At 70.7% G+C, this 56,092-nt stretch carries 54 protein-coding genes, 2 tRNA genes and 2 pseudogenes (1 of these 58 cut by a window edge); 23 read left to right on the top strand and 35 right to left on the bottom strand.

Annotated features, from left to right (window positions below):
- Positions 1–380 carry the 3' portion of a MerR family transcriptional regulator gene (locus tag ACFYZJ_RS35670; RefSeq protein ID WP_388575631.1) on the top strand. Its footprint begins 250 nt before the window's first position, so only the last 380 of its 630 coding nucleotides appear in the window; its start codon lies beyond the left edge, outside the window; its stop codon occupies positions 378–380.
- Here the strand turns inward: ACFYZJ_RS35670 and ACFYZJ_RS35665 are convergent.
- Complete coding sequence (locus ACFYZJ_RS35665) at positions 368–1,162, bottom strand: exodeoxyribonuclease III (RefSeq protein ID WP_388575628.1); 795 nt, start codon at positions 1,160–1,162, stop codon at positions 368–370. The two genes, ACFYZJ_RS35670 and ACFYZJ_RS35665, sit on opposite strands and share 13 nt — an antisense overlap.
- An 85-nt stretch (positions 1,163–1,247) precedes the next feature.
- Here ACFYZJ_RS35665 and ACFYZJ_RS35660 point away from each other — a divergent pair, with 85 nt between their 5' ends.
- On the top strand, positions 1,248–1,724 hold the full coding sequence (locus ACFYZJ_RS35660; RefSeq protein ID WP_388575497.1) for a GNAT family N-acetyltransferase: 477 nt from the start codon (positions 1,248–1,250) through the stop codon (positions 1,722–1,724).
- Positions 1,725–1,856: 132 nt separating this feature from the next.
- On the opposite strand, the gene ACFYZJ_RS35655 is transcribed toward ACFYZJ_RS35660, so the two are convergent.
- The 7 genes from ACFYZJ_RS35655 to galU all read right to left on the bottom strand — a co-directional run bounded on the left by ACFYZJ_RS35655 (position 1,857) and on the right by galU (position 7,477).
- Positions 1,857–1,930, bottom strand: a tRNA-Ala gene (locus ACFYZJ_RS35655).
- 166 nt (positions 1,931–2,096) lie between these two features.
- Positions 2,097–3,263, bottom strand: coding sequence for a gephyrin-like molybdotransferase receptor GlpR (glpR, locus tag ACFYZJ_RS35650; protein WP_388575494.1), 1,167 nt, complete (start codon positions 3,261–3,263; stop codon positions 2,097–2,099).
- Positions 3,264–3,446: 183 nt separating this feature from the next.
- Positions 3,447–4,049: a GNAT family N-acetyltransferase gene (locus tag ACFYZJ_RS35645; RefSeq protein ID WP_388575491.1), complete on the bottom strand. Its 603-nt coding sequence runs from the start codon at positions 4,047–4,049 to the stop codon at positions 3,447–3,449.
- Between the two features lie 26 nt (positions 4,050–4,075).
- Positions 4,076–4,657 (bottom strand): molybdenum cofactor biosynthesis protein B, encoded by a 582-nt coding sequence (locus ACFYZJ_RS35640; protein ID WP_388575489.1) that lies wholly within the window; start codon positions 4,655–4,657, stop codon positions 4,076–4,078.
- Positions 4,654–5,133: a cyclic pyranopterin monophosphate synthase MoaC gene (gene moaC / locus ACFYZJ_RS35635; RefSeq protein WP_388575486.1), complete on the bottom strand. Its 480-nt coding sequence runs from the start codon at positions 5,131–5,133 to the stop codon at positions 4,654–4,656. Before moaC ends, ACFYZJ_RS35640 begins: the two co-directional genes overlap by 4 nt.
- A gap of 114 nt (positions 5,134–5,247) precedes the next feature.
- Entirely contained in the window at positions 5,248–6,570 is a 1,323-nt protein-coding gene (glp, locus tag ACFYZJ_RS35630; RefSeq protein WP_388575483.1) for a gephyrin-like molybdotransferase Glp, read from the bottom strand.
- Positions 6,571–6,574: 4 nt separating this feature from the next.
- Entirely contained in the window at positions 6,575–7,477 is a 903-nt protein-coding gene (galU, locus tag ACFYZJ_RS35625) for a UTP--glucose-1-phosphate uridylyltransferase GalU (protein WP_388575480.1), read from the bottom strand.
- Positions 7,478–7,611: 134 nt separating this feature from the next.
- Between galU and ACFYZJ_RS35620 the strand changes: the two genes are divergently transcribed.
- Complete coding sequence (locus ACFYZJ_RS35620; protein ID WP_388575477.1) at positions 7,612–8,196, top strand: 5-formyltetrahydrofolate cyclo-ligase; 585 nt, start codon at positions 7,612–7,614, stop codon at positions 8,194–8,196.
- A gap of 69 nt (positions 8,197–8,265) precedes the next feature.
- Here the strand turns inward: ACFYZJ_RS35620 and ACFYZJ_RS35615 are convergent, their stop codons facing one another.
- Positions 8,266–11,079, bottom strand: coding sequence for a penicillin acylase family protein (locus ACFYZJ_RS35615; protein ID WP_388575474.1), 2,814 nt, complete (start codon positions 11,077–11,079; stop codon positions 8,266–8,268).
- Between the two features lie 256 nt (positions 11,080–11,335).
- Here ACFYZJ_RS35615 and ACFYZJ_RS35610 point away from each other — a divergent pair, with 256 nt between their 5' ends.
- The 6 genes from ACFYZJ_RS35610 to mscL all read left to right on the top strand — a co-directional run bounded on the left by ACFYZJ_RS35610 (position 11,336) and on the right by mscL (position 17,427).
- Positions 11,336–12,862 (top strand): potassium/proton antiporter, encoded by a 1,527-nt coding sequence (locus ACFYZJ_RS35610; RefSeq protein ID WP_388575472.1) that lies wholly within the window; start codon positions 11,336–11,338, stop codon positions 12,860–12,862.
- 277 nt (positions 12,863–13,139) lie between these two features.
- Positions 13,140–14,411 carry an MFS transporter gene (locus ACFYZJ_RS35605; RefSeq protein ID WP_388575469.1) on the top strand — a complete coding sequence of 424 codons (1,272 nt, stop codon included), beginning with the start codon at positions 13,140–13,142 and terminating at the stop codon, positions 14,409–14,411.
- A gap of 68 nt (positions 14,412–14,479) precedes the next feature.
- Positions 14,480–14,782: an FmdB family zinc ribbon protein gene (locus tag ACFYZJ_RS35600; RefSeq protein WP_388575467.1), complete on the top strand. Its 303-nt coding sequence runs from the start codon at positions 14,480–14,482 to the stop codon at positions 14,780–14,782.
- 141 nt (positions 14,783–14,923) lie between these two features.
- On the top strand, positions 14,924–15,757 hold the full coding sequence (locus ACFYZJ_RS35595; RefSeq protein WP_388575465.1) for an S-methyl-5'-thioadenosine phosphorylase: 834 nt from the start codon (positions 14,924–14,926) through the stop codon (positions 15,755–15,757).
- A 698-nt stretch (positions 15,758–16,455) separates the two neighbouring features.
- Complete coding sequence (locus tag ACFYZJ_RS35590) at positions 16,456–16,845, top strand: hypothetical protein (protein ID WP_388575462.1); 390 nt, start codon at positions 16,456–16,458, stop codon at positions 16,843–16,845.
- Between the two features lie 111 nt (positions 16,846–16,956).
- Positions 16,957–17,427, top strand: a complete 471-nt coding sequence (gene mscL / locus ACFYZJ_RS35585; RefSeq protein WP_388575625.1) for a large conductance mechanosensitive channel protein MscL — start codon at positions 16,957–16,959, stop codon at positions 17,425–17,427.
- A gap of 61 nt (positions 17,428–17,488) precedes the next feature.
- Here the strand turns inward: mscL and ACFYZJ_RS35580 are convergent, their stop codons facing one another.
- Entirely contained in the window at positions 17,489–17,695 is a 207-nt protein-coding gene (locus ACFYZJ_RS35580) for a hypothetical protein (protein WP_388575459.1), read from the bottom strand.
- Between the two features lie 140 nt (positions 17,696–17,835).
- On the opposite strand from ACFYZJ_RS35580, the gene ACFYZJ_RS35575 reads away from it, so the two are divergent.
- The 3 genes from ACFYZJ_RS35575 to ACFYZJ_RS35565 all read left to right on the top strand — a co-directional run bounded on the left by ACFYZJ_RS35575 (position 17,836) and on the right by ACFYZJ_RS35565 (position 21,233).
- A complete protein-coding gene (locus ACFYZJ_RS35575) occupies positions 17,836–18,873 on the top strand; it encodes a P1 family peptidase (protein WP_388575456.1) in 1,038 nt (345 codons plus the stop codon).
- A 176-nt stretch (positions 18,874–19,049) separates the two neighbouring features.
- On the top strand, positions 19,050–20,273 hold the full coding sequence (locus ACFYZJ_RS35570) for an Ig-like domain-containing protein (protein ID WP_388575454.1): 1,224 nt from the start codon (positions 19,050–19,052) through the stop codon (positions 20,271–20,273).
- Between the two features lie 192 nt (positions 20,274–20,465).
- Positions 20,466–21,233, top strand: a complete 768-nt coding sequence (locus tag ACFYZJ_RS35565) for a DUF6227 family protein (RefSeq protein WP_388575451.1) — start codon at positions 20,466–20,468, stop codon at positions 21,231–21,233.
- Here ACFYZJ_RS35565 and ACFYZJ_RS35560 read toward each other — a convergent pair.
- The 5 genes from ACFYZJ_RS35560 to ACFYZJ_RS35540 all read right to left on the bottom strand — a co-directional run bounded on the left by ACFYZJ_RS35560 (position 21,230) and on the right by ACFYZJ_RS35540 (position 27,350).
- Complete coding sequence (locus tag ACFYZJ_RS35560; protein WP_388575448.1) at positions 21,230–21,511, bottom strand: hypothetical protein; 282 nt, start codon at positions 21,509–21,511, stop codon at positions 21,230–21,232. The two genes, ACFYZJ_RS35565 and ACFYZJ_RS35560, sit on opposite strands and share 4 nt — an antisense overlap.
- Positions 21,512–21,710: 199 nt before the next feature.
- Positions 21,711–23,753: a fructose-specific PTS transporter subunit EIIC gene (locus ACFYZJ_RS35555; RefSeq protein ID WP_388575445.1), complete on the bottom strand. Its 2,043-nt coding sequence runs from the start codon at positions 23,751–23,753 to the stop codon at positions 21,711–21,713.
- A 166-nt stretch (positions 23,754–23,919) separates the two neighbouring features.
- Positions 23,920–24,873, bottom strand: a complete 954-nt coding sequence (gene pfkB / locus ACFYZJ_RS35550) for a 1-phosphofructokinase (protein ID WP_388575442.1) — start codon at positions 24,871–24,873, stop codon at positions 23,920–23,922.
- On the bottom strand, positions 24,870–25,631 hold the full coding sequence (locus tag ACFYZJ_RS35545; protein ID WP_388575439.1) for a DeoR/GlpR family DNA-binding transcription regulator: 762 nt from the start codon (positions 25,629–25,631) through the stop codon (positions 24,870–24,872). The genes pfkB and ACFYZJ_RS35545 overlap by 4 nt, the downstream gene beginning before the upstream one ends.
- Positions 25,632–25,769: 138 nt before the next feature.
- Entirely contained in the window at positions 25,770–27,350 is a 1,581-nt protein-coding gene (locus tag ACFYZJ_RS35540; protein ID WP_388575436.1) for an MFS transporter, read from the bottom strand.
- 61 nt (positions 27,351–27,411) lie between these two features.
- Here ACFYZJ_RS35540 and ACFYZJ_RS35535 point away from each other — a divergent pair, with 61 nt between their 5' ends.
- Positions 27,412–28,389, top strand: coding sequence for a helix-turn-helix transcriptional regulator (locus ACFYZJ_RS35535; protein ID WP_388575434.1), 978 nt, complete (start codon positions 27,412–27,414; stop codon positions 28,387–28,389).
- 312 nt (positions 28,390–28,701) lie between these two features.
- Here the strand turns inward: ACFYZJ_RS35535 and ACFYZJ_RS35530 are convergent, their stop codons facing one another.
- Entirely contained in the window at positions 28,702–29,703 is a 1,002-nt protein-coding gene (locus tag ACFYZJ_RS35530; RefSeq protein WP_388575431.1) for an RNA polymerase sigma factor RpoD/SigA, read from the bottom strand.
- 208 nt (positions 29,704–29,911) lie between these two features.
- On the opposite strand from ACFYZJ_RS35530, the pseudogene ACFYZJ_RS35525 reads away from it, so the two are divergent.
- Positions 29,912–30,424, top strand: a pseudogene (locus tag ACFYZJ_RS35525) (GNAT family N-acetyltransferase); the annotation flags it as partial.
- Positions 30,425–30,482: 58 nt separating this feature from the next.
- Here the strand turns inward: ACFYZJ_RS35525 and ACFYZJ_RS35520 are convergent.
- Positions 30,483–31,289, bottom strand: a complete 807-nt coding sequence (locus tag ACFYZJ_RS35520; protein ID WP_388575428.1) for a dioxygenase — start codon at positions 31,287–31,289, stop codon at positions 30,483–30,485.
- A gap of 101 nt (positions 31,290–31,390) precedes the next feature.
- On the opposite strand from ACFYZJ_RS35520, the gene ACFYZJ_RS35515 reads away from it, so the two are divergent.
- Positions 31,391–31,894 carry a MarR family winged helix-turn-helix transcriptional regulator gene (locus ACFYZJ_RS35515; protein ID WP_388575425.1) on the top strand — a complete coding sequence of 168 codons (504 nt, stop codon included), beginning with the start codon at positions 31,391–31,393 and terminating at the stop codon, positions 31,892–31,894.
- A gap of 266 nt (positions 31,895–32,160) precedes the next feature.
- Here ACFYZJ_RS35515 and ACFYZJ_RS35510 read toward each other — a convergent pair whose 3' ends face one another.
- Entirely contained in the window at positions 32,161–33,696 is a 1,536-nt protein-coding gene (locus ACFYZJ_RS35510) for an MFS transporter (protein WP_388575422.1), read from the bottom strand.
- A 169-nt stretch (positions 33,697–33,865) separates the two neighbouring features.
- Entirely contained in the window at positions 33,866–34,510 is a 645-nt protein-coding gene (locus ACFYZJ_RS35505) for a TetR/AcrR family transcriptional regulator (protein WP_388575622.1), read from the bottom strand.
- A 311-nt stretch (positions 34,511–34,821) separates the two neighbouring features.
- Between ACFYZJ_RS35505 and ACFYZJ_RS35500 the strand changes: the two genes are divergently transcribed.
- Positions 34,822–36,096 carry a M6 family metalloprotease domain-containing protein gene (locus tag ACFYZJ_RS35500; protein ID WP_388575419.1) on the top strand — a complete coding sequence of 425 codons (1,275 nt, stop codon included), beginning with the start codon at positions 34,822–34,824 and terminating at the stop codon, positions 36,094–36,096.
- A gap of 97 nt (positions 36,097–36,193) precedes the next feature.
- Positions 36,194–37,861 (top strand): IclR family transcriptional regulator C-terminal domain-containing protein, encoded by a 1,668-nt coding sequence (locus ACFYZJ_RS35495; RefSeq protein WP_388575416.1) that lies wholly within the window; start codon positions 36,194–36,196, stop codon positions 37,859–37,861.
- Between the two features lie 137 nt (positions 37,862–37,998).
- Here ACFYZJ_RS35495 and ACFYZJ_RS35490 read toward each other — a convergent pair whose 3' ends face one another.
- The 3 genes and pseudogenes from ACFYZJ_RS35490 to ACFYZJ_RS35480 form a co-directional block, all read right to left on the bottom strand.
- Complete coding sequence (locus ACFYZJ_RS35490; RefSeq protein WP_388575413.1) at positions 37,999–38,631, bottom strand: ScbR family autoregulator-binding transcription factor; 633 nt, start codon at positions 38,629–38,631, stop codon at positions 37,999–38,001.
- Between the two features lie 155 nt (positions 38,632–38,786).
- Positions 38,787–40,019: a cytochrome P450 gene (locus tag ACFYZJ_RS35485; protein ID WP_388575410.1), complete on the bottom strand. Its 1,233-nt coding sequence runs from the start codon at positions 40,017–40,019 to the stop codon at positions 38,787–38,789.
- Between the two features lie 148 nt (positions 40,020–40,167).
- Positions 40,168–40,833 (bottom strand): annotated as a pseudogene (locus tag ACFYZJ_RS35480) (ScbR family autoregulator-binding transcription factor); the annotation flags it as partial.
- A 407-nt stretch (positions 40,834–41,240) separates the two neighbouring features.
- Between ACFYZJ_RS35480 and ACFYZJ_RS35475 the strand changes: the two are divergent.
- A complete protein-coding gene (locus tag ACFYZJ_RS35475; RefSeq protein ID WP_388575407.1) occupies positions 41,241–43,028 on the top strand; it encodes an acyl-CoA dehydrogenase in 1,788 nt (595 codons plus the stop codon).
- A gap of 107 nt (positions 43,029–43,135) precedes the next feature.
- Here ACFYZJ_RS35475 and ACFYZJ_RS35470 read toward each other — a convergent pair whose 3' ends face one another.
- Together ACFYZJ_RS35470 and ACFYZJ_RS35465 are read right to left on the bottom strand one after the other, a co-directional pair.
- The gene (locus tag ACFYZJ_RS35470) at positions 43,136–43,411 is read right to left on the bottom strand and encodes a hypothetical protein (RefSeq protein WP_388575405.1); all 276 of its coding nucleotides are present in this window, start codon (positions 43,409–43,411) and stop codon (positions 43,136–43,138) included.
- A complete protein-coding gene (locus ACFYZJ_RS35465) occupies positions 43,408–44,226 on the bottom strand; it encodes a phytanoyl-CoA dioxygenase family protein (RefSeq protein ID WP_388575402.1) in 819 nt (272 codons plus the stop codon). The genes ACFYZJ_RS35470 and ACFYZJ_RS35465 overlap by 4 nt, the downstream gene beginning before the upstream one ends.
- A 777-nt stretch (positions 44,227–45,003) precedes the next feature.
- Between ACFYZJ_RS35465 and ACFYZJ_RS35460 the strand changes: the two genes are divergently transcribed.
- Positions 45,004–45,079: transfer RNA gene (locus ACFYZJ_RS35460), tRNA-Arg, on the top strand.
- A gap of 68 nt (positions 45,080–45,147) precedes the next feature.
- On the opposite strand, the gene ACFYZJ_RS35455 is transcribed toward ACFYZJ_RS35460, so the two are convergent.
- The 10 genes from ACFYZJ_RS35455 to ACFYZJ_RS35410 all read right to left on the bottom strand — a co-directional run bounded on the left by ACFYZJ_RS35455 (position 45,148) and on the right by ACFYZJ_RS35410 (position 52,014).
- A complete protein-coding gene (locus ACFYZJ_RS35455) occupies positions 45,148–46,299 on the bottom strand; it encodes a tyrosine-type recombinase/integrase (protein WP_388575399.1) in 1,152 nt (383 codons plus the stop codon).
- Positions 46,299–46,481: a helix-turn-helix domain-containing protein gene (locus tag ACFYZJ_RS35450; RefSeq protein WP_388575397.1), complete on the bottom strand. Its 183-nt coding sequence runs from the start codon at positions 46,479–46,481 to the stop codon at positions 46,299–46,301. The genes ACFYZJ_RS35455 and ACFYZJ_RS35450 overlap by 1 nt, the downstream gene beginning before the upstream one ends.
- On the bottom strand, positions 46,474–47,787 hold the full coding sequence (locus tag ACFYZJ_RS35445) for a replication initiator (RefSeq protein WP_388575394.1): 1,314 nt from the start codon (positions 47,785–47,787) through the stop codon (positions 46,474–46,476). Before ACFYZJ_RS35445 ends, ACFYZJ_RS35450 begins: the two co-directional genes overlap by 8 nt.
- Positions 47,788–47,925: 138 nt before the next feature.
- Complete coding sequence (locus tag ACFYZJ_RS35440; protein WP_388575392.1) at positions 47,926–48,171, bottom strand: SpdD protein; 246 nt, start codon at positions 48,169–48,171, stop codon at positions 47,926–47,928.
- Positions 48,172–48,196: 25 nt separating this feature from the next.
- Complete coding sequence (locus ACFYZJ_RS35435; protein ID WP_388575390.1) at positions 48,197–48,391, bottom strand: hypothetical protein; 195 nt, start codon at positions 48,389–48,391, stop codon at positions 48,197–48,199.
- A gap of 16 nt (positions 48,392–48,407) precedes the next feature.
- Positions 48,408–48,599 carry a mobile element transfer protein gene (locus ACFYZJ_RS35430; RefSeq protein WP_093765235.1) on the bottom strand — a complete coding sequence of 64 codons (192 nt, stop codon included), beginning with the start codon at positions 48,597–48,599 and terminating at the stop codon, positions 48,408–48,410.
- An 11-nt stretch (positions 48,600–48,610) separates the two neighbouring features.
- Positions 48,611–49,237 carry a DUF2637 domain-containing protein gene (locus ACFYZJ_RS35425; protein WP_388575387.1) on the bottom strand — a complete coding sequence of 209 codons (627 nt, stop codon included), beginning with the start codon at positions 49,235–49,237 and terminating at the stop codon, positions 48,611–48,613.
- 87 nt (positions 49,238–49,324) lie between these two features.
- Positions 49,325–50,701 carry an FtsK/SpoIIIE domain-containing protein gene (locus ACFYZJ_RS35420; RefSeq protein WP_388575384.1) on the bottom strand — a complete coding sequence of 459 codons (1,377 nt, stop codon included), beginning with the start codon at positions 50,699–50,701 and terminating at the stop codon, positions 49,325–49,327.
- Positions 50,701–51,057, bottom strand: coding sequence for a hypothetical protein (locus ACFYZJ_RS35415; protein ID WP_355899868.1), 357 nt, complete (start codon positions 51,055–51,057; stop codon positions 50,701–50,703). The genes ACFYZJ_RS35420 and ACFYZJ_RS35415 overlap by 1 nt, the downstream gene beginning before the upstream one ends.
- A 168-nt stretch (positions 51,058–51,225) precedes the next feature.
- The gene (locus tag ACFYZJ_RS35410; RefSeq protein WP_361665459.1) at positions 51,226–52,014 is read right to left on the bottom strand and encodes a GntR family transcriptional regulator; all 789 of its coding nucleotides are present in this window, start codon (positions 52,012–52,014) and stop codon (positions 51,226–51,228) included.
- Positions 52,015–52,121: 107 nt separating this feature from the next.
- Between ACFYZJ_RS35410 and ACFYZJ_RS35405 the strand changes: the two genes are divergently transcribed.
- The 4 genes from ACFYZJ_RS35405 (at position 52,122) to ACFYZJ_RS35390 (ending at position 53,731) form a co-directional block, all read left to right on the top strand.
- Complete coding sequence (locus ACFYZJ_RS35405; RefSeq protein ID WP_361665484.1) at positions 52,122–52,529, top strand: NUDIX domain-containing protein; 408 nt, start codon at positions 52,122–52,124, stop codon at positions 52,527–52,529.
- A gap of 46 nt (positions 52,530–52,575) precedes the next feature.
- A complete protein-coding gene (locus tag ACFYZJ_RS35400; protein ID WP_388575381.1) occupies positions 52,576–53,004 on the top strand; it encodes an ATP-binding protein in 429 nt (142 codons plus the stop codon).
- A gap of 83 nt (positions 53,005–53,087) precedes the next feature.
- The gene (locus ACFYZJ_RS35395) at positions 53,088–53,345 is read left to right on the top strand and encodes a hypothetical protein (RefSeq protein WP_388575378.1); all 258 of its coding nucleotides are present in this window, start codon (positions 53,088–53,090) and stop codon (positions 53,343–53,345) included.
- Entirely contained in the window at positions 53,342–53,731 is a 390-nt protein-coding gene (locus tag ACFYZJ_RS35390; protein WP_388575375.1) for a hypothetical protein, read from the top strand. Before ACFYZJ_RS35395 ends, ACFYZJ_RS35390 begins: the two co-directional genes overlap by 4 nt.
- 40 nt (positions 53,732–53,771) lie before the next feature.
- On the opposite strand, the gene ACFYZJ_RS35385 is transcribed toward ACFYZJ_RS35390, so the two are convergent.
- A complete protein-coding gene (locus ACFYZJ_RS35385; RefSeq protein WP_388575619.1) occupies positions 53,772–55,592 on the bottom strand; it encodes an IS481 family transposase in 1,821 nt (606 codons plus the stop codon).
- Between the last annotated feature and the right edge of the window lie 500 nt (positions 55,593–56,092).

Below are 56,092 nucleotides of genomic sequence, written 5' to 3'. Positions count from 1 at the left end.
AGGAGACCCCGGTCCGGCTCACCCCGGAGGCGCTGGCCGATGTCTTCGGCGACCAGGCGACGCCCGAGAACCTCTCCGCCGCGCTCGAACTGGGCTATCTCGGCACGGACGGCGGCGAGATCGTGCACGTCAGCCGTCGGCTGCTGGACGTCTCGGCGGCCCTGGTGCGTGAGGGCATCCCGCTGGCGGACGTCCTGGCCGCCGCCCGCCGCGTCCGCGAACACGCAGAGGCCCTGGCGGAGGTCTTCGACGACCTGGTGGCCACGCGGGACCGCTCCCCGGAGGACGTCCAACGCCTGCGCCCGCTGGCGAAGAGCGTGGTGGAGGCGGAACTGTCACTGGCGCTGGACCGGCGACTGCGGCGGGATCAGAGCTCGTAGACCACCGTCACCGGCGCATGGTCCGACCAGCGCGCGGTGTGCGTCGCCGCGCGCTCCACGTACGCCTTGACCGCCCTGGCGGCCAGACCCGGCGTGGTGACCTGGTAGTCGATGCGCCATCCTGTGTCGTTGTCGAAGGCGCGCCCGCGGTAGGACCACCAGGTGTAGGGCCCTTCGACGTCCGGGTGCAGGGCGCGGACCACGTCGACGTAGCCGCCCTCGTTCTCGTCGAAGACCCGGCTCAGCCACTCCCGTTCCTCGGGCAGGAAGCCGGAGTTCTTCCGGTTGCCGCGCCAGTTCTTCAGATCGGCCTCGCGGTGGGCGATGTTCCAGTCGCCGCAGACGACGACCTCACGCCCGTCGGCGGCGGCCCGCTCCCGCAACTCCTTGAGGTAGCCGAGGAACTCGGCCATGAACCGGACCTTCTCGTCCTGCCGTTCGGTCCCGACCTCACCCGAGGGCAGGTACAGGCTGGCCACGGTGACGCCGGGCAGATCGGCCTCGACGTACCGCCCGCTGCCGTCGAACTCGGCCGACCCGAACCCGATCCGCACCCGGTCGGGCTCGCGCCGTGTGTAGAGCGCCACCCCCGCGCGCCCCTTGGCGGCGGCCGGGGCGTGCACGACGTGCCAGCCGTCGGGCGCCCGGACGCCCTCGGGGATCTGCCCGGGCTCCGCGCGCACCTCCTGGAGGCACAGCACATCGGCGGAGGTGCCGTCGAGCCACTCCACGAAGCCCTTCTTCGCGGCGGCGCGGATCCCGTTGACGTTCGCGGAGGTCACAGTGAGCACCCCGGAACGATACCGGCAGGCCGGCCCAGCCCCGGCGACGGTATTCACGTATGCGTATAGTTGTACGCTTTCCGTCGTGAATCTTCGCCGTGTCTCCTTCGACCACCCCGATGCCGTCAAGCTCAACGACCTCGTCCAGGCCGAGTACCACGTCCGCTACGGCGACGGCGGCGACGCCACATACCTGGATCCGGCGATGTTCGTACCGCCGTCCGGCCTGTACCTGATCGCCTACGACGAGCAGGACCGCCCCGTGGCCACGGGTGGCTGGCGCTCCCAGGAGAGGAACGACGAGGGGTACGCGGACGGGGACGCCGAACTCAAGCGGATGTTCGTCATGGAGGAGATGCGCGGCCGGGGCCTGGCCCGTCGCATCCTCGCCGCCCTGGAGGAGGACGCCCGCGCGGCCGGCCGCACCCGCATGGTCCTGGAGGCGGGCACGAAGCAGCCGGAGGCGGTGGCCCTGTACACCTCCAGCGGCTACGAGCCGTGCGCGAAGTTCGGCTACTACCGCTTCCACGAAGAGAGCCTGTGCTTCGCGAAGGCACTGTAGGCGTCGGGCGGCCCACCTCACTCGCCTCCCAGCTTCGCCGACGGCAGGCGGAGTTGGCGCCGCCGCGCCGCGGAAGCACCGCGGCATGGCAAGAGGCTCGCCCCCGTGTGGGGAGCGAGCCTCTATGCTGCGTGGACCTGAGGGGATTTGAACCCCTGGCCCCCTCGATGCGAACGAGGTGCGCTACCGGACTGCGCCACAGGCCCTTGCAACGAGTGAAACTCTAGCATCCCCATCGGCTGGTCAGGAAATCCGTTCCCAGGTCGCCCCACCTGCGGGCAATCGTGCTTCCCTGCCCGCCCCTGGGGGCACCCCCAGGGGCAGCACGGGTGGCGCACACGGCCCCGGGCACCCGCAGCCCGGCGCCACCGCCTACTCGTTCGCGGCCCGAGGCCGCTCCCCCTCCTCGTACTGGTCGAACAGCGGCGTCCGCCCCCGCTCCCGCGACCGCCGAGCCGACGCCGCGCGCCGGGCATCGCTCCGGCCCGAGGGATCCGCGTCCGGTGTTTCCGGGCGCTGCCCCGGTTCGGGCTCCGCGCCCGCCGTCGGCGCCGCCTCCGCCGTACTCGACCGCGCCGAGCTCCACGCGTCCGGTGCCCCGAGGTCGACGCTCGGCGTCGCCCGCGGAGCGACCGGCGCGGTCACATACGTCGGCAGCGGCACCGGGACCGGGTCCCAGCTCTCCCCGTGGCCCGGCCTGCGCCGGCGCTCCCGCTGCTGGTCCACCCACTCCGCGTGGTCCGTCTGCTCCACGAGCGCGCGTCGGTCGGCGGCCAGTGCGGACAGCCCGGGGTCGTTCTCCGGCTCGGAGCCGTCCTCCGCCTCGTCCGCGTCGGAGTCGACCGGCGGCCGCCGCCTGGGCTGTCGCTCCCGCAACCGCTGCGCCGCCGCCTCGGCCCGCCGCCGGTCCATCGTGTACGTGAACCGCTTCCGCTCCTGCGCCCGTAGATAGGCGATGTACGCGCTCAGCAGCACGGCCGGCACACCCGGCGCCCACAGGAACGCCAGCCCCCCGACCGCGGCCACGATCGCGCCGAGCGTGAAGGCGAGGAAGAGCACCACGGTCGTACGCCGCCGGCGCGCGAGCACCTTCGAGCGCCGGGCGCGCGCCATGGCCTCCGCCGAGGAGGCCTTCCGCGCCTGGGGCACACGTCCGGGGGCAGCCGGCGCGGCCGCCCGCTGCTCCCCCGGCTCCGCCCGCTCCGCCTGCTCCCGCCGGGGCTGGTCCTCCAGCTCCGCCTCCACCCGCGCCCGGGGCTGCCGCTCGGTCGGGGGCATGGCGAAGGCCCGGACGTCCACCGAGCCGGTGGCACTGTCCGGCCGTGCGCCGGGCTCCCCCTCTTCGGCGGAGCGCGCCCGCAGGTCCTTGGCGTATCGGCGCTCCATGCCCGCCCGTCCGGACAGCAACCGGATGGCGGTGCTGAAGCGTTCCGTCGGACGAGACTCGTTCAGCTCGTCCTGCCTACGGAGCCACATCGGCACCAAGTAGGCGGCCCAGGCCCCGACAATGACTGCGTAGATGAGGCCGCTGCTGCTCACGCCTCACACGGTAGAGGGGTTTGCGTGAGGCCATCTGCCAATTGGGCCGGTGTGTCGCACGATCTGGCTGATATTTCGAACTTTTTTTGGGACCGATGCGATCAGCAGGCCGACGGGGCCGCTAATTCATTGGCCCGAGACGACGCGAGACGATCGCCACCCGATCAAATTCGAACGAATTTTTTATTTCCCGGGGTGGGCCTGCTGAGAGCGTGCCCGGTGCCAGCGCGCCAGCAACCCCTCGGGCACCTCTTCCGCGGTGAGTGCGAAGACCAGATGGTCCCGCCAGGCCCCGTCGATGTGCAGATAACGGGGCCGGAGCCCTTCCTCGCGGAATCCGAGTTTCTCCACCACCCGGCGGCTCGGACCGTTCTCGGGGCGAATGCAGACCTCGATGCGGTGCAGTCCGACGGCGCGGAAGCAGTGGTCGACGACGAGCGCCACGGCCGTCGGCATCACCCCGCGGCCCGCGACCGCCTCGTCCACCCAGTAGCCGACGTGCCCCGAGCACATCGAGCCCCAGGTGATCCCGGCCACCGTCAACTGCCCCACCAGGCGGCCCTGGTACTCGATGACGAACGGCAGCATCCGGCCCGCCCTGGCCTCGGCGCGCAGATGCCGGACCATCTGCCGGTAGGTCGGCCGGTGCGCTGTCGGGCCGCCGGGCGCGGGCGGCGGAATGGTCGCCTCCCACGGCCGCAGCCAGTCCCGGTTGCGCCGGTTGACCTCGCGCCAGGCCCGCTGGTCGCGCAGCCGTATCGGCCGGAGGACGACATCGCCGTCCACCAGCTCGACGGGCCAGGATGGGCTGTTCAGCTCGCACCCCCACTCGGTCTGGGGCGGTCCTCGCGGACCGCGGCCCCGCCGGCGTCGGCCCGGGGGTGGTCCCCGCCGCGGATCTGGTCGACGGCATGGACCAACAGGGGCTCCAGGACGGCCAGTCCGTCCCTCACCCCGCCGGTGGACCCCGGCAGATTGACGATCAGCGTGCCGCCGGCGACTCCGGCCAGTCCCCGGGAGAGCGCCGCCGTGGGCACCTTCTCCCTTCCGAACGCCCTGATGGCCTCGGGAATGCCCGGCACCTCGTAGTCGATCACCGCGCGGGTCGCCTCGGGGGTGCGGTCGGTCGGGGATATGCCGGTGCCGCCGGTGGTCACGATCACGTCGTAGCCGGCGCGCGAGCCCGTCCGTAGCGCGTTCTCCACCGGGTCACCGTCCGGGACGACCCACGGTCCGTCGACCGCGAAGCCGAAGCGGGTGAGCGCCTCCGCGATCAGGGGGCCGCCCTTGTCCTCGTACACGCCCGCGGCCGCGCGGTTCGACGCGGTCACCACCAGGGCCGAGTACGGCGCCGCGAGGGCGCCGCCGGCCGGCGGCCCGCCCGGTGCCGTCATGCCCGGCTCCAGTCGCCCGACTTCCCGCCCGTCTTCTCCTCCACGCGCACGTACGTGATCACCGCGCCCTTGTCGACCGCCTTCACCATGTCGATCACGGTGAGCGCCGCGACACTGACCGCGGTGAGCGCCTCCATCTCGACACCCGTTCGGTCGGTGGTCTTCACGGTGGCCGTGATCTCCACGGCGTCGTCCGCGACGGACAGATCCAGCTTCACACCGGACACCGCAAGCGGGTGACACAGCGGGATCAGGTCCGGGGTGCGTTTGGCGCCCATGATGCCCGCGATGCGCGCGGTGGCCAGCGCGTCGCCCTTGGGGACGCCCTCGCCGCGCAGCAGCTCGATCACGCGCGGCGAGACCAGCACGCGACCGCTGGCACGTGCGGTGCGCTCGGTGACGTCCTTCCCGGAGACGTCGACCATGCGGGCCGCCCCCGCGTCATCGATATGGGTCAGTCTGTCCTGCGAACTCATGTGCTGCGGCACTCCCGGTCCTGGCCCGGCACACGGGCCTGCTGTGCGCGACACGGTACCGCCAAGTCGCCCCGGGCATCGGATCAAGGTCCACGGACCGGACAGGTGCCGCCGTCAGCCGAGCAGGACCACCTCCACCTCCGTGCCCGGCTCGACCGATGTGTCGTCCTCGGGGACCACGATCAGGGCGTCCGCGTGGGCGAGGGCCGCGATCAGGTGGGAGCCCGCGCCGCCCACCGGGGTCACTGTGCCGTCGGCGTACGTGCCACGCAGGAACTGCCGGCGGCCCGCCGGCGACGTCAGCGCCTTGTCCGCCTTGAGGACGGCTCTGGTCCGGGGGCGGTGCACATCCGGCAGGCCCATCAGGGTGCGGATCGCCGGGCGCACGAACAGTTCGAAGGAGACGTACGACGACACCGGGTTGCCCGGCAGCGCCAGCAGCGGCGTGCGGTCGGGGCCGATCAAGCCGAAGCCCTGGGGTTTGCCGGGCTGCATGGCCAGCTTGCGGAACTCGACGCTGCCGCCCGCCTCGTCCGCGTCGCCCACGCCGGACAGCGCTTCCTTGACGACGTCGTACGCGCCCACGCTCACGCCTCCGGTGGTGACCATGAGGTCGGCCCGGACGAGCTGGTCCTCGATGGTGGAGCGCAGCGTGTCCACGTCGTCGGCGACCGCGCCGACCCGGTAGGCGATGGCGCCGGCGTCCCGGGCGGCGGCGGTCAGGGCGAAGCTGTTGGAGTCGTAGATCTGGCCGGCCGCCAGTTCCTCGTCGGGCTGGACCAGTTCACTGCCGGTGGACACGACGACCACGCGCGGGCGCGGGCGAACGCGTACCGTGCCGCGGCCGATCGCGGCGAGCAGCGCGATCTGCGGCGGCCCGAGGATGGTGCCGGCCGCCAGGGCGAGGTCGCCGGCCTGTACGTCGCTGCCCTTCGCGCGCACGTGCGCGCGTGCCTCGGCCGGGCGGTGGACCCGCACCTGCCCGGTGGCCCCCTCGGGCGCGAGGCTGCGGGCACGCATCCCGGAGACGGGGCCGCCGCCCAGCCCGCCGTCGGTCCACTCCACGGGGACGACGGCCTCGGCGCCGGGCGGCAGCGGGGCGCCGGTCATGATGCGCACGGCCTGCCCGGGCCCGACGTGCAGCAGGTCGGCCGCGCCCGCCGCGACGTCGCCGATCACCGTGAGGACGGCCGGGAACTCCTCGCTCGCGCCCGCGACGTCCGCGACCCGCACCGCGTACCCGTCCATGGAGCTGTTGTCGAACGGCGGCAGTGACAGGGGCACTGTGACGTCGTCGACCAGGACGCAGTCCTGGGCCTCGAGCAGGTTCAGCTCGATCGGCTCCAGGGGGCGGACGGTGGTGAGGATGTCCTCCAGATGTTCGTCCACCGACCACAGGCGGTCCTGGCCGGTGGTGCGGGTCGCGGCGGCGCTCAAATCGCTACATCTCCTCGGCTACGAAGCTGCGAAGCCAGGTCCGGAAGTCCGGGCCCAGGTCTTCACGTTCGCATGCGAGTCTGACAATGGCACGCAGATAGTCGCCACGGTCGCCGGTGTCATAGCGGCGGCCCTTGAAGACCACTCCGTGCACCGGGCCGCCGACCTTCTCGTCCGCGGCGAGCTGCTGGAGGGCGTCGGTGAGCTGGATCTCGTTGCCGCGGCCCGGTTCGGTCTTGCGCAGGATGTCGAAGATGCCCGGGTCGAGGACGTAGCGGCCGATGACGGCGTAGTTCGACGGGGCGTCCGCCGGGTCGGGCTTCTCCACCAGGCCGGTCACCTGGACGACGTCGCTGTCCTCGGTGGTCTCGACGGCCGCGCAGCCGTAGAGGTGGATCTGCTCGGGCGCGACCTCCATGAGCGCGATGACGCTGCCGCCGTACTGCTCCTGGATTTCGATCATGCGCTTGAGCAGCGGGTCGCGCGGGTCGATCAGGTCGTCGCCGAGGAGGACCGCGAAGGGCTCCTGGCCGACGTGCGGGGCGGCGCACAGGACGGCGTGGCCGAGGCCCTTGGGGTCGCCCTGGCGGACGTAGTGCATGGTGGCGAGGTCACTGGACTCCCGGACCTTCGCGAGCCGCTCGGCGTCGCCCTTCTTCTCCAGGGCCGACTCGAGCTCGTAGTTGCGGTCGAAGTGGTCCTCGAGGGGGCGCTTGTTGCGGCCGGTGACCATCAGTACGTCGTCGAGCCCCGCCGACACGGCCTCCTCGACCACGTACTGGATCGCGGGCTTGTCGACGACCGGCAGCATCTCCTTGGGTGTGGCCTTGGTGGCCGGCAGGAACCGGGTGCCGAGGCCGGCAGCGGGAATGACAGCCTTGGTGATCCTGGGGTGCGACTGAGTCATGTCCGCAACGATATCCGGTGGGTATGTGCGGTAACTGTGGCTTCGATTAATCCGCTCTCATATGAGCGCATTGTGAACGAGGAGGCCGCTGACCTGTGGGTCCCATGGAACGCCAGGCAGATCCTGACAAGCGAATGTTGCGGCGAGGCTTCCTCGCGGTGAGGAGCGGATTGACCGCCGATGACGTGCGGGAAGCGGCGACGGCGCTGGCCGAGCGCGCCCTGGAGCTGCCGGAGCTGGCGCACGCGCGCACGGTCGCGGCGTACGTCTCCGTGGGGAGCGAACCCGGCACGCTCGCGCTCCTGGACGCGCTCCGCGCCCGGGACGTGCGCGTACTGCTCCCGGCGCTCCTGCCGGACAACGACCTCGACTGGGGGACGTACGCCGGGCCCGAGTCCCTCGTGAGCGTGCGGCACGGCGGACGGATGGCCCTGCTGGAACCCGCGGGCGAACGCCTGGGCCCCGAGGCCGTCCGGGAGGCCGACGCCGTGCTGCTGCCCGGGCTGGCCGTCGACGCCCGCGGCATGCGCCTCGGACGCGGCGGCGGCTCCTACGACCGTGTGCTGGCCCGCCTGGAGCGCGCGGGCGCCGACCCCGCCCTGGTGGTGCTCCTGTACGACGCGGAGGTCGTCGAGCGCGTCCCCGAGGAGGCGCACGACCGCCCGGTCCACGCCGTGGTGACCCCGTCGGGGGTACGCCGCTTCCACCGCCGGCCATGAGAGCCGCCTCCCATGGGAGAACGGCCCGCCACGCGCGCGTGGCGGGCCGTTCTCACGGTGCGGTGCCCGTCAGGGCTTGAGTTCCAGCGTGTCGGTCGTGCTCTTGTCCACCGCGTTCTTCGAGAAGTTCCACGGCAGCAGCTCGCCCTTGACCCACTTCTCCGTCTGGTCGGTGTAGTGGGCGCTGTAGGCGTGGCCCGAGGCACCGCTGAGGTTGATCCACTTGGACTTGTCGAGGTCGTCCAGGTTGACCACCATCCGCATCGACGGCACCCACAGGGCGTTGTAACCGCCCGCCGCGTTCCAGCCGGTGGCGTTCACGGTCGCCTCGCCGCCGTCCAGCTTCCAGGGGCCGCGGTTGAGCATGTACTGCAGTATGCCCGGGCCGTCGGTGCCCAGGGTCTGGTTCTTCAGGAACAGGCGGTGCAGTCGGCCCCAGCTCCAGGTGTCCATGTCCTTGCCGAGCTTGGCGACCAGTTCCCAGGTCGCGTCCTTCATGGCGCGCCCGAACAGCTCGTCACGCGTCGTGGCGGCCGGGTCGGTGCGCGTCGCGGGCGTCTGCCACCAGTCGTTCTTCTCGTCGTCGATGATGTTGCGCACCACCTCGAACCAGCGGTCGCCGCCGTCCGGCTGCGCCTGGTCCGCCTCACGCTGGCCGCACTCGCGCACCTTGCGGTCCTCGTCGGCCGGCCCGGTGGAGTCGGCGGGCTCCACCCACAGGCACTGGCCCTTGACCCGCAGCTCCTTGGGCAGCTTGTTGCCGAAGGCCAGCTTGAGGATGTTGCGCCAGACGGCGTTGAAGTACGCGGCCGCCGCCGAGTCGGAGTCCTGGGTGTAGTCCCAGCCCTCCAGCAGCTTCTGCGCCGCGCGGACGTGCTTGTCCGAGACGTCGATCTTGAGCAGCTTGGGCACCAGCAGCTTGGCGATCTCGCTGCTGTTGTCGAGCTGCATCTGCCGCATGTCCTCGGTCGAGATCTTGCCGCCGCCCTTGATCTTCGACTCGATCAGGTCGGTGATCCGCTGGCTGCGCGAGCCGTAGCCCCAGTCCGTGGTGAGCGTGTAGGGGTACTTGTCCTTGTCGATCACGGCCTGGTTGGCGGTGACGATGTACCCCCGCTTGGGGTTGAACTCATAGGGCAGCGCCGACTGCGGGATGTAGCCGGTCCAGTCGTACTTCGAGTCCCAGCCGGGCGCGGGGATCGAGCCGTCGTCGCCCTGCGCGCGCGTGGGGATCTTGCCGGGCAGCTGGTAGCCGATGTTCCCCTGGGTGTCGGCGTAGATCAGGTTCTGCGAGGGCACGTCGAAGGAGCGGGCCGCCTGGCGGAACTCGGTCCAGTTCGACGCCTTGTCGATCTCCAGGACGGCGTCCATGGTGGTGCCGGGGTCCAGCGCGGTCCAGCGCAGGGCGACGGCGTAGCCGTCGGCGCGGTCGGGGGCCGCGGTGTCGACGGTGGCCTTCTTGCCGACCTTGACGAGTTCGTCGTCGCGGTCGGACAGCAGCGGACCGTTGTTCGTCTCACGGACGACGATCTTCTTCGAGTCGCCGCCCGCCACCTTGATCGTCTCGGTTCGGCTGGTGAACGGCACGACCTTGCCGTCCCTGAGGTAGCCGTCGCCGGAGAGCTTCTCCAGGTACAGGTCGGTCACGTCGACGCCGGAGTTGGTCATGCCCCAGGCGATGTTCTGGTTGTGTCCGATGACCACGCCGGGCATGCCCGCGAAGGTGTAGCCGGTGACGTCGTACCCGCACGTGCTGGAGACGGTCGTGCAGTGCAGGCCCATCTGGTACCAGACCGACGGCAGCGAGGCCGACAGGTGCGGGTCGTTGGCCAGCAGCGGCTTGCCGGTGATGGTGTGGCTGCCGGCGACGACCCAGGAATTGGAGCCGATGCCGTGGCCGTTGACGCCGACGGCGGTCGGGACGTCGGCCAGGACGTTCGTGAGACCCGCCAGCTGACTGCGCAGGGACGAAGAGGAAGCGGCCGAGTGGGAGGCCGACGTCCCGGTCACCGACCGCGTGCCTGTGGCGCCCGTCGAGCCCGCTCTACGCGTGGTGCCCGTCGAGCCCGCCGTTCCCGTGGCCCCCGTCGAGCCGCTCTGCTCGAACGCCTTGGTGACGGCGTTGTACTCGCCCTCCTGGACGATCGGCTTGTTGCGGCTGTACGGGTACTCCGGGTACAGGTCCGCGATCTGCTTCGGGCCCAGGCGGCTGGTCATCAGGGAGCGGTCGATCTCGTCCTGCATGTTGCCGCGCAGGTCCCAGGCCATCGCCTTGAGCCAGGAGACCGAGTCGACCGGGGTCCACGGCTCGGGCTTGTAGTCGTTGGTCAGGCCCAGGGCCGCGTACTCCAGGGAGATCTCCTTGCCGTCCTTGCCCTTCAGGTAGGCGTTGACTCCCTTGGCGTACGCCTGGAGGTACTTCTTCGTGGAGGCCGACAGCTTGGTGTCGTACTCCTTCTGCGCCACCCGGTCCCAGCCCAGGGTGCGCAGGAACTCGTCGTTCGTGACCTGGCTCTTGCCGAACATCTCGGACAGGCGTCCGGACGTCATGTGGCGGCGTACGTCCATCTCGTAGAACCGGTCCTGGGCCTGGACGTACCCCTGCGCCATGAACAGGTCCTCGTCGGACGACGCGTAGATCTGCGGGATCCCGTAGGCGTCCCGCTCGACGTCGACGGGACCCGACAGGCCCTCGAGGGTGATCGTCCCCTTGGTCTGCGGGAAGGAGGCGCGCACGGTGCTGACGGACCAGTAGCCGCCGTATCCGAAACCTCCCACCAGGGCCACAACCAGGACGATCACGATCAGTCGGGCTCTGCGCCCCTTCTTCCTGCCGGACTTGCCGGGCTTCTGGCCGGAAGAGGCGGTGGTGTTGGGGGGCATCGCTGTCCTTGCTGTCCTAACACGAGCGGCAGGGCGGGCTGTGCTTTCTACTGAGCGCTGGAGCAACCATAGGCGCAGGGCCCGGACCGCCTTGACGCGGAGTCGGGAACCAGCCCGGACTGGAGTTCGATCATGCGACCCGAAGCGTCAAGAAAGCGTCAAGAGTTAGGTAAGCTAATGAAGTAGTCGGAGTGAAGTCCGCCCCAGCACCGGGCTTCGCGTGCTCGGATCGTGGCGTCGCATCGCGGCCCACGGATTGGCGAGAAGGGAACGGCCGCTGACTGTCCACCACCTCAACCAGCTCCTGCTCCTCTGCTCGCTCGTCCTGCTCGTCGCGGTGGCAGCGGTTCGGATCTCGTCGCGCAGCGGCCTGCCCAGCCTGCTCGTCTACCTGGGCATCGGCATCGCCATGGGCCAGGACGGATTCGGCATCCGCTTCAACAACGCCGAGCTGACCCAGGTCATGGGATATGCGGCCCTCGTCGTGATCCTGGCGGAGGGCGGTCTCGGCACGAAGTGGAAGCAGATCAAACCGGCCCTTCCGGCGGCCTCCGCGCTGGCGCTCGCCGGCGTGGCGGTGAGCGTCGGTGTGACCGCCGCGGGCGCGCACTACCTGAGCGGTCTGGAGTGGCGGCAGGCGCTCATCATCGGAGCGGTGGTGTCGTCGACCGACGCGGCGGCGGTCTTCTCGGTGCTGCGGAAAGTGCCCCTCCCCGCGCGCGTGACAGGCGTTCTGGAAGCCGAGTCCGGCTTCAACGACGCACCCGTCGTCATCCTCGTCGTCGCGTTCTCCGCGGCGGGGCCGATCGAACACTGGTACACGCTGCTCGGGAAGATACTCCTGGAGCTGGCCATCGGCGCCACCATCGGCCTCGCGGTGGGCTGGCTCGGCTCCTGGGGGCTCAGGCACGTGGCACTGCCCGCCTCCGGCCTCTACCCGATCGCGGTCATGGCCATCGCGGTCATGGCGTACGCGGGCGGCTCGCTGGCCCACGGCAGCGGCTTCCTCGCGGTGTACCTCGCCTCCATGATGCTCGGCAACGCCAAGCTGCCGCACTGGCCCGCGACCCGGGGTTTCGCCGAAGGGCTCGGCTGGATCGCCCAGATCGGCATGTTCGTCCTGCTCGGTCTGCTGGTGACCCCGCACGAACTGGCCGACGACGTGCTGCCCGCCCTGGTCATCGGCATGGTGCTGACGATGGTGGCGCGTCCGCTGAGCGTCGTGATGAGCCTCGTGCCCTTCCGGATCCCGTGGCAGGAGCAGACCCTGATGTCGTGGGCCGGGCTGCGCGGTGCGGTGCCCATCATCCTGGCGACGATCCCCATGGTGAACGGCGTCGCCGGCAGCCGCCGCATCTTCAACATCGTCTTTGTGCTCGTCGTCGTCTACACCCTCGTCCAGGGGCCGACCCTGCCCTGGCTGGCCCGCACGCTACGCCTCGGCGAGGGCCCCGAGGCCGCGGACCTCGGCATCGAATCGGCGCCCCTGGAGCGACTGCGCGGGCATCTGCTGTCCGTCGCGATCCCCGAGGGGTCGCGGATGCACGGCGTCGAGATCAGCGAACTGCGTCTGCCGGCCGGAGCCGCGGTCACCCTGGTCGTCCGGGAAGGAAAATCGTTCGTTCCGCTGCCGTCGACGGTGCTGCGGCGCGGGGACGAGCTGCTCGTGGTCGCCACGGACCAGGTCCGCGACGCGGCGGAGAGGCGTCTGCGGGCCGTCGGCCAGGGCGGCAAGCTGGCGGGCTGGCTGGGGACGACCGGGAACGGCGCGCCGGGGCGTTGAGGGCGCCTTGGTGAACGGTGCGTTTCGTACCGTTCACACCGCCGGGAATCCCAGGTCCGTCACCGGACGGTGCTCTGTTTCACAGGCGTCCTGCGGGCTGCCCCTGTAGAATCCAGGCGCACCCTGATCGAACCAACTCTGCCTGACGCAGAGCTGGCGCGACCGTATGGCGGCCGGGCGCCCTTCCTTCCGTAGGGGCCGGTATCTACCGCAGTCCGCGCAAGAGGACAGCTCTCGGCGCGCATCCGCGCTACCAGGCAGCGGAAAGGCACGGGCCGTGGCATCCACGGTCACCTCCAAGGCGTCCCGTCCGGGTTACGGGCAGTTGCTGCGCACCCGTGGCGCCTGGACGTTCCTGCTCCCCGGCTTCGCGGCGCGTCAGCCGTTCGCGATGCTCACCCTCTCCATCGTGCTGCTCGTGCGGCACACCACCGGCTCCTACGGGGCCGCGGGCGCCGTCGCGGCGGTCACCGGTGTGTCCATGGCCCTGTTCGCGCCGTACAGCGGCCGTCTCGCCGATCGCCACGGCCAGCGAGCGGTGCTGCTGCCCGGCGTCCTGGTGCACACCCTGGCAGGCGCCTCGCTGACCGCGCTCGCGCTCGCCCACGCCCCGCTGTGGGCCCTGTTCGCGGCGGCCGTCCCGACCGGCGCCTCGGTGCCGCAGATCGGCCCCATGGTCCGGGCCCGGTGGGGCGTGAAGCTGAAGGACTCGCCCCTGATGTCCACGGCGGCCGCCTTCGAGTCGGTCACCGACGAGCTGACCTTCGTGCTCGGCCCGCTGCTGGCGACGGCCCTGTGCACCGCCGTGGCCCCGGCCGCGGGCCTGCTCACCGAGGCGGCGCTGACGCTGGTGGGCGGTGTGCTGTTCGCGGCGCAGAAGCGCACGCAGCCGGCCGTCGCCGCCGTCACGCACGCGCGCGTGGAGCACGCGTCCGCCCTGCGCGTCCCCGGCGTGCGGGTGCTGATCGTGAGCTTCCTGGGCATCGGCTCCGTCTTCGGCGGCATGCAGGTCTCGCTCTCGGCGTTCAGCCAGTCGATCGGCGAGCCCGGCCTGAACGGCGTCCTGTACGGCGTCTTCGCCGCCGGCAACATGCTCTCCGGCATCGTGTGCGGCGCCATCGCCTGGAAGGTCGCCCCGCGGCGGCGCCTCGTCATCGGCTACACGGCCCTCGCGCTGGCCGCCTCCGCCCTGTGGACCGCGCACTCGGTGGCCGTGCTGGCCGGACTCGGCCTCCTCGTGGGCATGTGCATCGCGCCCTCCCTGATCACCGGCTACACCCTGGTCGAGGGCCTGGTGCCGGACAGCGCCCGCACCGAGGCCTTCACGTGGCTGACCGGCGCGGTCGCGCTCGGTCAGGCGGCGGCGGTCACGGTCGCCGGGCAGCTGGAGGACCGGCTGTGGACCGGCGCCGGCTTCCTCGTCCCGATGGCCGGTACGGTACTGGCGCTCGTGACCCTGCTGTCCCTGCGGTCATGGCTGGTCACACGGCCTTCCGGCCGCACCGTGGCACGTGGCGTCGGTCACCGCGCGCCAGTGACGGTGGACTGATCCCGCGGAATAGGTCACTATGGATCGTCGTTAGCACTCATTGAGTGAGAGTGCCAGGAGGAAGACAAGTGCCGACCTACCAGTACCAGTGCACCGAGTGCGGCGAGGGCCTCGAGGCGGTGCAGAAGTTCACCGACGACGCCCTGACCGAGTGCCCCAACTGCGGTGGCCGCCTGAAGAAGGTGTTCTCCGCGGTCGGCATCGTCTTCAAGGGCTCCGGCTTCTACCGCAACGACAGCCGCGGCTCGTCGTCGAGCAGCAGCCCGGCGTCGTCGAAGTCGTCGAGCTCCTCCTCGTCGTCCGACTCCGGCTCTTCGTCCGCGCCGTCCTCATCGTCCTCGTCGTCGGGCACCACCTCCTCCGCCGCGTAGGCACCTAGGTCCGTGCCGCGGGACCCCGCCGTCGCACGACGGCGGGGCCTTTCGGGGTTTCCGGACTCGTCCGGAGCGGCGGCTCGTCGAGTTCTCCCCCACCGGCTCGCACACCCGTCCGGTGAAGCTACTGTGCTCGCCATGACGAACGCGGAGATCGGTGTCATCGGCGGCTCTGGCTTCTACTCCTTCCTCGACGACGTGACCGAGGTCCGGGTCGACACCCCGTACGGGGCTCCCAGCGACTCCCTCTTCCTCGGCGAGATCGCCGGCCGGCGGGTCGCGTTCCTGCCCCGCCACGGACGCGGCCACCATCTGCCACCGCACCGGATCAACTACCGCGCCAACCTGTGGGCGCTGCGCTCCGTCGGCGTCCGTCAGGTCCTCGGACCGTGCGCGGTGGGCGGACTGCGCCCGGAGTACGGGCCGGGCACGCTGCTGATCCCCGACCAGCTGGTGGACCGCACCAAGACCCGGGTGCAGACCTACTTCGACGGGCTGCCGCTGCCGGACGGCACCGTGCCGAACGTGGTGCACGTGTCCCTGGCCGACCCCTACTGCCCGACCGGGCGGGCGGTCGTGCTGAAGGCCGCACGCGGGCGGGACTGGGAGCCGGTGGACGGTGGCACGCTGGTCGTGGTCGAGGGGCCACGGTTCTCCACCCGCGCGGAATCGTTGTGGCACCAGGCGCAGGGCTGGTCGGTGGTGGGCATGACCGGCCATCCCGAGGCCGCGCTCGCCCGGGAACTGGAGCTGTGCTACACGTCGTTGACCCTGGTCACGGATCTGGACGCGGGCGCGGAGACCGGGGAGGGCGTCTCGCACGACGAGGTGCTGCAGGTGTTCGCGGCGAACGTGGACCGGTTGCGGGGCGTGCTGTTCGACGCGGTGGCCGCGCTGCCGGCGACCGAGGAGCGGGACTGCCTGTGCGTGAACGCGCTCGGCGGGATGGACCCCGGGTTCGAGCTGCCGTGACGGGCGGGGCCCGTCCTGGCGGAGTCGGCCGTGCCGGGCAGAGCCCGTCCTGGCGGAGTCGGCGCGACGGGAGGCACCGGTCATGGCGGGGTTGAGTCGGCCGTGACGGGGCGGAGCCCGTCCTGGCGGAGTCGGCTGACGGGACAGTACCGGTCATGGCGGGGAGGGGTCGGCCATGACGTGAGGTACCGGTCATGGCGGGGCAGGGTCGGCGCGACGGGAGCCGGGGTCGGGCGCGACCGAGCAGGGTCGCTGTGACCGGGGCCGGATCGGCAATGACCCGGGCCGGGCGGGGGCATGACCCGGGCCGGGCGGGGGCATGACCAGGGCCGGGCGGGGGCATGACCGGGGCCGGGCGGGGCCGACCGTGTGGAACGTCCCGTTCGGGTGAGTGAGTTGTCCACAACCGCGGGGTAACCCACAGCCGTCCGCGGCCTCCACCGCGAAGCGTCATCGTGGATCGCGACCCGATCGCACGCACGACGCAGGTGGTGACCAGCATGTCCCGTACGTCCCGCGCCTTCCCTTCCCCTCCTCAGCAGCCCTACGCAGCGCTTCCGGCGCCCACATGGCCGCCCGCCGCCCTCTCCCCGCGTTCCGACACGCCTCCCACCTGTGCCGTGCCCCACTTCGCTCCCGTACGCGTCCGAGGAGGGCGGCAGCGACTGCGGCGGGTGGTGCGGTGCCGGAGGCGGGCCGTGGCCGCGGGACTGGCCGTCACCGCTGCCGCGCTCGTGGCGGCGGGGTCCGGCGGTGCCGAGGGCGCACGCGGACACCCGGACGCCGGCGCCCGCCCGACCGCCGCGGCGGCACGGGAGCCGCAACGGGTGGAGACGGTGAAAGCGCCCGTGCGGATCGCGGACGCGGCGGCCGTGCGGCTGTTGCGGCCCGGCGACCGCGTCGACGTGATCGCGGCCGACGGCGGCGGCCAGGCAAGGGTCGTCGCGGCCGGGGCCCGGGTGATGCAGGTGCCCGATGTCGATCCGACGGAGAACGGCGCGCTGCTGGTGCTCTCCGTGCCGCGCCCCGCGGCCGCACGCCTCGCCGGCGCCGGCGCCGGCTCACGGCTGGCGGTGACCCTGTGCTGAGCCCGGCGGCCCCCTTCCTCACGGCATGCGGTTGGACAGCCGTGGTACACCCTGCCGTAGGTTGCGGAGCTGTTTGTTCCGATGCGTGTGCAGTCGAGAAGGGTCCCGATGGTGAGCGAGACGAAGATGCCGGGTGTCCTGCAGGGCTTCAAGGCCTTCCTGATGCGGGGGAACGTCGTCGACCTGGCGGTCGCGGTGGTCATCGGCGCCGCCTTCACCGACATCGTGAACTCCGTTGTGAAGGGGGTCATCAGCCCGGTCGTGGGTGCACTCGGCACCAAGAGCCTGGACGGCTACAGCTCCTGCCTGAAGGGACCGTGCACGGGCACCGGCGCGAGCGCGACGGGCGTCCGCATACTCTGGGGCTCGGTCCTCGGCGCGACGCTCAACTTCCTGATCACCGCCGCCGTCGTCTACTTCCTGATGGTCCTGCCCATGTCCAGGTTCCTGGCCCGGCAGGAGGCCCGCCGCAAGGCGAAGCACGGCACCGGGGACGTGCCCGAGGTGACCGAGCTGGAGGTGCTCGAGGAGATCCGCGACGCCCTGGTCGCTCAGCGCGGCACCAATCGGACCGGGGCCTGATACACGTCAAGAGGCGGCGCGGGACGCGTCACAGGGCCTACAACCGGCCCTGTGACGGCTCTCACAGGTGGTGGGGCGGCTTCTCGTCCAGGAACCGCGCCAGATCGGCAGCGCTGTCGCCGCTCGGGCGGGGCCGTTCGCCCCATCCCAGATCCGTGTCGTCCGACGACTGCGTGCTCAGCGGGTCGTCGAAGACCAGGGCGTCCTTGGGCTCGGGCTTCGTATCCCGCGGTTCGCGGCCGGGGGTGGACGTCGGGGTGGTGCTCATAGCGTCCAGCGTACGTCCGCGGCACCGGGACGCGGCGTCGCGGCCTCGCAGGGAGGGGCGCTCGCCACGGGCCGAACACCGACAGCGCTGATTCCGCGGCACGGGGCCATGACTGGCGCAGCGCGACGGATCATGGGCCCATGACACGTGACGCTCTGACAGATGTCGCCGGCCTGCGCGTTGGGCACGCCACCCGGATCGGGGACGGCTGGCTCACCGGAACCACGGTCGTCCTCGCCCCGGAGGGCGGCGCGGTCGCGGCGGTCGATGTGCGCGGAGGCGGCCCCGGCACCAAGGAGACCGACGCGCTCGATCCACGCAACCTGGTGCAGAAGGTGGAGGCGGTCGTCCTGACCGGGGGAAGCGCCTACGGGCTCGACGCGGCATCGGGCGTCATGGCCTGGCTGGAGGAGCACGGACGTGGGGTGCGGGTGGGCCCCGATCCGTCCCACGTGGTGCCGGTGGTGCCCGCCGCCTGCGTCTTCGACCTGGGGCGCGGCGGTGACTTCAAGGCCCGCCCGGACGCGGCCATGGGCCGAGCCGCGGTCGAGGCTGCCGCCGCGAGCGAGCCGGGCGCGCCCGTGGCGGAGGGCTGCGTGGGCGCGGGCACCGGCGCGACGGTCGGACCGCTCAAGGGCGGCGTCGGCACCGCGAGTACCGTGCTGGACTCGGGGATCACGGTGGCCGCCCTGGTGGTGTGCAACGCGGTGGGCTCGGTGGTGGATCCGGAGACGGGCGCGCTGTACGGGGAGTTGGCCCAGGGGCGGGTCGGACGTCCGGCGCGTCAGGTGCACGAGGCCGCGCGACGACGGCTCGCCGAGGCAGCCGCGCGCCTGCCGCGCCCGCCGCTGAACACGACCCTCGCCGTGGTGGCGACCGACGCCGACCTCACCAAGGCGCAGGCTCAGAAGCTGGCGGGCGTGGCGCACGACGGTCTGGCGCGCGCCGTGCGGCCGGCGCACCTGCTGAACGACGGGGACACGGTCTTCGCGCTGGCGACCGGCGCCCGTCCACTCGCCGCCGGTGCCCCCCTCGCGCTGAACGAGGTGCTCGCGGCGGGCGCGGACCTCATGACGCGCGCGGTCGTGCGGGCGGTGCGCGCCGCGGAGCCGGTGGACGGACCGGGCGGGTCCTGGCCGTCGTACGAGGGGCTGTACGGCGCGCCAGAGGCGACATGACGGGAGGGCACGAGAGGCCCAAGTGCCTTGGGATGGCGGGCGATTGTCCCGGTTCTGTCACGTAAGTGGCGTGCGGCGTGACGGACGGGAACCCTTCAGCGCGGCGTTCGCTCTCTCTCCACGTACTCGAGCGGATCACGCAACCGAACGCACACCACGATGACCTGGAGAAGCCTGTGACAACGCCGGACATGCGAGCGCGGCGTGCACTGGGGGCCTGTGCCGCCCTGATGGTCGGCGCCCTGACCCTCACCGCCTGCGGCGGCAGCGCCAACGCCGACAACGACAAGGGCGGCAAGGGCTCCAAGGAGTCCGCCAAGGTGTCCGCCGCCCGGATCGCCATCTCCGCCAAGGACGGGTCGACCGGCGCGTCGATCAACACCACCGGGGTGAAGGTCAGCGACGGGAAGCTGACCGAGGTGAAGATGACGGTGGCGGGGACCGGCGCGGCGGTGCCGGGGGAGATCTCCGCGGACGGGACGGTCTGGAAGCCGAAGCAGCAGTTGGAGCGCGGGACGAAGTACCAGATCTCGGCCATCGCGAAGGACGCCGACAACCGGGTCGCCGCCGCCAACTCCATCTTCACCACGGTCACTCAGGCGGGCAGCTTCATCGGCACGTACACGCCCGACGACGGTGCGACGGTCGGTGTCGGCATGCCGGTGTCCTTCACGTTCGACAGGGCGATCACCGACAGGAAGGCCGTGCAGTCGCACATCACGGTGACGTCCAGCAGCGGACAGCAGGTGGTGGGGCACTGGTTCGACGCGCAGCGCCTGGACTTCCGGCCCGAGGACTACTGGAAGGCCGGTTCCAAGGTCACGATGAAGATCGACCTGGACGGTGTGGAGGGCACGAACGGCGTCCGCGGCGTGCAGAAGAAGACCGTCACGTTCACCATCGGCCGCTCCCAGGTCTCCACGGTCGACGCCAGGACCCAGACCATGACGGTGGTGCGGGACGGCAGGACACTGAAGACGATTCCGGTGTCGACCGGCAGCCCCCAGCACACCACCTACAACGGGCAGATGGTGATCTCGGAGAAGTTCACGCAGACGCGCATGAACAGTCAGACGGTCGGCCTCGGCGGCGAGTACGACATCCCGGACGTGCCGCACGCGATGCGGCTGACGACCTCCGGAACCTTCATCCACGGCAACTACTGGTACAACCAGGGCAACCCGCCTTTCGGTCACGAGGGCACCAGCCACGGCTGCGTGGGCATGGAGGACGTGCAGGGCGCGCAGGGGAACACGACCGCCAAGTGGTTCTACGACAACTCGCTGATCGGCGACGTGGTGATCGTCAAGAACTCCCCCGACACGACGGTCGCACCGGACAACGGCCTCAACGGCTGGAACATGCCGTGGAGCGAGTGGACCGCCGGAAGCACGGTGTGATCGATCGCGTGACCGGCCTCGTGAGCTGCCGTATTGTCAGAGGCATATGACAGCGGATCAGGCGCGTGGGAACCTGCCGCGCGGCCGGTTCGTTTTCCCGCCGTACGTTTTCTCGGTTCCCAGAGACGATGTCCGAGCGAGGGGCTACGGTATGCACCCACAAGGTGACATGCAGCAACGCCGGGAGAAACCTTGAGCGTCCCGTACGAGACGGCAGCGTACGAGCCGGCCGATTCGCCGGAGTCTCCTGAGGAGCACCTCGCGCGACTCCTCGGCCGCGCCCTGAACTCCTTCGAGCTGCCCGACGAGACGCTCGGGCGGCTCGACTGCGCGCTGGCGCACGACAGTTCACTGCACTCCGCGCACCACAGCGCGGGGCTGCACCGGGAGACGTACCGGCACACATGGCTGCTCGCGGACGGCTCGGCGGTCACCCTGTGGGAGCTCGTCCACAACACGGCGCCCGGTGGCCATCTCGAGCACGAGGTGTACGTGGACGCGGAGGAGCTGCGCACTGCCACGGCCCGGCTCCCGCTGCCGTCGGACACGCCCGACTTCGAACTGCCGGCGCTGGCGCAGTCGTCCCCGGTCCCCGAGCCCCGCCACGCGTATGCGCCGGACGACTCGGCGGACCACGCGCGCCGGCTGCTGCGCCGGGCGGAGAACCCGGACCGGCCGGGCTCGGACCTGGCGACGTTACTGCTGGACTCGGCCTTCGCGCACCAGATCACGCAGGCGTTCGGGCGGCCGTGCCGGGCCGGTCAGGCGGGGCTGTGTTTCTCGCTGTACGAGCACGCGTTCCTGCTGCGGGACGGCCGGGAGCTGTCCCTGTGGGAGGTCGAGCACACGGCGACACCGGACGGCCGGCACATGTGCGAGGTGTACGCCTCCGAGGAGGCGGCCCGGGAGGCGATGGAGCGCCGCGCGGCGAGGCCGGGCCAGCCGGCGGACACCGTCTAGTTCCCGAAGAGTCCCCGGTCCTTGGGATGCCCGTCACTGAAGCGCCGTACCAGGGCGGCGAAGGCGTCCCGTTCGGCCGCGGTGAGTTCGACGGAGTCCCAGTGCGGGGCGGTCCGCCGCTGCCGGGGCAGGCCCCGAAGGGTTCCGCGGTGACGCCGGGTCGCGTTCTCCCTTCGGTGGCGGCGCATGATCTGCAGCAGGCCGATCACCCAGAGGCCGGTCGCCAGGGCTGCGACGGCCACGGTGACCAACAGGAGGATCGACTCGTGCGCGGGCATGCCTCCAGTAGACACCACCAACCGGGCTTCCGGCCCTGGACCGTGACCAATCTCGCAGGTGCGACCACTGTGATGAGTGCGACGAGTACGGCGAGTCGCGGCGAAGACGGGCAAAGGACGAGGTAAGGACGCCATGAACGCGGTGGGGCCGCACCCCTGTTGAGGGGTGCGGCCCCACCGCGTTGGTACTGCCGCCGGATCAGGCGGCGACGGGCTGCTTGGAGTCGCGGGCCGGTACCGACGCTCCCGCGGCCTCCTTCGCGGAGCCCTCCGGGCTCTGCTTGCGCATGCCCTTGAGGATCACCACCAGGGCCGTGGAGACACAGACACCGGCGACGAGGGCGACCAGGTAGAGGAACGGGTTGCCGATCAGCGGGACCACGAAGATGCCACCGTGCGGGGCGCGCAGCGAGGCGCCGAAGCCCATCGACAGGGCGCCGGTGATCGCGCCGCCGACCATCGACGAGGGGATGACGCGCAGCGGGTCGGCCGCCGCGAACGGGATCGCGCCCTCGGAGATGAAGGAGGCGCCGAGCACCCAGGCGGCCTTGCCGTTCTCACGCTCGGTCTGTGTGAACAGCTTGCCGCGCACGGTCGTTGCGAGGGCCATCGCCAGCGGCGGGACCATACCGGCGGCCATCACCGCGGCCATGATCTTCATCGCGGAGTCGCTCGGGTTGGAGACCGCGATACCGGCGGTGGCGAAGGTGTAGGCGACCTTGTTGACCGGGCCGCCGAGGTCGAAGCACATCATCACGCCGAGCAGCGCGCCGAGCAGGATGGCGTTGGTGCCGGACAGGCCGTTCAGCCAGTCGGTGAGGCCCTTCTGCGCGGTGGCGATCGGCTTGCCGACGACGACGAACATCAGGAATCCGACGATCGCCGAGGAGATCAGCGGTATCACCACCACCGGCATGATGCCGCGCAGCGCCTGGGGGATGTCGATCTTCTGGATCGCCATCACCACACCGCCGGCGAGGAGACCGGCCACCAGACCGCCGAGGAAGCCCGCGTTGATGGTGAGGGCGATCGAACCGCCGACGAAGCCGGGCACCAGACCGGGGCGGTCCGCCATGCCGTAGGCGATGTAGCCGGCCAGGACCGGGACCAGGAAGCCGAAGGACACGGCGCCGATCTGGAAGAGCAGCGCGGCCCAACTGTCGCCCTGGGTCCACACGAAGTGGTCCATGACCGACGGCGCCTTGTTGATCTTGTAGCCGCCGATGGCGAAGCCGAGGGCGATGAGCAGACCACCCGCGGCGACGAACGGGACCATGTAGCTCACGCCGGACATCAGCCACTTGCGCAGCTTGGTGCCGTAGCCCTCGGTCGAGTCACCGCTCCGCTCCACCGGCGTGGGCGCGGAACCGGACGTCACCTCGCCGCGGGCGGCCTTCTCGCGCACCTCGGCGATCAGCTCGGCGGGCCGGTTGATGCCCGCCTTCACGCCGACGTCGACGGTCGGCTTGCCGGCGAAGCGGTCCTTCTCCCGCACGGGGACGTCATGGGCGAAGATCACGGCGTCCGCCGCCGCGATGACGGCCGGATCGAGCCGCGTGAAGCCGGCCGAGCCCTGGGGCTCGACGACGAGTTCGACACCCGCCTCGCGGCCCGCGTTCTCCAGCGACTCGGCGGCCATGTAGGTGTGGGCGATACCGGTCGGGCAGGAGGTGACGGCGACGATACGGAACGGGCGCTCGGCCGCCTCCTCACCGGCTGCCTCCGAGGAGTCGGCGGAGGTCGTGGGCTCCTCGACCGCCGCCGGGGCCTCGGCCGCCGCCGAAGCCTCGGCCGCCGGGGCCTCGTCGCCGCGGACGAGCGCGGCCGCCGCCGCCGCGTCCTTCACGGCCCGCAGCGCGGACGTGAACTCGGTGTTCATCAGCTGACGGGCCAGCGAGGACAGGATGGTCAGGTGCGCGTCGTCCGCGCCCGCGGGGGCGGCGATCAGGAAGATCAGGTCGGCGGGGCCGTCCGCGGCGCCGAAGTCGATGCCCCGGACACTGCGCCCGAAGGCGAGGGTCGGCTCGGTGACGTACTCGCTGCGACAGTGCGGGATGCCGATGCCGCCGTCGAGGCCGGTCGGCATCTGCGCCTCGCGGGCGGCCACGTCGGCGAGGAAGCCCTCCAGGTCGGTCACCCGGCCCTGGGCCACCATCCGCTCGGCGAGGGCACGGGCCGCCGCTTCCTTGGTGTCGGCGGACAGGTCGAGGTCGACCAGGTCCGCGGTGATCATCTCGCTCATCGCGGGCTCCTTCGCACGCGTATCGCCCGGGGGGTGCCATGGGCGGTGGTGGGGACGGGGGTGAGGTGAGGTGCTACGGGGAGACAGGGAGCGGCGGGGCCGGGGAAACCCCGCTTCTCGGCGGCCGCGACGGGGGCGGTCGCCTTCTGCCGGCTCGGGTGTGCGCTCATGAGACGGGCTCCGTCAGCGCACGGTCCACGGGTACCTCCGACGTGACGGTCACGGCGGAGAGGTCGAGGTCGGCGGGGGTCGGCATCACGCTGCCGGGCAGCTGCACCGCCGCGGCGCCATGGGCGACGGCCGAGGCCAGGGCCTCCGGGCCGCTGCCGCCCGCGATCAGGAAACCGGCGAGGGAGGAGTCACCGGCTCCGACGTTGGAGCGTACGACATCGACGCGGGCGCTGCCGAACCATGTCCCCGCGGCGTCCACGAGCAGCTGCCCGTCCGCGCCGAGGCTCGCGAGCACGGCGCCCGCGCCCATCGCGCGCAGCTCTTCGGCGGCCTTGGCCGCGTCGCCCACCGTGGCGAGGGGGCGCCCGACGGCCTCGGCGAGTTCCTCTGCGTTCGGCTTCACCACGTCCGGGCGCTCACGCAGGGCGGCGAGCAGCGCCGGGCCGGAGGTGTCGAGCGCGATCCGGGCGCCCGCGGCGTGCGCACGGGCCACCAGGTCGGCGTACCAGGACGGGGCGAGGCCGCGCGGGAGGCTGCCGCAGCAGGTGATCCAGGTGGTGTCGGCCGCCTGGTACTGCGCGCGGACCGTTTCCAGGAGGAGTTCGGCCTCGGCCGGGGACAGCTCCGGGCCGGGTGCGTTGATCTTGGTGAGGGTGCCGTCGGGTTCGGCGACCGCGATGTTGGAGCGGGTGGCTCCGGCGATCGGAACCGGTGCGACGTCGATGCCCTGGGCGTGCAGCAGATCGGCGACGAGTGCACCCGGCGCACCACCGAGGGGCAGGACGGCGACCGTGCGCTGCCCGGCGGCCGCGACCGCGCGCGAGACGTTCACGCCCTTGCCGCCCGGGTCCACCTGTTCGCCGGTGGCCCGGATGACCTCGCCGCGGTCGAGGGAGGGGACCTCGTAGGTGCGGTCGAGGGAGGGGTTCGGGGTGACGGTGAGAATCATGCGCGCACTACTTCCGTGCCGCCGCGCTCGATCGCGGTGGCGTCCTCGGGGCTCAGCCCGCTGTCGGTGATCAGCAGGTCCACATCACCGAGGTCGCCGAACCGGGCGAAGTGCTCCTGGCCGTACTTGGAGGAGTCGGCGAGCAGCACCACCCGGCGCGCGGCGCGGATCGCCGCGCGCTTGACGGCGGCCTCGGCGAGGTCGGGCGTGGTCAGTCCGTGGTCGGCGGAGAAGCCGTTGGCGGCGATGAACAGGACGTCGGCGCGGATCTCTCCGTAGGCGCGCAACGCCCAGGCGTCCACCGCGGCGCGCGTACGGTGCCGGACGCGCCCGCCGACCAGATGGAGCTGGATGCCGGGGTGGTCCGCGAGGCGCGCCGCGGTGGGCAGGCTGTGCGTGACGACGGTGAGCCGCGCGTCCAGCGGGATCGCCCCCGCCAGCCGGGCGACCGTCGAGCCGGCGTCGAGGATCATCGTGCCCTCGCCCGGCAGCTCCGCGAGGGCCGCCTTGGCGATCCGGTCCTTCTCGTCGGCCGCCGTGGACTCCCGTTCGGCGAGGTCCGGCTCGAAGTCCAGGCGCCCGGCGGGGATGGCACCGCCGTGCACCCGCCGCAGCAGGCCCGCGCGGTCGAGGGCCTTGAGGTCGCGGCGGATCGTCTCGGCCGTGACCTGGAACTCCTCGGCCAGCGAGACGACGTCGACCCGGCCGCCGTCACGGGCGAGACGGAGGATCTCCTGCTGTCGCTCCGGTGCGTACATGTCTGTTCACCTCCGACTCATGCCCGAACGTGTGGTTTCAGGTCGGAGGCTACGTCCGAATTTCCGGAAAGTAAACAGCTTGGGGCCACGGAACGGACACGAACGGGCATCGCCCCGCGTGCACTCCCGGAAGTTCGGCTACCGGGTTGCCCCGATCGGTCGTACGCCGTCCGCGGGTTGGATGTCGTGGCTCGCGCCGTTCCCCGCGCCCCTTTCGGGGCGCTCCACGACGCCCCCCTCCCTATGCTGCGCCGGCCGCTTGGGCAGGGCGAACATCAGCACGAAGATCACCAGCATCACCGCCGCCACCCAGCCGAGGGCGTGCTGGAAGGCGTGTACGAAGGCCGGGCCGACCTGTGCGGGGGTCAGCCGGTCGTCGATCTCACCGAAGAAAACCACCGACACGAGCCCCAGGCCGAGCGCGTTGCCCATCTGCTGCACCGTGTTGATCAGGCCGGACGCAGATCCGGCGTGCTCGCGCGGCACCTCGGACAGGATCGCGTCCGTCAGCGGGGCGACGATCAGACCCATGCCCGCCCCCATGACCACCAGCGGCAGCGCCATCTGCCAGGAGGCGATCGACCGGCCGTACCGGTGGGCCTCCGCCATGTAGAGGAGCACGCCCGCCGCCATCACCAGCGCACCCGCCTGCAGCACCTTGCGGCCGAACCGCGGGACCAGCTTCTGCACGGACATCCCCGCCGCCGTGGAGACCGCGATCGAGAAGGGCACGCCCGTCAGCCCCGCCCGCAGCGCGCTCCAGCCGAGGCCGACCTGCATGTACAGCGTCCAGACCAGGAAGAAGATGCCGAGGCCGACCCCGAACACCGTCTGCACCGCGATGCCGGCCGCGAAGCTCTTCACCCGGAACAGGGACAGTTCGACCAGCGGGGAACCGTCGCGCGCGGCCTTCCGCCTCTCGTACGCCACCAGCGCCCCGAAGACGACGAGCGCGCCCGCCATCGACGCGTACCCCCACAGCGGCCAGCCCAGCTCCCGGCCGCGGGTGAGCGGGTAGAGCAGCATCAGCAGGCCCAGCGTGACCAGGGCGACGCCGACGAGGTCGAGCCGCAGGGCCCGCGGCGCCTTCGACTCGGTGATGAAACGCCGGCCCAGAAGGTACGCGGCGACGCCGACCGGCAGGTTGATCAGGAAGATGGGCCGCCACTGAAGCCCGAACAGGTTCCACTCGGTCAGCAGCGCTCCGAGGAGCGGCCCGGAGACGGCACCCAGCCCGACGATCGCGCCGAACAGGCCAAAGACCTTGCCCCGCTCGTGCGCCGGGAAGGTGGCGTGCACGATCGACAGCACCTGCGGCACCATCATCGCGGCCATCGCGCCCTGCAGGATCCGGGAGGCGACGAGCATCTCCGGGTCGGCGGCGAAGCCGCACAGCGCCGAGGCGAGCGTGAAGCCGCCGATGCCGATCAGGAAGAGGCGTTTGCGCCCGTGGATGTCGCCGAGCCGTCCGCCGGTGATGAGTCCCGCGGCGAAGGCGAGCGCGTAACCGGCGGTGATCCACTGGATCTGGCTGAACGACGCACCCGCCTCCCGCTGGATCGACGGAATGGCGATGTTGACGATCGTGACGTCGACGAGGTCCATGAAGGCCGCGGTCATCACGATCGCGAGCGCGAACCAGCGGCGGCGGTCGCCGCCCGCGCCCGCGGCCGGCTGCAGTGCAGCGGCACTGCTGAGGGTGTTCTCCGTGGAGGTCATGCGCCGAAGCTACGGCCGTATTAGGCCAGATCCCGTCCTAGTTCTCCGGCATCCTCGTCCCATGACGACAGACACCCCGGCCCGGCTCCTCCAGCTGCTCTCCCTGCTCCAGACCCCGCGCGAGTGGCCCGGCGGCGAGCTGGCCGAGCGGCTCGGGGTGTCGCGGCGCACCGTCCGGCGGGACATCGACCGGCTGCGCGAGCTGGGCTACCCGGTGCAGGCGACCAAGGGTGCCGACGGCGGGTACCGGCTGGTCGCCGGGAAGGCCATGCCGCCGCTGGTGCTCGACGACGAGGAGGCCGTGGCCATCGCGGTCGGGCTGCGGGCGGGCGCCGGGCACGCGGTCGAGGGCGTGGAGGAGGCGTCCGTACGGGCACTGGCCAAACTCGAACAGGTGCTGCCGAGTCGGCTGCGTCACCGTGTCGCCACCCTGCAGGCCGCCACCACGCCGCTGACCAGCGGGGACGGGGCGAGTATCGCGCCGGAGACGCTGACCGTGATCGCCTCGGCGATCGCGGGCCGGGAGCGGCTGCGGTTCGCGTACCGCTCCGGGGACGGCACTCCGTCGCGGCGCCTGGCGGAGCCGTACCGGCTGGTGTCGACGGGGCGCCGCTGGTACCTGGTCGCCTACGACCTTCAGCGCGAGGACTGGCGGACGTTCCGGGTCGACCGGGTCACCGAGCCGTTCGCGACGGGCGCCCGGTTCGCGCCGCGGGAGCTGCCGACGGGGAGCGCGGCGGAGTTTCTGCGGCAGTCGGTGTACCGGCGGCAGGAGACGTACGAGTTCGAGGCGACCTTCGCCGCGCCGGCCGACTTCGTCGCGGCGCGCATCCCCCGGTGGGTCGGCATCCCCGAGCCGCTCGACGAGCACAGCTGCCGGCTGCGGGGTGTGGCGAGCGACTCGCTGGAGTGGCTGGCGGTACGGCTCGCGCTGGTCGACTGTGAGTTCACGGTGCACCGTCCGGCCGACCTCGTCGCCTCGGTACGGGACCTGGGGGCGCGGCTGGGCCGGGCGGCGGGCGCGTCGCGGACGGCATAGGTCCACCGGTGGGCATCCGCCGTGCAGAGCGGGTGATCTTGTGGTGCTGTGACACAATCTGCCATCCGGGCCGCCCCGGGGTTCAGGTCCGGGGCGACCCGTTGACATGCCCCTGCCGTGACGTTCGGCGTACGAAGAGCCGGGCCCCGACGCCAGGGGGGAGTGGCGCCGGGGCCCGGCCCGGGGAGAGTCCCGGCGCCGGGGGGAGTGCGTCGGGACTCGGCTCTGTGGATGCAGCGACCGTGCGGTCCCGGAACCCGGAGGTCTTGTGCCCCGGACCCAGGGGTTCGATGCGGCGCGACTGCACTGCCGTTACGCCGCCGCGTCGAAGCCGGTCTGGCGGGCCAGCTTCTTCAGCTCCAGCAGGGCGTGCTTCTCGATCTGGCGGATGCGCTCACGCGTCAGGCCGTGCTCCTTGCCGACCTCCGTCAGGGTGCGCTCCCGGCCGTCCTCGATGCCGTACCGCATCTTGATGATCGACGCCGTGCGGTCGTCGAGCCGGCCGATCAGGTCGTCCAGTTCCTCACTGCGCAGCAGCGTGAGCACCGACTGCTCCGGCGACACCGCGGAGGTGTCCTCGAGCAGGTCGCCGAACTGGGTCTCGCCCTCGTCGTCCACCGACATGTTCAGCGACACCGGGTCGCGGGCCCAGTCGAGGACGTCGCTGATCCGCTCCGGCGTGGCGTCCAGCTCGGCCGCGATCTCGGCGGGCTCCGGGTCCCGGCCGTTCTCGCGGTTGAACTCGCGCTGGACGCGGCGGATACGGCCCAGCTCCTCGACCAGGTGGACGGGCAGCCGGATGGTGCGCGACTGGTCGGCTATCGACCGCGTGATGGCCTGGCGGATCCACCAGGTGGCGTAGGTGGAGAACTTGAAGCCCTTGCGGTAGTCGAACTTCTCGACGGCACGCACCAGGCCCGCGTTCCCCTCCTGGATCAGGTCGAGCAGCGGCAGGCCGCTGCGCGGATAGCGCCGCGCGACGGCGACGACCAGACGGAGGTTGGAGCGGATGAAGATGTCCTTGGCCCGCTCCCCCTCGGCGACCAGGGCTTCCAGCTCCTCACGGGTGGCATCCGCCTTGGCCTCCTCCTCGCCGTCGAGGATCTGCCGTGCGAACACGCCCGCCTCGATGATCTGGGAGAGCTCGACCTCCTTGGCGGCGTCGAGCAGGGGCGTACGCGCGATCTCGTCGAGGTACATGCCGACCAGGTCGCGGTCGGCAATGTCTCCGCCCTGGGCGCGAACACTGCTTGCCGCGGCGTCGATGTTTTCGCCCTCGGCGGCCTGGCGACGGGCGACGGCACGGGTTGCCATGCGTGCTCCCTTGCGTTGGGGGTCCCCCCGCTCGGCGAAGCCGAGACCGGGGGAGGGCTAGCGGATGGTCTGGTAACGATTCGGCCACCCTTCCGGGTGCCCGGCATCCGAAGGAAACAACGACTGGAATCCGGACAGAATTCCCAACCCGCCCCTCATTTTTTCTGATCATGCAGTACCCTGTCCCGCCACACTAAGAGGCGGGGCAATGACAGAACGTACACACATCCAGGTCAGGCCGGGAGTCGAGGGCGACCTCGGCACTCTCACGGACATCTACAACCACTACGTACGTGAGACGCCCATCACATTCGACACCACGGTCTTCACCCCCGAGGAGCGCCGCCCCTGGCTGCTCTCCCACCCTGAAGACGGGCCGCACCGGCTGATGGTTGCCACGGACGGCGAGTCACAGGAGATCCTGGGGTACGCCACCTCCAGCGCCTTCCGACCGAAGCCGGCGTACGCGACCTCGGTCGAGGTCACGATCTACCTCGCCCCGCACGCGACCGGCCGCGGCGTCGGCACACACCTCTACACGGCCCTCTTCCGGGCCCTGGCGGGCGAGGACCTGCACCGCGCCTACGCGGGCATCGCCCAGCCGAACGAAGCGTCCGTGCGTCTGCACGAACGCTTCGGCTTCCGCCACGTCGGCACCTACCGGGAGGTGGGCCGCAAGTTCGGGCGGTACTGGGACGTGGCCTGGTACGAGAAGGACCTCCAGCAGGACCTCCAGACCCCTCTGGACCCCGCCGCCGCGCAGTCCTCTTCGGCCACCGTCATCCGAACTGCACCGACCGCTTCGCCATTCCCATCCAGAAGCCGTCGATGACGGACTTCTGCGCGTCGAGCTCACCGCCGGCCTCCGCCGCGCCCATGGTCACGAACAGCGGGGCGAAGTGCTCGGTACGCGGGTGCGCGTAGCGGCCGGCCGGGGCCTTGTTCAGGAAGTCCAGCAGGGCGTCCCAGTCGCGCGCCTCGAGGGCGCGGCGGCCCCAGTCGTCGAACTCCGAGGACCAGGTGGGCACTCCCCCGCCCGCGTGCCGCAGAGCGGCCAGGTTGTGGGTGAAGAAGCCGGAGCCGACGATCAGCACGCCCTCGTCGCGCAGCGGGGCCAGCTTGCGGCCGATCTCCATCAGCCTCACCGGGTCCAGGGTCGGCATGGAGATCTGCAGGACCGGGATGTCGGCCTCGGGGAACATCTCGACGAGCGGGACGTACGCGCCGTGGTCGAGGCCACGGTCCGGGATGTCCTGGACGGGAGTGCCGGGGGCGCGCAGCAGCTTGCGCACGGCGTCGGCGAGCTGCGGGGCGCCCGGAGCCTCGTATCGCACCCGGTAGTAGTGCTCCGGGAAGCCCCAGAAGTCGTAGACCAGCGGGACGGTGCGCGTGGCGCCGAGGGCGAGCGGGGCCTCCTCCCAGTGGGCGGAGACCATCAGGATCGCCTTGGGGCGCGGCAGGTCGACGGACCAGGCGGCGAGCTGGCCGGGCCAGACCGGGTCGTCGGCCAGCGGGGGCGCACCATGGCTCAGATAGAGGGCGGGCATGCGCCGGGGCGCGATGCGCTCCTCGATGGCGGCGGACATGGCGACAGCTCCCTAACTACTTGAACTATCAAGCTCTCTCGCGAGTGAGGCTACGCCTTACTTGTTTAAATTTCAAGAAGGCGCCTCGTACAGTGGTGTACATGAAGACGGCACCCGCTGATGACACCCGCTGGCTCACCGACGAGGAGCAGCGCACCTGGCGTGCGTACATGCACGCCGTCACCCTTCTCGAGGACCACCTGGACCGTCAGCTGCAGCGCGACGCGGGGATGCCGCACGTCTACTACGGACTGCTCGTCCAGCTCGCTGAGGCACCGCGCCGGCGGCTGCGGATGACCGAGCTGGCCATGCGGGCGAAGATCACGCGTTCCCGGCTCTCGCACGCCGTCGCACGCCTGGAGAAGAACGGCTGGGTGCGGCGCGAGGAGTGTCCCTCGGACAAGCGGGGGCAACTCGCGGTCCTCACGGACGAGGGGTACGAGGTGCTGGCGCGCACCGCGCCCGGGCATGTGGCGGCCGTGCGGCAGGCCCTGTTCGACCGGCTCACGCCCGAGCAGCAGAAGTCACTCGGCGAGATCATGTCGATCGTCGCGGAGGGTCTGCAGCCCAAGGAGGCCGGGGCGGACCTGCCCTGGCTCCGCTGAACCGGGACCTGTCCTGGCTCCGCTGAGCCGGGGCCGGACGCCGCTCGGGGCAGGGGTCACGCCGAGAGCCCATCGGACACAGGTCGCGCCCCGAGTCCACCGGACACAGATCCAGATCCGCCCCGGCCCCACCAGACACAGATCCGCCCCGGCCCCACCGGATCGGCGGAGCCGGGGCGGATTCCTTCAGACGTACGGACGAGACGTCCCCTTCCTCGTCCGTGCCCATGGGCTCGGTTCTCTACGGATACCCCTCTGGACGCGCCTCAGTGGGCGACCACCGGGACCTGCACCTCGTCCTCGGTGCCCTCGCCCGCACCCTGGCCGGAGACCGACGCGGCACCCGGGCGACCGGCGTTCACGAAGGTCAGGGCGACCGTCGCGGCGAGCACGAGGATCCCGACGGCGAACCAGATGGCTCCGGTGTAGCCGTGCACCATGCCCTGCAGCTGGACCAGTTGGGCCTGCGGCTTGGAGGTGGCGGTGGCGATGTGGTCCTTGATGTAGGAGGCCGTCGCCGAGGACGCGATCGTGTTCAGCAGGGCCGTGCCGATCGCACCGCCCACCTGCTGCGAGGTGTTGACCATCGCGGAGGCGACACCGGCGTCCCGCGGCTGGACCCCGTAGGTGGCCAGGGACATGGCCGGCATGAACGCCGTACCCATGCCGAGGCCGAGCAGCACCAGCGCCGGCAGCACCAGGAAGCCGTACGACGAACCGACCTGCAGCTGGGCCAGCAGCAACATGCCGGTGGCCGCGACCAGGAAGCCGGGGCCCATCAGCAGCCGCGCCGGGACGCGGGTCATCAGCCGGGTGCCGATCTGGGTGGAGCCGGTGATCATACCGGCGACCATCGGAAGGAAGGCGAAGCCGGTCTTGACCGGCGAGTAGCCCTTGACGACCTGCAGGTAGTAGGTGAGGAACAGGAACGTGCCGAACATCGCGATGATCGCGAGGCCGAGCGAGAGGTAGACACCGCCGCGGTTGCGGTCGGTGATGACGCGCAGCGGCAGCAGCGGGGCCTTGAGCCTCGACTCGGTGAACACGAAGGCCGCGAGCAGCACCACCGAGGCGACGAACAGGGTGATCGTCAGCGAGTCGCTCCAGCCGTCGGACTCGGCACGGGTGAAGCCGTAGACCAGCGAAACCAGACCCAGGGTGGACAGGACGACGCCGGGGATGTCGAGCGGCGAGCGGTTGCGGCTGCCCTGGGGCTCACGGATGACGAAGTACGCGCCGGCCGCGGCGACGATGGCGAACGGGACGTTGACGAAGAACGTCCAGCGCCAGTCCAGGTACTCGGTGAGGAAGCCACCGAGGATCAGACCGACGGCACCGCCACCACCGGCGATCGCGCCGTAGATGCCGAACGCCTTGGCGCGTTCCTTGGCGTCGGTGAACATCACCGCGAGCAGGGAGAGCGCGGCGGGGGCGAGCAGGGCGCCGAAGACGCCCTGGAGGGCGCGGGCGCCGAACATCATCGCGCCGCTCTGCGCCGCGCCGCCGAGCGCGGAGGCCGCGGCGAAGCCGGTCAGACCGAGCACGAAGGCCCGCTTGCGGCCCCACAGGTCGGCGATCCGGCCGCCGAAGAGGAGGAGACCGCCGAAGGCGAGGGCGTAGGCGGTGACGACCCACTGCCGGTCGCCGTCGGATATCCCCAGGTCCTGCTGGGCGGACGGGAGGGCGATGTTCACGATGGTGGCGTCGAGGACCACCATCAGCTGGGCGAGCGCGATGAAGACGAGCGCCCTCCAGCGATTGGCGTCGGGGACGCCAGGGGCCGTTGAGGCTGTTTGAGACATGGGGGTACCCACTCCGGGACGTCGTAGAGAAAGAGGTGACGGAAGGTGACGAAAGTGGCGGATGATGACGGCTCGTCGTCGTTGACGGCCGGAAGCTCTGCTGTGAGGGATGACCTGGGCGGGGCCCAGAACTAATCGCTGGATGTCGCTACCTGTCGTTACTGATCGCTCAGGACTGGCGCAGCTCCTCCACGGTCACGGCGGTGCCCGGCAGCGTCGAGCGGGCGGGAGCCCGCAGACCGTCCAGGAACAGCTGAAGATGGCGGTGAAGGAAACGGTCGACGTTGAAGCACGCCGTGCCGGCCGGGGGCCGACTGAGCTGGGCCATGGCGACCATCAGGTCGCCGACGCCCACGTCGGGACGGAGCGTGCCGGCCGCCTTGGCGCGGTCCATGAGCTCCTCGACGAGCCGCTCGACGCGCTGTCGGGCCGCTTCCAGGTCCGGGTGGTGCTTGTCGAACGTGCCGGAGAGCATGGGGCACAGCGCGCTGATCCGCTCGTCTGCGGCGGCGTGCGCGAAGCGCTCCAGCGCCTCGAAGGGGTCGGCCTCCTCGGCCAGCGCCTGTTCCGCGACCTCGGAGGTACGGTCCATGACCGAGCAGACGACCTCGCGGACCAGGGCGTCGCGGTCGGGGAAGTTGCGGTACACCGTGGCGTTGCCGACGCCGGCCCGGCGGGCGATCTCGTCGAACGGCACGTCGGGGCCGAACTCGACGAACATCTCCCGGGCGGCGGTGGCGATCCGCTCCCGGTTGCGCAGGGCATCGGCCCGCGGCCGGGACGCCCGTTGCTGCACGTGGAGGGCGGTCTGCACGGCGTACTCCTCGGGGAGAGGCGAGTGGATCACGATCCGGGGATTGAGTCCCCGTTTCGCTCGGACACTGGGCTAAACGGGGAATCGGTCCCCGGTTATTTCCCGACACGCATCCTTTCCTTGTGACCTGTGTCACATCCCTGGGTCGTCGGCCGATCCCCACACCTCCCCACCGCCACCGTCACCCTTCCCCCGCCCCCGAACCCCTCGTTCGGCCTCCCCCAGCGCGCGCCCCCGCACCCCGCGGCACAGGGTGATCGCAAGGGTGCAGCCCGTGAGGCCGCGGCTGCCGTGGAGCGAAGGGCCACCGCATGCAGCTGTCCCGCCGCCGGATACGCCCGCGACGCGCCGCCTCGCTCGCCTCGGTCACCCTCCTGACGCTGGCGGTCTCCACCTCCGCCGGCACGGCACCCCTGACGGCGGGCTCCACGACCGCGGGCCCCATAGCCCCGGCGCGCGCCTCGGCGCTGCGCCCCTGCATGCTCCACGGTCACAACCGCGTGCTGATGCCGGAGAGCATCCCCACCCCCACCGGCTACGCCCGCTCCACCGGCACCGTCCACGCCCTGAACCTGATGATCGATTTCTCCGACGCCCCAGGCCAGGGCAACGCGCTCGACCGGCTCGCGGAGTTCGTCCCGCAGACCCGCCAGTGGTTCACCACCAGCTCCTACGGCCGTCTCGACTACCGCACCGAGGCCCCGATACGCCACTGGCTGCGCATGCCGAAGCCGTTCAGGGCGTACGGCATACAGCGCGGTGCCCCCTTCGACCCCGGCTACCGCGAACTGGTGCAGGACATCGTGACCGCCGCCGACCCCCAGGTCGACTTCCGCCACTACGACCTGGTGAACGTACTCGTCACCCCGAACGCCGGCCCCTCCGCCCTGGACACCGTCCTGTCGGTGACCTTCGCCGGCAACGCCGAGGCCCCCGTCGCCGACGGCGTCCCCGTCTCCAACGCGTCCTTCATCTACAGCCGCCAGGACGACGGCTCCGGCTCCTACCCGCAGACCGGCTTCCGGGTCCTGCCCCACGAGAACGGCCACGTCTTCGGCCTGCCCGACCTCTACACCCAGGAGGGCGGCGGCGCCGTCGGGCACTGGGACATCATGAGCGAGGACTGGGGCGCCGACAACGACATGCTCGCCTGGCACAAGTGGAAGCTCGGCTGGCTCGACGACTCCCAGATCACCTGTGTGACCGCGCACGGCACCGGCGAGTACACGCTGACCCCGCTGGCCCGTGCCGGCGGCCGCAAACTGGTCTTCCTGCCGATCAGCTCCAGGGCCGGCTACGCCCTGGAGCTGCGCACCCGCGAGGGCAACGACGCGGTGGTGTGCCGACCCGGTGTCCTCGTCTACCGCGTCGACGCGGACGTCGACACCGGCAACGGTCCCATCCAGGTCTACGACTCCACACCCGACAGCGGCGGCTGCTCCCGCAGCCCGAACGTGCAGGCCGAGCTGTCCGACGCACCGTTCGTACCCGGGCAGAGCTTCGCGGACCCCAGGGAGGGGATCGTCCTCACCGTCGAGGCGAAGGAGCCGTCCGGCGACTACCGGGTCCGGGTGACCCGGCGCTGACGCGCCCGGAGGTGCCCCACCGAAGGCATACGGAGGTTCGGGGGCCCTGCGCCGTGGATGACACGGCGCGCGGCGGGCCCCGCATTACCGTGACCCCATGCTCCCGAACGTCACCCCGGCACCGGACACCGCCATCCCGGCCGAAGCCGTCGCCCCCCTCATGCGCGGCCTCAACGTGCTGCGGCGGCTCACCGACGCCGACGGCAGCTGCAGCCTCAGCGCCCTGGAGCGGGCCAGCGGGCTCGCCCGGTCCACGGTCGACCGGATCACGGCCACCCTCGCCCGGATGGAGTACGTACGACTCGACGGGCGGGACGTCGTGCTCGCGCCGCGGCTGATGGAGCTGGGCAACGCCTACCTCGCGGCGCTGCGGCTGCCGCAACTGCTGGACGCGCACGCGGACGCGCTCGCCGACGAGCTGGACGAGTCGGTGTCGCTCGCGGTCGCCGACCTGGACGGCATCCGCTTCATCCACCAGGCGACCCGGCGCCGCGCGATGTCGCTGAGCTTCCGCATCGGCGATCTGCTGCCCGCTGAACGCACCGCTCCGGGGCCGCTGTTCGCGACCGAATGGGAAGAGGACGACTGGGCGCGGTGGCACGCACGGCGCGCGGCGGACCCCGAGGACCGCTGCTTCCCGGCGGTGCCGGCGCGCAGCCGCCCGCTCGACGGTTCCGGAGGCCACAGCCTGGGTGACGACTTCGAGGAGCGTACGGGACGGGCGCGGGCCAGGGGGTGGGCGCTGGACGACCAGTTGATCGAGCCGGGCCTGGTGGCCCTTTCCATGCCCGTGCGGGAGGCGGACGGCCGGATCGCCTGTGTGGTGAGCGTGGTCAGCCACACCAGCCGACACACGGTGGACGATCTGCGCCAGGCGCTGCTGCCCCGACTGCGCACGGCGGTCGCGGCGATGGAGCGGGAGCTGCGCGAGGCGCCGCCCGCGGTGCCCACGGCGCCCTCGGGGCTCGCGGCCTGGACAGGGGCGTCCAAGCAGGAGCTGGGGCGGGAGTTCGTGGAGTCGCTGGCCCGCGGTCTGACGGTGATCACGTCGTTCGGGGAGGGCCGCTCCGAGCTGACGCTGACGGAGGTGGCCGAGGCGACCGGGCTGGCCCGGGCCACGGCACGGCGGGCGCTCATCACGTTGGAGCACCTCGGCTACGTCACCACCCACGGCCGCTTCTTCCGGCTCACCCCGCGCGTGCTGGGCCTCGGCTTTCCGCCGCTGTCGCGCACGACCCTGTCGGACATCGCGACCCCGCACCTGACCGCCCTGTCCGATCGGGTGCACGAGTCGACGTCGCTGGCGGTGCTGACGGGTGACGACATCCAGTACACGGCCCGGGTGGCCCCGAGCCGCATCATGAGCGTCAACGTCACGGTCGGCGCCCGGCTGCCGGCCTACGCGACCGCGCTGGGCCGGGTGATGCTCGCGGACCTGCCGGAGCCGCCACTGCCCGAACCGGCCCCGCTGACGCGGCTGACGGTCACGGACCCGGCCGAGCTGAGGGCCGTGCTGGACCGCGTACGGCGCGACGGGTACGCCCTGGTCGACGGGGAACTGGAGGAGGGGCTGCGGTCGATCGCGGTTCCGGTGCGGGAGCGAGGGGGCCGGGTGGTGGCGGCGGTCAACGTGGCCATGCACAGCAGCCGCCGTACGCCCGAGGAGTGCGTGACGGACATCCTGCCGCAGCTGCACGCGACGGCGGCGCGGATCGAGGCGGACCTCGGGGTGGCGGGGCGGTTCCGGAGGGTGCCGAACACCTGACCAGGTGACGGTTGGGGGACTGCGGCCCGGCGGCGTTGCTTCCTCGCGACCTCGCCCTCGCGACGGGACGGGGCGGGACGAGGCGCGACTCGACGGGTGGCCACGGGACGCCATGGGATGCGACGGGACGGGACGGATCAGACCACCTCCGCCTGTCTGCCGGTGGCCATCACCCTGCGCAGCGTCGGCGCCGTGGCGATGCGCGGCAGGAGCAGCGACCAGAAGCGGGTGAGCGTGATGCGGGACAGCCAGCGCACGTCGTGCCCGCCCAGCTCGGCGAAACCGACCGTCGCGCCCACCACCGTGGCCACGAGGTCCCGGGGCGCGACATCGGAGAGGAGCCCTTCCCGCGCGCACCGGGCGACGATGTCGTCCACCCAGGCGTGCCACCGCTCGTGGAGGCTCACCCCGCGGCCGGCGTCCTCCGCGACCCCGTCGAGGCAGAATCCGGCGCGCAGGACCACGTCCTGACGCAGGCTCAGCAGCAGCGCATGACTTGTGTCAACCAGCGCCTGCAGCGAACCGCCGAGTTGGGGCGGCGGTCGCTCGGCGGAGACGATCCGGTCGAACCGCCCGGCCGCCGCGCTCCGCACGGCCGCGGCGAGGTCGGCCTTGCTGGGGAAGTGGAAGTGCAGCGCACCGTTGCTGACCCCGGCCCTGGCGCTGATCGTCGCCAGCGAGACCAACTCGTAGCCGTCGCGGCTGAACAGTTCGGCGGCGGACTCGATCAGGGCGTTGCGCGTGCGGACAGCACGTTCTTGCTTGGCCATCAGACGCTCCGTTGCTGCGCGGGTACGAAGAGCATAACAAACCGTCCATGCGGTTTGATCCTCTCCGCTCAGTTTCGCCAGTTCGCGAGTTCGCCAGTTCAGCCGGTTCAGCCAGCCCGCCACCTCCCCAGTCCCCCTCAGTCCCCTGAGTTCCGTCAGTCGGGGCGAAGCACGACCGGCAGAGCACCGTAGCCGTGGACGATGAAGGACCGCACCGGCTCGATCTCATCGAGGGGAATCGCCGACCTCAGGCCCGGGAACCGGGTGAAGAGCGCCGCCAGGGCGGACGTCGCCTCCAACCGGGCCAGGGGCGCGCCCAGGCAGCGATGGACACCGTGCCCGAAGGCCAGGTCGTCCCTCCGACCGGGCCGCAGTACGTCGAAGACACTCACCTCGTCCCCGTACGCCTCGGGGTCCGCGGCCGCACCCGCGAAGGAGACCAGGATCGGATCGCCCTTCCTGATGAGCACCCCGTCCAGCTCGATGTCCTCGACGGCGAACCGCATCGGCGAGTAGGCGGCGGGCGCGTGCGTGCGCAGCGTCTCGGCCACCACGTCGGCCCAGTCCGCGCGGCCCTGAAGGACGTGCGCGCGCTGCTCCGGGTGCGCGCACAGGGCTCCGACGGCGTTGGTGATGAGGGTGCAGGTCGTCTCCTGGCCCGCGGCGATCATCAGGTAGAGCGTGCCGAGGAGTTCCTGCTCGGTCAGCCGGCCGTCGTCGCTGTCCCGGACCTCGATCAGCGCGGTCGTCAGATCGTCGCCGGGCCTGGCCCGTTTCGCCGCGACCAGTTCGCCGAGCATCCCGAAGACCCGCACCTGCGCCGCGGCCATCTCGTCCCCGGGCACCGCCGTACCGAACACCAACTCCAGGTCGGCGCAGAGCGGTTCGCGCGCCTCGTCGGCGACGCCGAACAGCTCGCAGATCACTCGCATCGGCAGCACCTTGGCGAACCGGTCCCGCAGGTCGACCACTTCGCCGTCCGCAAGCGCCTCCAGCTCGTCGAGCAGCTCCCCGGTGAGCTGCTCGACGCGGGGCCGCAGCGCCTCGGTACGGCGGACGGTGAAGGCTGCGGCGACCAGCCGGCGCAGCCGCGCATGGCTGTCCCCGTAGGCGAAGAGCATGTTCTCGTTCGCCACCCACGGGTACAACGGCCAGTCCTCACCGACACGGCCGGCGACGAAGTCGGGCCAGTGCCGGCGGGCGTCCTTCGAGACCCGGGGATCCATGAGGAGTCGCTTGACGTACTTCTGTCGTACGACGGCCCAGGCGCGCACCCCGCCCGGCAGTTCCACCTCGACGGCGGGCCCCCGCGACCGTAACCGCGCGGTCTCGCCCGGCAGGTCACGTCCGGTCACGTCAAGGGCGTACGGGCACTCCGTCATGTCCATGGAGGTGCACTCCGTTCGATCGGTCGGCCGACCGGCCGGTCACCGGTCGGTCCGCTTGCTCGCGTTCTTGCTCGCGTTCTTGCTCGCGCACCTGCTCGCGCTCTTGCTCGCGTACCTGCTCGTGTTCTTGCTCGCGATCCTGCTCACGCTCTTGCTCGCGCCGTCTCATCGCGGCTTCGAACACCTTCGGCCCCCGCTCCGGAGAGAAGTCCAGGCGGACGAGGATCCCCGGTACGGCCACGGACGGCATCAGGAACCGATAGAGATCGACGACCCGTTCCGCCAGGTCCACTCGCTCGGTCATGATCCGCGACAGGACCTGGACCCCGGTGAACGCGCCGACGAACAGCTTGGCGAGCGCGGTGACATCGACGTGCGGGAGGAGTTCGCCCCTCTGCTTGGCCTCCTCGAAGAGGGCCTGCGTGTGCTCGGTCCACTCCTGCATCGGAACCCGGCGGTTGAGGTGGTCCTTGGGCGACCCCTGGTCCACGGTCAGGCGCACGCTTCCCTGGACGATCGGGTCGCCGGTGTCGCCGCGGAGCAGGTACGACAGCAGCAGCGCCTCGTCCAGCGACTCCTGCAGCTTCAACTCCTGCTCGGCGACGCGCGGCAGCGAGGAGACCTGCTCGGCCAGCACCGCCTGGGCCAGCTCCTGCTTGGAGCCGAAGTGGAAGTACAGGGCACCCTTGGTGACGCCCGACCTGCTCAGTACGTCGGAGATCGTCGCCGCCTCGTACCCGACCTCGTCGAACACCTGCGCAGCGGCGACCAGGATCGCCCGCCGCGTACGAATGGCCCGCTCCTGCCGTGCCACAAGCCGTCCCCTCTCCGTCGCACCGGACAATAAAACCAGGCAAACGGTTTTACAACCCTGATGCTGAGCGGGAGAGAAACGGATACTCATGGGTGAAAAGGGGCTGAACGGTAGCCATGAAGGCCCTAGAGGCGGCCGGAGGGGTTGAAAAGAAAACCGGTTGGTACGTATCTTCGATTCTGCTTCGCGCCTGACTCGAGACCCAGACGCACAGACTCAGACCCACACCAGGGGAAAGCTCAATGACTGTCACGACGTCCGAGACGTTAGGAACCGAAGCAACGTCAGGGACGCAATCCACCTTAGGAACCGAACCAACGCCACAGACCGAACCAGCGCCACGAAGCAAACCGACAGCAGAGGCTGAAACCACGTCAGGAACGGAAGACAGGGCCCAGACACACCCGGTGGCCGACGACCTGGCACACCTCCTCTTCGAGGGCGCTCACCGCGACCGTACCCACGGCGTCTGGCGCAGGGCGATCTCCGATCGGGCGTTCGCACACCGACCGGGCCTGTCCGCCGCCGAGCGGACCGCTCTCTCCTACGACCGTCTGCGCCTCCTCAACGACACCCTCGACGATCCACTGCGGTTCGCGGCCGACCCGCACCGACTGGCTGCGCTGCACGAGTGGATCGGTCCGGTGGACGGCGGGCTCACCACCGTCGCGAGCATTCACTACAACCTCTTCCTGGGCAGCCTCGTCGACCACGACCAGGCGGGCCGCGACCTGTCCGCCTTCAGCTCGCTCCGCAGCACAGGAACGTTTCTGTGCACGGAGCTGGAGCACGGGAACGACGTGGCCGCGCTGGAGACCGTCGCCGTCCTCGACCGCACGAGCGGCGGCTTCCACCTGCACACGCCGACGCCCGGCGCACAGAAGTTCATGCCCAACACCACCCTGGCCGGCGGCCCCAAGACGGCGGTCGTCGCCGCCCGGCTCGTCGTGGACGAGGAGGACCAGGGCGTGTTCCTCTTCCTCACCCCGCTCAGCGACGAGAGCGGGCACCTGCCGGGAGTGACGGTCCGTCGACTGCCGGAGCGCACCGGCACCCCGGTCGACCACGCCCTCACATCCTTCGACCACGTGTGGCTGCCACGCCAGGCGCTCCTGGAGGCCGACCACGGACGCCTGGCCCCGGACGGCACGCTGACCAGCAACCTCGGCAACAGGCGCAAGCGGTTCCTGCGCTCCATCAACCGCGTCACCATGGGCAAGCTGTGCATGAGCGCCGGCACCCTGGGCATGACCCGCGCCGCGCTCACCATCGCGGTCCGCTACGCCCACAGCCGTCTGATCGCCGGCCCCAGGGCGGGCGAGCGCATACCGGTCGCCGCCCACCGCAGCCACCACAGCCGGCTGCTCGACGGCCTGGCGACGGCGTACGCGATGACGTTCCTGCACCGCACGGTGGTGGACCGGTTCGCCGCACACACCGAGGAGGACCGCGAGGAGGTCGAGCGGCTCGCGGCGATCGCCAAGGGCTGGATCACCTGGCAGGCCCGCTCGATCACCACCGAGTGCCGCGAACGCTGCGGTGCGCAGGGCCTGTTTCCCGCCAACGGCATCTCGGACCTGCCGGCGAACATCGAGGGCGGCATCACCGCCGAGGGCGACAACCTGGTGATCTGGGTGAAGGCCGCCTCCGAGATGGTCTTCGGCCACCGGCCGCAGGCGCCCGAGGCCACCATGCCGGCCGGCGACCTGACGGACCTCTCCTTCCTGCGCGGCCTGCTCGCCCAGGCCGAGGCACTCTGGCAGACACGGGCCCGCACCGCCCTGCGCGAGGGCCCGTCCGGCGACCCGGTCGGCCGCTGGAACGTCACCTCCGCCGCCGCCCTGGAAATGGTCTCGGCACACGCCCGCCTGCAGGCGGCCGACGCGTTCATCGCGGCCGCCGGCAGGGCCGCGGACCCCAGGACCCGTGATCTGCTGCGCTCCCTGTGCCGCCTGTTCCTGCTCCGCCAGATCCGCGAGCACACCGGTGACCTGCTGGCCGACGGCCACCTGACCGCGGACCAGGTCCGGTCGCTGCCGAAGACCCTGGACACGACCGTCGCCGACCTGGCACCACACATGATGACCCTGGTCGATGCCTTCGACCTCCCGGTGGAGCTGCTGTCGTCGATCCCCATCGCGAGCGGCGGCACCGTCGTGCGAACCATGGAGAACGCGGGGCAGGGGCCGGCGTAGGCGGACCCGGCGGGACCCCCGGGAAGTCGGCGGGAGGGGGCCGGTCGAGCGCCGGCGGCCGACATGCAGCAACCCACCGGACAGGAGCAGCAGTTCCCAGCACCGGGTCAGGGGCGAGAGCCCTGCTCCACCTTCTCGAAGAAGAACTCGTGTTTGAGGAAGGAGACGTCGTACTCGTGATCGGGCTGAGGCGGCAGCAGTTGGGAGGCCTGGAACAGGCGCCACCCGTCGCACAGTGCGGCGAGCCCGGTGGGGTAGGGCGGTTCGTCGCTGTCGCCGGTCGTGGGGCGGGTCCGGCCGGTTCCGTCGTAGCGGGACCAGCCCACGACATCGGAGTCCAGCGCCGACGTCGCGAGATAGAGGACCAGAACCTGCTGCCTCATGCGTGACTCCTCAAGGTCGGCCGGTTGCTGACGCGCGTGACCCAGTAGTCGATGTCGAACGAGTCGTCACCGGTCAGGGCCCGCCACAGCAGGACCCGGTTGTAGATCTCCAGTCGGCCCGTCGCCCACTCGTACCAGGGGAAGTACGTGTTGAGTTCCGCGGTCACCGCGGGGTCGTGCAGATCGGAGACGTCCCACAGACGCACCTGCGGCACGGTCGGGTCGAGGCGGAGTTTGTACATGTAACGACGGCCCGCGGTGTCGTTGCGGCGGCCACTGTGCCAGATGCCATGGTGCACGAGAACAACCGTGCCTGCCGGGCAGGTCAGACGGGTCTGCCCCCTCAGGTTCTGGACGCGGCCGACGTCCGTCTCGTTGATCCGGCGCAGATGGCTTCCGGGCACGCTGAGGGTGCCGCCCATCTCGGCGGTCACCTCGTGCGGGTAGTACATGAGCTGGATGTCGAACGCATCCGGCCGCACATCGGTGATCGCGTCTCCGTGGAGCGGCTGCGCCTGCCCCTCGTACGGCTCGCGCACATGAACCGCATGGTGGTCGACGGTCGGCTCGGGGCCGACCAGGCTCTCGACGGCACCTGCGACGACCGGGAGGGTGAGCAGCTCGTGGACGAAGGTGTCCTGCGCGAACGCCTTGCCCAGCGGAGTGCCGTAGGACACTTCCGGCAGGCCCTCGGTCAAGGCCGCGACGGCCCGGTCATTGATCTCCTGCGGCACCACCCCGTCCAGGCGCAGAAATCCCTGCGCGACGAAGCGCGCCACCTGAACCGATGTCAGGAGTTGCTTGCTGGTTGACATGCGAGGAACGTACGTGCCCTGTCCGGATCGGTCGTGGGCTGAAATCGTCCAGTGCTGGTAATTGGATACAGCGTGCGCAGCGCCTCGAAGCGGGCCATGACCGCGGCGAAGGCACGCAGTACCGCGGGCATGCCGGGTCGGCCGTCCAGTGCCCGCCCCATCCGTTGGTTCCTGTTGCGGGGTCCGCGGAGATGGGGGTGGCATCCTTCGCGTGTATGGGCCTTCTGCGACCAGGTCGTTCATGCTCTCCGGCAGTGCCGGAGACGAAGACGACGCCATGGCGTGCGATCTGTCGCATACCCGCTTCGGCCCTCCTCCGGTACGTCAGCGGCACGCCACTTCTCGCGGATGGCGCGCGGCAAGTTCGCCGACCGGACGGCGTGGAGGCCCCGAACCTCCATGCCGTCCAGCGGCACGACGACGCGGCCGGAGCAGGGCCCCCAATCTTCGGGCAGAGGATGGATCCGCGCGGACCACGTGTGGCAATGCTCGGAAGGGTGGAACGCGGCGGCGGACCGTTTTCTTCAGAACGCCACCAGCGCAGCCCGCTACAAAGAAGGCCCCCCTACACCGACGCCGACACAGAGACCACCGACCGCAGCGACGACAGCAGCACCCGCCGATCATGAACAGAGCTGAGGCACCAGCCTCGTCCCACCAACCCCACCCCGATCCGCTACCCTGTCAGGGACCGCCACCTCGGTGACGGTCCGCACCCTTGCCAAAACCGGGGCGAATAGTCACTCAGAGTATTCAGCCACGTTTCAGCAAGGCCCGGCCTTCGTAGCTCAGGGGATAGAGCACCGCTCTCCTAAAGCGGGTGTCGCAGGTTCGAATCCTGCCGGGGGCACCAGCCGAAAGGCCACCTACCGATCTTGGTAGGTGGCCTTTGACATCCAGCTTTGACATCAACGAGGGCGGTCACTGACGACCGGGGCGCCTCCGCAACAGGCGGTCCATGTGGCTCATGGCCTCCCGCTGGGTGTCCTGGACGACGTGGGTGTAGACGTCCATGGTGATGCTGATCTGAGAGTGCCCGAGGATCTCCATCACGACGCGGGGAGCGACTCCGGCCGCCGTGAGGAGCGTCGCCGTGCCGTGACGGGCGTCGTGCAGCCGGATGACGCGGAGGCCGGCGGAGTGGGCGATGCGGGTGAAAGAGCGGTACAGGTTGCGCGGCTCGACCGGGCGGCCGGTCCGGGTCGTGAAGACGTAGGCGGACTCCTGCCACTTCTCCCCCGCCTTGGCCCGAGCCGCTGCCTGCCTCATGCGGTGCCAACGCAGGGGAGCGATGCAGAGGGCGGGCAGCGGGACGGCACGGCGACGACGGCTCTTCGGGTCGTCGTCGTAGAGGACGCCACGACGGCGCTGCGTCTGCTGGCGGACGTAGAGGACGCGGTTGTCCAGGTCGATGTCAGACCAGCGCAGGCCGACGATCTCTCCCCGGCGGAGGCCCATGGCGATGGCGAGCACGAAGGCCGCGTAAAGCGGATCCTTACGAGAGGCGGCCAGGAAGTCGAGCGTCTCGTCCAGAGTCCACGGCTTCAGCTCGCGGTTGTCGGTGCGAGGAGGCTCGACGAGCTTGGCGACGTTGCGCGTGATCAGCTCCTCACGGCATGCCGAGGAGAGAGCCGATCGCAGAACTCGGTGCGACTCCTTGGCGGTTGCCGCCGTTGTCTCCTTCTCCAGGCGCACGAGGAACCGGCGTACGTCAGCGACGCTCAGGGACTCCAGCCGCTTCGCGCCGAGCAACGGCACCAAGTAAAGCCGCACGTGTGCCTCGTACTTGTCGTACGTGCTGAGCTTCCGCCGAGGCTTGATCACGTTGTCCAGCCAGTACGGCAGCCACTCGGAGAGCTTCGCCGACTTCGTGGGAACGGGTACGCCCTGGTCCACCTTGTCGAGAAGCTCACGGCGCTTGGCGTCGCACTCGGCCCAGGTCTTGCCGTAGGCGAACTTGCGGGCCCGGGTGCCGTCCGGCTGGACGACGTAGACCGCGCACTGAAAGCGGCCGTCCTTGCGTTTGGTGATGGTGCCCGCCCCGTTGGGGTTCCGCTTGCGTTGCTGCGCCATCAGGCGGCCGCCTCCAGTTCGTTGATGATGTACTCGCGGACAGCCCGTGCCGGGATACGGCGGCACCGGCCGATGGTGATCGAGGGCAAGCGACGAGAGCGGATCAGGTCGTAGACCGTGGACCGGCCGAGCTTCAACCGCGCCATCACGTCGGGCACCGTCAGCAGCTCGTCGTCATGCATGTGTGGGTTCTCCTTCCGTTCTGGGCGCGGGTTCGAGGGATGCGGCAAGCCAGGCTTCGGCGGACGACAGGCCGGTTCCGGCGAAGACCCAGTGCGCGAGGACGTACGTCGTGTCGGGCTCGGCTCCGTGAGCTGCTGCCGCTTGGGCTCGGCGCCATTCGGCGCGGGCGTCACGGAGGGCGCCCAGGGTGGTGGAGTAGCGGCGGGACTTGGTGGAGAAGTGGCCGCGGAAGCCGAGCATGTGGGCCCATGCGCGGAGCCTCAGGTGTTCGAGGTCCTTGCGCGCGCCGAGGGTCCATGCGGTCCGGATGAGGCGGCGGGCGTGGTCGCTGATGTCGAGCTGGGCCAGCTCGGCGACGAACTTCAATGGCCGGTCGAGGGCACCTGTCGCTGTCTCGGCGCCCTTGGTGGCGTACTTGGCGATGTACGCGGCCACGGCCCGCTCGGTCAGCTCCTGGCCGCCGCTGAAGTCAGCCGAGCGGATGGTGCGGACGTCGAGTTGGCGGCCGAAGCTGAAGACGTGCGCACGTCCGTCGATGACCGGACCGTCCACGCGGACTTTGGCGGTGGCGGCGCGGATGGCATCCGTCAGCAGCTCTGCGGTGGCCCAGGACGGAGGCGGGGTGTCTCCACCGCCGGGACCGTCGATACGGATGACGGCGTGGAAGTGGACGGCGCCGCGCTTCTGGTACTCGGCGACCTTGGCGAAGGACACGCGCGCGTGGTCGCGGAACCGTCGCTGTGACAGCCCCGCCCGCTTGGCGACCTCTCGGCGCAGGTAGACCGAGAAGCGCCGCCAGAGCGCACCGGCGTGCGCGTTCCACAGAACGGCCGCTTCGTAGTCGTACGTGTCCGGGTCGAGCGGGGTGCCGAGTACGTCGTCGTCCTGGTCGTGGAGGGCGCCGCAGCGGCAGGGGCGAACGGTGCCGGCCGTGCCGGTCGGGCGGTTGTGCACCGGGCCGAAGCTGGGTGCGGTGAAGGTGGCGAAGACGCGCGGGTGTGCGGCGACGTGTTCGGGGATGCCCTTGCCGCCGCGCAGGCCGGAGGTGATCAGGTGGAAGGTGTCGCGGCGGTAGACCTCGGCGCAGGCCGGGCAGCGGGTCGTGCGGCGGTTGTTGCAGCGGACCAGGAGCTGACCGGCCGGGAGCTCCGCCGAGTCGAGGTGCTGGAGGACGCGGCCGATCTCGCCGGTACGCGTGTCCACGTCGTACTCGGTGCGGTGGCCGTCGAGCCGGATCGGGTTGGTGCAGCCGCCGAGCCCGGAGAGCTGCCGGAGGATACCCGGGAGGGTGCCGTGCTGGGCCATCCTTGCGAGTTCCGGGAGCGGGGGCGGGGTGGTGCGGGTGAAGATGGCTGTCTCCTTCTGACTGGCTCGGTCGAGAGGGATGGGCCCGGGGCGGCGGATGCTTGGTCGTGTTGTGCCGCCCCGGGTGTCGCGCGTTGTTCAGCGCCGGTGGTGTTCGCGGAGCACTGAGCGCAGGACCACGGCGGCTATGGCCACGGAGATGGCCGAGACGGCGACGGCGGCCAGGAGCGCGGTGAGGACCACGCCACCGACGACCACGGCCGCAACCGATCCGGTGCTGACGGAGACCAGCGGGAGCGCTCGGCGTCCGGGCGCCGGATCGGCCGGAGTGTGGGTGTGCGCGGGCGGCGGCGTAGGGGTGTCGGGGTACTTGGGCAGGAACACAGCGGAGCTCTCCTCATCTACTCGTCTAGTCATGTGTGCCGTTTACGACGTCGACTCCGGAGCGCGTGCCGGACTCGATGGCGGGAGCCAGGAAGGTGTGGGAGAGCCAGAAGCCGAAGAGGGCGATCAGGACGACGATCCAGGTACGAACGCCGAGAAACTTGACCGCTCCCCAGGCGAAGAAGCCGAGGACGACGACGAGCGGCAGACTGACGGTCACGGGGTTCGGGGTCCCTTCAGCGGACGGGGCAGCGGTGGGTGCGGGCGGCCAGCTCGGCGGCGGCGCGGCTGTCGTAGTCGGCGGAGAAGCCGCAGCGCGGAGCTGTGCAGGCGGCGGTGTGCTTCTCACGGCCCCTGTGGTCGTTGAACGTGCCGACCTGTACGGGGCCGATGCGGGTGACGTCGCGGAAGCGGCGGTTGGCAGTCATGGGCTCTCCTCTCAGAGGCGGGCGGCGATGGCTTCGGCCATGGGCGCGGGGACGCCGAGCCGAGCGCGCAGGGTGGGGATGTCGATGGGGGTTCCTGTACGGGTTCGGTGTTCGTCGGCGACCTTGCGGGCGTGGTCGACGAGAGCGGCCGGGACGGGGACGGCGCGACGCTCGGGCGGTGCCTCGACGGCGGCCGGTCGCGCGAGCGGCTCGGGTGCAGGTTCGGGCACGTCCTCCCGGTCCTCGATCTCCTCGACGTCGGCGGTGGTAGTCGTCGGCGCCGAGTGAGCGAGGAGCGTTCCGCCGAGGAAGGCGACCGCGGGCCAGCCCGCGACGAGGATGCGCAGCCAGGCCGGCACCTGGTGCATGTCGAGCAGTCCGGCCGTGGCGACGTTCGCGCCTAGGGAGGCGGCGAGCGCGATGACGAACCAGCACCACCCGGCCGCTTTCGCGTCACTCGTCCGCAGTCGGCGCCAGGCGGCGACCAGGAGCAGGTCAACCGAGATGGGATAGGCCCACGCTTTCCAACCGTCCTGCCCGGCCGCCGAGGCGATGTCGTGCAGGTGGGCGAAGGACAGCGCTGCGGCGATGACCGCCTGGACGAGCACCGCGTCCACGCGGGCCAGTTGGGCGCGCACGATGCGGCTCCTTCCGGGTTCAGGCATGGGAGGGGTAGGGACGTGGCGTGAGGCGGTCACGCCGATCGAATGGGGCAGGTGGAAGGGTCAGTCGCTCACCGGGAGCGGCCGCACGGCCGGAGCCGCTTTCTCGACCGGTCGCGCGGGCACGTCGGGCCGGAACGGCTTCAGGGACAGAACATCGGGCATCAGGTGGGCCGAGTCCCGGCAGATCTCGGCGGCGTCGCTGAGGGAGAGGTACGGCGTGCGGATGCGGGACCAGCCGCCCGAGGTGTCGCCCGCCACGGCCAGGCCTGGGCGCTCGGGAGCGATGGCGCAGGCAGCCATGACCGCCTCGGGTGCGATGTCGCCGAGCGCCATCTTGGCCGACGCCTCATCGTTCACGCGGTGGCAGACACGGCCGGTCAACTGGGCCCGGAGCATCGTGGCGCCCTTGCCCAGTTCGGCGCCGAAGCGCTGCCCGCACACTTCCAGGTAGATGCCGGCCGCGCGGCCGAGCTGGGCGAGGCGGATGAGCTGGGTGACCATCTCGTCGCGCCGTTCCTCCTCCTTCTTCGTGGCGACGAGGAAGAGTTCTGCCACCTCGTCGACGAACAGCACGATCGGTACCGGGCGTTCGCTCTCGGGCAGTCCCCAGATGTCCGAGGTGATCTCCTCGTCAGGGGTATCCGGCGCGATGCCCTGCCGAGCCTTGATCAAGTCGTATCGGTCCTCCATCTCCTTCACGAGCGCGGGCAGCAGCTCCGCCGCCTGTTCCGGGTCGGTCGCCAGGGCCGAGAGCCGCGCGGCGAACGGCGCCAGTTCCACGCCCCGCTTGCAGTCGACGCCGACCAGGGCGACCGGTTGCCGGGCGAGTCCGGCGATCAAGTGGCGCAGATACATGGACTTGCCCGACAGCGTGGCCCCAAGGGTCAGTTGGTGCGGGATGGTCCGGTAGTCGCGCACGAAGGGCGTGGCATCCTCCCGCAGCGCCACCGGCACCTTGAGGAACCCTTCTTCGACCTTGCGCGGCATGCGGACCTTCCGCAGGACGTCGAAGCCCACAAGCCGCAGTTCGACCACGCCAGGCTTGACCGTCGTGACGTAGACGGCGTGAACTCCCCAGGCGTGCCGCAGCCGTTCGGCCGAGGTGGCGACGTCTGCGGGTTCCTGCCCCGGAGCGAGCCTCAGACGAAGCCGGAGTCCGGTCGAGGTGGGGCGGATGATCCCCCGACGCGGCGGAACGGGACGGACCTCACGCCGGGTGGTGGCCTTCACTGCGAGGACCCGCAGCCGGGAGGGCGCCACGGTCAGTCCGCAGGCCTCCATAACCGAGCTGTACGAGCTGAGCAGCCGGACCGTGGATATCGGTAAGCCGATGGTGGACCAGTAGACGCCCGGGTGTTGGGCCCGGGCATAGGCGGCCCCGCCGCCCAGCGCGGCGACAGGACCACCCACCTCCAGCAGTGTCGTCAGATCGGTCATCAGGCAGCGGCCCCCGAGGCAGCCGGGAACGCGGCCGGGGTGACGGCGGCGGCCCGGAAGGCGATGCCGTGCCGCTGCTGCCCGTTGAAGACGCTCTCCCACGGCCGGGCCACGAGCCCGGGCAGCGAGACCGGAGCCCCGAGGGTCAGCCCCTCGGAGATGCCGCCCTCCGGGACGGTGACCTTGATCAGCGACGACTCGCCGTCCTCGATGTAGACGACGCCGATCGTCATCAGCGCCTCACCGCTGTTGGCGTCCTTGGCGATCTCGCCGGTCTGCCGGTCGCGGACCTTGGGCTCGGGCGCCTCGGTCAGCAGGATCGTTGCGGCCGAGGTCTCCACACGGATGGTGCGCAAGGCACACTCTCCTATCTACTCGTCTATACATGATGCGTCATGCGAACCCGATCTCCGGGATCGCGCAACTACCTTGCCACACAACTTGCCCACTCGTCTATACGAGTAAGCGCGTTGGGGTGTACGAGTTCGAGGAAGCGGCCCCGCGCACCACCGCCGCTCATGCGATCACGTCGCCGGGAGCTGGTACGACAGGACGTACGCGTCCGCCGCCATCACCGTGTCGCAGACCTCCACGGCCCGGCCCTCGGTGTCGTAGGCGGTCCGGATCAGGTGAATGACCGGCACGCCGGAGGCCAGCCGGAGCGTCTTCACCTCGGCAGGCGAGGGCATCCGGGCCCGGATCTCCTCCTCGAAGTGGTCGAGGCGATGGCCCAGCTCTTCGAGACGGGCGTAGATGCCGCCGGGGCCGGGGTTGGGCTCGGCGATCGGCGTACCCCGCGCGATGTCGAGCGGCAGATACGACGTGGCGAACTCGACCGGCCGCCCGTCCAGCAGATACCGGCGCCGACGAGCCAGCACACGCCGCACGGAACCGAGCCGGGCGGAGACGTCCTGACTGGCCTTCTCCTCCTTGACCTCCAGGCTGTCGACCTGCGGGTGACTGCCGGCCGCGTTCGCTTCGACGATGAACGCGGACTTCCCCTGTTCCCTGTGCCGCCGGGCGAACCGGTCAGAGGCCAGACGCCGCACGGGCGGTCGTGGTCGTACGAACACGCCCTTGCCGTGCTCGGCGTGCACCAGGCCCTCGCCCTGCAGGATGGAGAAGGAGTTCCGGACCGTCATACGGGAAACCCCGTAGTGCTCGACAAGATCGGCCTCGGAGGGCAGTTTGTCGCCCTCCTTGAACCGCCCGCGGTCGATGGCCTCGCGCAACTGGTCGGCGATCTGCCTGAAGACCGCACGATCGCTCGTGGGGTCGAGATCGCCGAGGAGGCCGGAAGGGAGAGGGCTCACGAGTACTCCTTTAGGTATCTAGACGAGTGGCTGAGTCTTGTTGCTACGGTGGAGAGCCTAGCCATCCGAGAGGGCAGAGGAACGTGACCACTGACCGTCCGCACTCCGTGAGCGTTGCCGGAGTCGTCATCGACGACCAGGGCCGCGCCCTCTTGATCCAGCGCCGTGACAACGGGCACTGGGAGCCCCCGGGCGGAGTCCTCGAACGCGAGGAGACCGTCCCCGAAGCCCTCCAGCGCGAAGTGCTCGAAGAGACCGGAATCAAGATCGCACTTCCCGCGACCCTGACCGGCGTCTACAAGAACATGAAGGGCTTGATCGTCTCGCTGGTCTTCCGCTGCGAGGCCGCCGACGGCAGCCCCACCACCGGTGACGAGACCCGCGCACTGCGTTGGGTCACCCGTGAAGAGGTCACCGCGCTTGCCGACGAGGCGTACGCGATTCGCGTCCTGGACGCGATGGACGCGGCGTCTCCGCCTGCTATCCGCGCCCACGACGGCGTGAAACTCGTCTAGCCCGAACCCGCTGCACATGGCGGCCTATCAGCATGAAGGAACTTGTATGCACGAGTATACGAGTCAGATCCGGACTTGGGGACTCACTTGCCCAGGATTTCCGGAAGAGGTCAGCCGGGCCCGTCGCTGGACGCGGGACATCCTGCGCGGCTCACCGCTGGCCGAGGACGCCGAGCTGATCGTCAGCGAGCTGAGCGCGAACGCGATTTTGCACACGGCGAGCGGCCAGGCATCCGGCCGCTTCCACCTGGCGCTCGCCGTCTCGCCCCAGGTGATCGCGCTGTCGGTCACGGACGACGGCGGCACGCACTCCGCCCCGAAGGTCGAGCACCCGGGGACGGAAGCCGTGCACGGCAGAGGCTTAGGAATGGTCAGCGCCATCGCCCACCGGGTCGTCGTGCACGACAGCCACGGCGGCTACACGGTCACAGCGGAACTCTTCACGCAGCCCAGGGCAGGAGGACGCCCGTGCTGACGTCGACCAGGGCTGAAAAGCCGACTTCAGGCGGACAGCACGCCTCATACGAATGCTGGGCTGTCGCCTACCCCCTGCACGAGGTGCGATCCATCGCACTGGGATCACACCGCGCCGCGAGCCCCCGCCTGGCATTGCGCTGGATCCGGGAGCGCACGAGCCACATCACGGACCAGCTCGACACCGCATACGCCAGGCCAGGCCGCCACTGGCTCACCGACGAACCGGAACACGAACGAGCCCTCGCCTACCTGGCCACCGGAACGGCCTACCAACTCACCCTGCACGACGACAGCACCCGCTACGTCCTCGTGGCCTACCCCCGAGGAGCGGCATCGTGAAGGGCCCCGTTCGCGGCTACTGGTGCGAATGCTGGACGCAAGACCTCAGCGACGACCGGCCGCCGGCACTCCTGGCATCCTTCGACGCCTACTCCGCACCCCAGGCCGACAGATGGGTCGCGGTCGCACTCCGCACCATTTCTCCAGCACTCGACCCACAAACCTCCGACGATGCGTGGGCATGGCTGTACGAAGGCCGCATCCAAACCAGGCGGGCCCTCTTGCGCGCCGAGCCGTCCACGGTGGCCATTACCCAGGGCAGCACCCGCGTGACGTGGACCATCCGACCGGTGCGCTTTCTTCCGCTCGTCCACCGTCAGGGCACCGAACTTCCAGCGTGCGCCCACGACTTCAAGCCCCACGCCCCCGTGTCGGATCCCAGCTGATGCCTGACGTTCCAGTCCCAGGTGATGCTTGACGGTGGGCCTAGACAACGTAGGGAGCCCCGTGGGGCTTGTTCGCTTTCACGTTACGGACCGGGACGTCGGTCGTGCGTCGGATCACCCGGATCTGGCCGTCCAGCTCGACGCTGATCTTCGTGTCGGACACGTGGACGGTTACGGTCTGCCCTGCGTAGGGGCGGCCTAGGGAGACGACCTGGCGGCAGACCATGACGGTGCCGACCGCGCTGACTCGCCGCTGCACACGCACGGGCTCGATGCCGGGACGCGGTGGCGGTCCGGCCGGACGCAGGCCTCGCAGCCTGCGGACTTCCTCGCTGGTCAGCGGGTTGGGCCGCACCCGCAGCAGTTCCCGCGAGGACGGGTCGAAGAACGACAGCGTCTCCTCGTCGATGCGGATACCCACCTGGCGGCCGCCGAGGATCTCCGCCGCCAGAACCTGGTGCCCGCCCAGGCCGACCAGGCCGCTGTTGTTCACGACCCGGTCCACCTCGAACGCGGCCCCGTCGCCGGCCGGAAGCGGGGCCGGTCCAGCCGCGCGTGCGCCCCGGGCCGCCAGCCGCGCCAGATCCGCCACCGACAGGTGCGACCGCACACTCTTGATCCGTGCTCCCGCAATCAGCAGATGGATCACCGAGGTGTCGGCCCAGAAGGTCACCGTCAGTCCTGAGCGGGCCGGTCCGAGCCAGAACTGCTTTCCCGCGACCTGCAGATTCCCACTCGCAGGCACCACCCGCTCGAACTCCACCGGCCCACCCTCGTCCACCGGCACCACTGCCGGGACCACCTCAGGCGGACCGGCAGGAACAGCCGATGCTTCGACCGGCACCGGCTCCGCAGGAGCTGTCCGCTGCTGCGGCACCAGCGCCAGCACCCCGGGCACCCTCAGGCCCAATACGTCCCGCTCCTGCTCGGCAACCGGCGTGAACCGGTCGCCCGGAGACTGCATGTCCAGCGCCTGATGCGGACGCATGGAGTTGTACTCCCGCACCCACGCATCCAGCGCCGCCTGAGCTGCCTCGATGCTCACGAACGCACCGCAGTCGTCCAGGAGTTCACGCCGCAGCGTCTGATGGAACCGCTCGACCTTGCCCGTCGTGGTCGGCGACGCCGGCTGGGTGAGCCGGTGCGCGATCCCGTTCTCCCGGCAGATCCGATCGAACAGCACCTCACCGCCCTGCCCGAACCGGTCGGTGAACTGCTTGCCGTTGTCCGTGAGCACCTCCTCCGGCACCCCGAACGTCTGCAAGGCCCGGGCGAAGGCCGCGCAGACCGCCCGTCCGGTCGCCCGCTCGACCACCGACGCGATCACGCAGTACCGGGAATGGTCATCCACCCCGGTCACGACCTTGGCCTCGGTCAGCTCCCCGGTGACCGGGTTGACCAGCATCACGCCGCCGACGATGTCCATCTGCCACAGCTGCATCGGCCGATCCCGCTGCCAGCGCTTGTAATCCGACCGCTTGCGGCGCCGCACCCCCGGCTCCACCAGGCCATGCCGGACCAGGATCCGATACACGGTCATCCGCGACGGCACCGGACTCACCGTCCCGGACCGCTCCAGCACATGCGCGATCCGCCGCGGACCCCAGCGAGGATGCTTGCGCCGCAGCTCACACACCGCCGTCTCCACCTCGGCAGAGGCCTGATGCGGACACGACGCCGGCCTACGCGAACGATCAGCCAGCCCGGCCAGACCCGAGGCGGCATATCGGGCCTTCCAGCCGCTGACCGTCTGCCGGGACACCCCCAACGACGCGGCGACCTCGGTCACCGTCGCTCCCGCCAGCACAGCCAGGACAGCCCGGTATCTCTGCTCAACAACCGACAACTCCACCAGCGCCAATCCCGGCCTCCCCACACGCACCGCAACGACGCGCACAGAAAAACCGATCACGGCCACTGTCAACCATCAGCTGGGACCGAACTGTCAAGCATCACCCGGGATCGGACAAGCCCCACGCCCCCGACTGAGTTACAACTTTCTTTACGGGTTCAAGGCCCGCGCACAGCGCGGGCGCGCGCCGCCTCTGCGGCGCGGCCTGCCTCCTGTCTTCGCCCCGGCTGGCCGCGCCAGGCGGCGCGCTACGTGCAGCGGGCAGAGCAGAAGAAAACCTCTGTGGCTGAGGCCGGTCGGCTCCGCGACTTTAGCCAGCCACTTTGGCGCGAGCCTCGAAGATCATGGCCCCAACGTCGTGCTTTACCGGGCAGGTCCACAGACTGCCCGACGCGCCGGAAGCTTACGGGGCCATGATCACTCGCGCCAAAGCAGCTCCGTAAGTTGTTCGGTGGCCCGGGAGGGCCGGATGTGGCTTCAAAGCAGCTTGCCGACCGTGGCTTGCCTGG

It is taken from the genome of Streptomyces sp. NPDC001848 (assembly GCF_042891915.1).
GTDB lineage: Bacteria > Actinomycetota > Actinomycetes > Streptomycetales > Streptomycetaceae > Streptomyces.
The sequence above is the reverse complement of the archived record's forward strand: the minus strand, read 5'-3'. Positions and strand labels throughout refer to the sequence as shown.

Bases quoted from the DNA above. Each gene is read 5' to 3' on its own strand.
- ACFYZJ_RS35530 (WP_388575431.1), bottom strand. From the start codon at position 29,703: ATGGCAACCCGTGCCGTCGCCCGTCGCCAGGCCGCCGAGGGCGAAAAC.
- ACFYZJ_RS35555 (WP_388575445.1), bottom strand. From the start codon at position 23,753: ATGAGCGAGATGATCACCGCGGACCTGGTCGACCTCGACCTGTCCGCC.
- moaC (WP_388575486.1), bottom strand. From the start codon at position 5,133: ATGAGTTCGCAGGACAGACTGACCCATATCGATGACGCGGGGGCGGCC.
- ACFYZJ_RS35515 (WP_388575425.1), top strand. From the start codon at position 31,391: ATGAAGACGGCACCCGCTGATGACACCCGCTGGCTCACCGACGAGGAG.
- ACFYZJ_RS35485 (WP_388575410.1), bottom strand. From the start codon at position 40,019: ATGGACATGACGGAGTGCCCGTACGCCCTTGACGTGACCGGACGTGAC.
- ACFYZJ_RS35595 (WP_388575465.1), top strand. From the start codon at position 14,924: ATGACGAACGCGGAGATCGGTGTCATCGGCGGCTCTGGCTTCTACTCC.
- ACFYZJ_RS35580 (WP_388575459.1), bottom strand. From the start codon at position 17,695: ATGAGCACCACCCCGACGTCCACCCCCGGCCGCGAACCGCGGGATACG.
- ACFYZJ_RS35400 (WP_388575381.1), top strand. From the start codon at position 52,576: ATGCACGAGTATACGAGTCAGATCCGGACTTGGGGACTCACTTGCCCA.
- ACFYZJ_RS35535 (WP_388575434.1), top strand. From the start codon at position 27,412: ATGACGACAGACACCCCGGCCCGGCTCCTCCAGCTGCTCTCCCTGCTC.
- ACFYZJ_RS35450 (WP_388575397.1), bottom strand. From the start codon at position 46,481: ATGCATGACGACGAGCTGCTGACGGTGCCCGACGTGATGGCGCGGTTG.
- ACFYZJ_RS35455 (WP_388575399.1), bottom strand. From the start codon at position 46,299: ATGGCGCAGCAACGCAAGCGGAACCCCAACGGGGCGGGCACCATCACC.
- galU (WP_388575480.1), bottom strand. From the start codon at position 7,477: ATGACTCAGTCGCACCCCAGGATCACCAAGGCTGTCATTCCCGCTGCC.
- ACFYZJ_RS35430 (WP_093765235.1), bottom strand. From the start codon at position 48,599: ATGACTGCCAACCGCCGCTTCCGCGACGTCACCCGCATCGGCCCCGTA.
- ACFYZJ_RS35560 (WP_388575448.1), bottom strand. From the start codon at position 21,511: ATGCCCGCGCACGAGTCGATCCTCCTGTTGGTCACCGTGGCCGTCGCA.
- pfkB (WP_388575442.1), bottom strand. From the start codon at position 24,873: ATGATTCTCACCGTCACCCCGAACCCCTCCCTCGACCGCACCTACGAG.
- ACFYZJ_RS35490 (WP_388575413.1), bottom strand. From the start codon at position 38,631: ATGGCCAAGCAAGAACGTGCTGTCCGCACGCGCAACGCCCTGATCGAG.
- ACFYZJ_RS35615 (WP_388575474.1), bottom strand. From the start codon at position 11,079: ATGCCCCCCAACACCACCGCCTCTTCCGGCCAGAAGCCCGGCAAGTCC.
- ACFYZJ_RS35500 (WP_388575419.1), top strand. From the start codon at position 34,822: ATGCAGCTGTCCCGCCGCCGGATACGCCCGCGACGCGCCGCCTCGCTC.
- ACFYZJ_RS35520 (WP_388575428.1), bottom strand. From the start codon at position 31,289: ATGTCCGCCGCCATCGAGGAGCGCATCGCGCCCCGGCGCATGCCCGCC.
- ACFYZJ_RS35510 (WP_388575422.1), bottom strand. From the start codon at position 33,696: ATGTCTCAAACAGCCTCAACGGCCCCTGGCGTCCCCGACGCCAATCGC.
- ACFYZJ_RS35495 (WP_388575416.1), top strand. From the start codon at position 36,194: ATGCTCCCGAACGTCACCCCGGCACCGGACACCGCCATCCCGGCCGAA.
- ACFYZJ_RS35420 (WP_388575384.1), bottom strand. From the start codon at position 50,701: ATGACCGATCTGACGACACTGCTGGAGGTGGGTGGTCCTGTCGCCGCG.
- ACFYZJ_RS35620 (WP_388575477.1), top strand. From the start codon at position 7,612: ATGTTGCGGCGAGGCTTCCTCGCGGTGAGGAGCGGATTGACCGCCGAT.
- ACFYZJ_RS35575 (WP_388575456.1), top strand. From the start codon at position 17,836: ATGACACGTGACGCTCTGACAGATGTCGCCGGCCTGCGCGTTGGGCAC.
- ACFYZJ_RS35540 (WP_388575436.1), bottom strand. From the start codon at position 27,350: ATGACCTCCACGGAGAACACCCTCAGCAGTGCCGCTGCACTGCAGCCG.
- ACFYZJ_RS35465 (WP_388575402.1), bottom strand. From the start codon at position 44,226: ATGTCAACCAGCAAGCAACTCCTGACATCGGTTCAGGTGGCGCGCTTC.
- ACFYZJ_RS35470 (WP_388575405.1), bottom strand. From the start codon at position 43,411: ATGAGGCAGCAGGTTCTGGTCCTCTATCTCGCGACGTCGGCGCTGGAC.
- ACFYZJ_RS35445 (WP_388575394.1), bottom strand. From the start codon at position 47,787: ATGGCCCAGCACGGCACCCTCCCGGGTATCCTCCGGCAGCTCTCCGGG.
- ACFYZJ_RS35545 (WP_388575439.1), bottom strand. From the start codon at position 25,631: ATGTACGCACCGGAGCGACAGCAGGAGATCCTCCGTCTCGCCCGTGAC.
- ACFYZJ_RS35640 (WP_388575489.1), bottom strand. From the start codon at position 4,657: ATGACGGCACCGGGCGGGCCGCCGGCCGGCGGCGCCCTCGCGGCGCCG.